The following is a 40,390-nucleotide window of genomic DNA, read 5'->3' on the forward strand; positions in this document are numbered from 1 at the left end:
TGCACCGGCGGCTTGAATCTTCTGGAGATCGCCGGCCAGCCGCACTGGAAACAGAAACAGGCAATTCGCTATCAATGGTGTCAAGTTTGGCACGACCCGGCGCAAAATGGTGGTTTTGTTAGTGGCTGGGTCTATGGAAAATACCTCACGCCGTATTGAATCCGGTCAGACCGAAGATCTTCTTCGGCGTGTTTCGCCAACGCTTTGCAACTTGCGGTTTGGTACGAATCCGACAATCAGCCGCCCAAACCTCGAAGCATAGACCAAGCATCGCTGCCCGCTTTATGAGTCCTTGCTGATTTAGCGGTGGTGTGACCTTACGTCATGCTAGTCCTGGTCCGACCAGAAAATATCGCGAAGTTACAGAGTGCACGAAAGATTGAAGCTGAAGAGCGACTATTCGATGAATATCGTTGAATATAGCGCAAGATGCGAATTGACTTACTTTGTCTGTGGGCTCATTAAGATGCCCGGACGCGAATCCATGAAGCTCTTCCCGCGTGAAATTCGCGCCATGCCCGATCTTCCAAAAAGGGCGCAAACAGAAACATCCTTCGTTGGGGCCTAAACCATGGATATCGTCGAAACACCTTCCAGAAATAGCGATGCGCTGATCGAGCTGACCGCCGATGTGGTGGCAGCCTATGTCAGCAACAATCCCGTGCCGGTCGGCGAATTGCCGAACCTTATCGCTGATGTCCATGCCGCTCTCGGGCGCGTGGGCGGAGCAAGCGAACAGCCTCCGGCCGACAAGCAGAAGCCTGCGGTAAACCCGAAGCGCTCTGTTCATGACGATTACATCGTCTGCCTTGAAGATGGCAAGAAGTTCAAGTCGCTGAAGCGCCACCTGATGACCCATTACGGTCTGACGCCCGATGAATACCGCGAGAAGTGGAATCTCGACGCCAGCTATCCGATGGTTGCCCCCAACTATGCCGCTGCCCGTTCGCAGCTGGCCAAGAAGATGGGCCTCGGCCGCAAGCGCAAGGGGCGGTAACACCGGCTCCAATGGACAAGATCAACGGCGCCCCTTACGGCGCCGTTTTTGTTTCTAGAACAATTCCAGGAAAACTGCCGAGCGCTTTCCCTTGGAATTGCGTCGAAAGAAGAGAAGATAGAGCAATCAAGCAGTCTGCTTGAGAGCCATCTCGGCGTCCCGCTTGACGCGCTTGACCATCGAGCGCAGGCCATTGGCCCGCTGCGGCGACAGATGTTCGTCGAGGCCAAGCGACCTCAGCGTCGCCTCTGCGTCCGTTTCAAGGATCTGGCTGGCAGTCCGTCCCGAAAACAGCGCCAGCATGATGGCGACCAGACCGCGCACGATATGAGCGTCTGAATCGCCTGTGAAGGTGATGACCGGATCGGCGCCCGGCGCTCGGCTCGTGGTCAGCCAGACCTGGCTGACGCAGCCCGGCACCTTGTTGGCGGCGTTGCGTTCGGCGTCGGGAAATGGCGGCAGCGCTTCGCCGAGCTCGATGACATAGCGATAGCGGTCTTCCCACTCGTCGAGCAGGGAGAAGTCGTCGCGGATCGTCTGGATCGTCGTGGCCATTGCTCGGGATATAGTCATCCGCGGCTGCGGCGTCACGGAAAAAGAAGAAAAGCACCGCAGGCATCGAGAGGTCCGACCGGCCTGCGGTGTCGCTGTAGATACAGCTGAAACGGTGTTTAGTTCTTCGCCACCAGCTTGGCAGGTATGTTGACTGTCGCCGGCAGCACGATGTCCTTGGCGACGCTGCCGGTGGCCAGCGATGTATCGGGCGAGGTCTCGGCGCTCTTGTCGTCCAGCATGGCGGCGGCGATCTTGGCGGTTTCCTTGGCCCGGGCGCTGATCGTATGCATCGCCGACTTGCCGGTTTCGCAGACGTCCGGCTTGCGCTCGCAAATGCCCGTGATGTCGCCGACCGCTTCGCGCGCCGCAAAAAGCGCCTGGAACGGCCCGACGCTCTCGCGGCCATCCTCGTCGGGGCCGACGGTCAGCGGCAGCGCCAGCAACACCAGCGAAAACCAGAACGCCATTCTTATCAAAAAGCCCATCGATCTGCCCTCTCGTCCAATGACCGGATCATGCGTCCATGCGCAATGACCTCTTTATATCAGCGACAATGGCACATGAGGCGCAAAGGACGGCTTTCCTGCTCAGTGAAAATTTTCCTCAAATTTTAGGCAAATTCGAAGCGAGGCGTTTTGCAGTGCATTAGCCTCAAATGCCGACAATTTTCTTAACCTTGCAGTAACCATCTAAGCGATTGTTGCGCATGGATATCTTCAGAAGAGCAGGCATGCCGGCTCAGGGTTTCGCAGCCACGGGCACGCCCTTTGCACATAACGCTCCGTTTACTATGGCTACAAATGGCGGTGCATTCCGGTACCGGCGCTCCAATTTTTGCCGCAGCGCGCTCGTTGTTCCGGTCAGCCTTATTCATTCCTTAAACGCTGGATGCGAGTTTCAAACAAGCAAAAGCGACCTGCAAAGCAGGGGCAGTCACGACCGGGTGCGAGTGCGTTGAGTTTGACAACTGCCAGATATCTTGAACTGCCTGGCGCGCTGGCGGCCGGTTGCGAACGCATGGTCCATCCGGCCATCATCGGCCAGGGCGACCGCCTGCGCCAGCGCCGGTTCATCGGCATCATGCTTGCCGCTCCGTTCTTCGCCGCCGGTGCGGCGGTGACACTGGTCACCTCGGGCATGGGCGCCGCCGTCACCGTCGCAACCATTTTCGCCGCCTTCGGTCTTTGCTGGTTCGCCGCCTTGCTGGTGGCGGCGTCAGGCAAGATGACGCTGGCAGCCCAGGTTGCCCTTGCCGCCGGCGGTCTTGCGCTTGCCGGCGCCGTCGCGGCAGCAGGCGGCCTGGCGTCGCCGGTTGCGCTGCTGGCCCTGGCAGTGCCATTCGAGGCCTGGTGGATCGGCGGTTCAAAGCGCGCGGCACTTTGGGGCGGCCTCGCGGCCTTGGCCGCAATGCTGCTGCAGCCCTTTGTCGCCTCTGTCGTCCCGCTCGGCGGGGCGCAAGTCGCGGCGTGGCACTGGCTGCTGCCGCTCGCCTGGGGCCTGACGCTGGTTCCCCGGCTCGCAGCCCTAGGCGATGCCGCACGCGCGCAGCCCGCGCTGCTTCCAAACGACCGCCTTGAAGACATGATCGACGCCGTTGTCCTGCATGTCGCCCGGCATGGCGAGGTCCTGGATGCCTCAGCCAAGGCGCGCACCATCCTGAAGCTGCCGCCGGAACTGCTTTTCGGCGCCGGGCTGTTCGACCGCATCCACCTGTCCGATCGCGTCGCTTATCTCAGCGCGCTTGCCGACATGCGCGATGGCGCCCTGGCGCGCCGGCTCGATCTTCGGGTAAGGCTGCCGCAGGACGGCAGCGCCTCGACGGCCGACAATTACCGGCCATTTCAGCTCGAACTGATGCGTGCCGAAGAGCAGCAGGAGACCTTCACCCTGCTGCTGCGCGAGAACGACGAGACTGCCGAATTGCGCGACGAGCTTGCTGCCGCCAATGAGGCCGCAGCGTCGGCCGAGGTGGCAAAGGGCCGCTTCCTGGCGGTCGTCAGCCATGAGCTTCGGACGCCGCTCAACGCCATCATCGGTTTTTCCGACATGCTGCTGCATGAGATGTTCGGCGGCTTCAAGGACCCGCGCCAGAAGGAGTATGTCGGCCTGGTGAAGGAGTCGGGCCAGCATCTGCTTGCCGTCGTCACCTCCATCCTTGATGTCTCGAGGATCGAGGCCGGCGCCTACGCGACCGAGCCCGAACCGTTCCGATTCATCGAAGCGGTCGAGATGTGCCAGTCGATGATGCAGCTGCAGGCGAATGCCAAGAACATCGGTCTCCAGGCGCAGATTGCGCCGGACGCCGGGGAGATCAATGCCGACCGTCGTGCCGTGCAGCAGATCCTGATCAACCTCGTCTCCAATGCGGTCAAGTTCACGCCCGATGGCGGCAATGTCGTCGTCGGCGCCAAGCGGATCGGCTCGCGGCTGCATTTCTGGGTCAGGGACACCGGCATCGGCATCGCCGAGGAAGATTTTGTCAATCTCGGCAAGCCGTTCATGCAGATCCAGAACGACTATACGCGCCGCTTCGAGGGCACCGGGCTCGGCCTGTCGCTGGTCAAGGGCCTGGTGGCGCTGCACGACGGCACGATGTCGATCGAAAGCATGCCGGGCGAGGGGACGACGGTCACGATCAGCCTGCCGGTGAACGGGCCGAAGAGGAGCGCGACCGAGAGGAACGGCGTGCTGCCGATGCCCGCGACCAGGACGAAAGGCGACGCGAAAGGGGACAGGAATGGCTCGCTCCGCAAAACAGCCTAAGGCGGTCAAGCGCCGCAGCGGCGCGTTCGAGGCCGGCGCGATTGCGCTGGGCGGCGCGATCTCGCGCAATCCGGTCCTGGTCGGCGGCTCGACCGCCTTCCTGGTGACGCTGTTCTACGTTTCCGCCAACGCGCTGTGGTACCAGCCGTTTCCGCATGCCGGCGCCTTCTTCGCCACCCGCAGCATCGAGGGTTTTCCGCACCCCGGCGCGGACGAACCCGAAACCACCATCAACATCCTGCGGCCCGGCCCGGCTCCGGTCAAAAGCGATCCGACCGTCGAGCAGGTCCAGGGCATCCTGAAGGATCTCGATTTCTACACGGGAACGGTCGACGGCATTTCCGGGCCGAATACCCAAAAGGCGATCCAGGCATACCAGCAGAAAGTTGGCCTGCCGGCCTCCGGTGAGATCGACGCCGTCCTGCTCGACCAGCTCGGCGCCAAGCAGACAACAGCTGGCATCCCGCATCCTGTGCCGAGGCCCGTGGATATGGCCGCCGCTCGAGTTGCCGCGCCCGAGGCCGCGCCTGCGCCCATCCCGGTTTCCGCGCCGGTATCCGCCCAGGCGCCCGATGCCCGCATCGTCAAGATCCAGGCCGGCCTGAAGGCATTCGGCAATGACGACATGCAGCTCGACGGCGTCGTCGGCGCCCGCACCAAGGCGGCGATCAAGGAATTCCAGTCGCTATTCGGCCTGCCGGAAACGGGCGAGCCCGACGAGGTCGTCTACGTTAAGATGCGCGAGATCGGCCTGACCAATTGAGTGGTCAAGACGACCGCTCGCGGATAGACGAAAATCCGGCTAAGACGCCGCGCATGTCCTCCGGAGCCTCGTCATGCGCGTAACCACCGAGTTTTGGGTGTCGGCCCTGCTGCGCCGTGTTTTCGGCGCCGGCGGCTTTGCGGCCGTCGTCAAGCGCGGCGCGACCGAGGCCGGCGCTGTCTTCGTGCTCTCCCGCGGCAGGCTGGGCGACGTCTCCCTGTTCGGCCCGGCGCCCCAGACGAGCTACGATTCGGACAAACCGGATGATCGCTTTTTCACGCTGCTCGGCGCCGGCGACGATGCCGCCGCGCTTGACGCCAGGCTTGAGCGGGAGAAAAAATTCGATCCCGACATCTGGGTGGTCGAGATCGAGGCCGCAACGGTTTCCGTCGAGGAGCTTCTCTCCGTCAAGACGCCTTGAGGCTGGCCCCTAGGCTGGCTTTGTCGACGTCCGGCGCTTGGTCGCCATTCGCGGCGACAGGGGTGTTGCCGCGCACCGCTCGCGACAATGTTTCGGCCTTCCAGCCGCGCACCTTGTCGAGCGCCGCCTCGTGGTGCAGCAGCCGGTATCGGTCGAGGAAGATGCGGATCGCCTGCGGGTGCGGAAACTCCCGGGGGTAAACCGCGACCACGATCAGGAATGCCCTGTCCTCGCTGAGGTCGAGCGCCCGCAGCGCGGCGAGCAACGAGACATAGCTCGAATGCTCGGTCAGCGACCGCGCCGTGGAGAAGTCGATGTCGAGCGCGTCGGCAAGCGCGGTCTGAAAGAAGGCGGCTTTGCCGGTCAGCGCCGTCTCGCGCAGCTTGCTGTAAGTTGCTGAGCCGACGAAGGGATTGACCGATGTCGCCTCGCCCTCGGCGAGCATCATCGAGCGCAGGCGGCGCCTGGCGGTTTCGGCGGCGCTGCCGGGCAGTTTTGGTGCGCTGGGAGCGGCGGCAGCGGCTTCGGCACCGTTGCCCGCCACGTCGGCGATCGGCTCGGGCTGCCGCACGCGCACCAGGGTCGGCTTTTCCAGCGCCTTGATCAACTGCGCGATGGTCGGGTTCAAATCCTTGCGGCGGGCAATGGCGCGCGCATGCGGCAGGCCGTGGCGGCCGATCAACGCGATCAGGTCGATGTCGCCCAGCGCCCGCGAACGGACGAGCAAGGGCGCGCAGACATCGACCGGCTCCTCGCAAAGCCGCCGCACCAGGGCGGCCGGCGCATATTCGCATTCGGACAGGGCGGCGGCGACATAGCGGCGCGATTCGACCGGCACGCTGTCGAACAGCGGCAGCGTCAGATCCTCGAGCTGGGCGATCTCGCGGCGCGACGGGCGGGTCAGCGAGCAGAACGCCGACACGGCGGCGCGAAACAGCCTTTCGGCTTTTCCCGATTCCGTCCGTATGGCGATTTGCCTGAAATCCGAAGCTGACACGGAAGATACGCCCGACACTCGACACAACCCGGACCATGCTCAACCGCAACTGTGTCGGTTTCGCGCAAGGCCTGGAACAAACATCAAATTAGCCGCGATCCGTTAGCGCTCCGTTAACCCTCTGCCGGCCTTAATCACATTTGGAGGCGTTGCGTTGTGCTCCGGGGCAACCGAGAGGAATACGCGAACCATGGGCATGGTACTGTCTTTCGTGCCGCGATCGGCACCAGTCAATCGAGCAGTTCAGGACACCGGTACGCCGGCGGCGGTGATCATTTTTCCCGGCGTCCGCTACGAGCATCCGCCATTGGCGGGCCAGGCGCGACCGGCGGACCAGCCGGGCACACCACGGACGCCTGTTCCGCACCACTGAATTTGCTGGTCGTCGGGGTGAGGTCAGTAGTCCTGCAGTTCGCAGGAGCTCTGGTCCAGGAACTGCGACACAACTGGCTTCCAGCTGTCGTCAGGCACGAAGGCGCGGATGACGAAGATGCCTTCCTCGATCGGCGCCTCGACGAAGATCGCCCCTTGCAGGTCTTCGGGAAGCTCCCTGCGCACGTCGATCATCTGTGCCGGCGTCAGCACCACGGTGTCCAGCTTGCTGCCGGTCGCCGTGCGGTCGTTGAATGAATAGAAATTGTGGCCGTTGCGGTCATAGACCGACACCGACCAGAACGGCACGCTGCCCGGCGCCTTGATCCGCACCACGCCTTCGGCAAGGTCGAAGCGGCAGGCGGCGGCGTAAAACAGCGGATCCACTGACTTCACCACCGGCGCGCCGCCCGCCTCGGCATCCAGCCTGGTCATCTTGTAGAGGTCGGACGCCATCGCCAGCCGTGACCAGGCATCGCGCTCGGTAAATTCCGGCACCAGCAAAAGCACCACGATGTGGACGATGCCGGCGCCGAGCAGGCCGAGCAGGATGGCGTGCAGCAACCTACGCATTGCAGCCAGCCTTGACGATCCGGGGCAGCGACACGTCGGAAAGGCCGGTGCTTGAGGCAATCGGCGTATCGTAGAAGGTGAGCACGAAGTACATCCGGCCAAAACCTTCGGTCAGAAGCCAGTTGCCGGGGGCCGGACGGTTGCCGACGGCGATGATCACCGAATTGTCGGGCTGACGCAGCACCTGGTAGGATTGCAGCGCCGCCAGCCTCGGCTTGCCGGTGTCGACCACGCCGAGCGATTGATCCGCGGCATAGAGCGTCCAGAACCGGGCGGTCGGGAAACTGCCTTCGATCCTGTAGTCGCATTGCCGCTGAAGCTCATCGCCGGCCGCATCGCGTTCGGCGATGAAGGACAAGCCTTCCGCCTTGCCGAGCGCCAGCACGCCCTCGCGCGCCACGCGCGCCTTCGAATAGGGGTCGGCATCTTGCGTGCCGATCTCGGGGAAGGCGGTCCATTGGCCGATGCTGATCGCGCCGACGCCGCTCTGCGCCTGCAGCGCATACCAGACGCTGCCGCCGCCGAGGCCGATGGCTATGGCAAGCGAAAGCAGCGTGAAAAAGGCGGTCTTGAGCATGAAGAACCGGGACGAGAGAATTATCGTTCGGGGATATAGCGGGGCAGGCCACAGAGCAAGCAGCGCTGTGGAATCAAAGCGCCGACAGGGTCTCCGGTGTCTGCGGCGAGCCGAGCACGGGCGCGGCCTGGAACACCTTGGTCATCTCGCGCAGCGTCTGTGTCGTGCGGCTGGACAGCACCGCCGGGCGCTCGGCCGCGGCATCGGCGGCTGCCTGATCGGCGTTTTTCTTCTCCGCTTCCTCGGCTTTGGCCGCGATCTCTTCGTCGACGAAGGGCTTGTCGAGGCCGGGGATCGGCTTCAGGTCGATATTCTGGTGCGCGTAGACCATCAGCCGCTGCCACACCATCGCCGGCAGCGTGCCTCCGGTCATGTTGCGGGTCGGGGTGAAGTCGTCATTGCCGAGCCAGACGGCAGCGGTGTAATTGCCGGTGAAGCCGACGAACCAGGCGTCGCGGTAGGATTGCGTCGTCCCCGTCTTGCCGGCGACGACGATGTTGGGCAGCTGCGCGCGCCGCGCGGTGCCGATCGCCGGCACCGCAGCCAGCATGGTGTTCATGTATTTCAGAGCCTGTTCCGACAGAACCCGATGCGGCGCCGGCGCATCCTTGGCAAAGTCGTAGACGACATCGCCGGTGCGGGTGACGAGCTGGGTGATGCCGTGCCGCGAGCCGGCGAAGCCGTTCTGCGCGAACACGCTGTAGCCCGTCGCCTGGTCCATGACCGTCATGCCCGATGTGCCGAGCACCATGGTCTTGTGCGACTCCAGCGGCGATTCCACGCCGAATGATTCGGCCATCGCCTTGATCGGGCCGATGCCGAGATAGTCCTTGGCCAGCCGTACCGGCACGGTGTTGATCGATTTGGCGATCGCCGTGATCAGCGTCACATTGCCGGCCGAGCCGCCATTGTAATTGTGCGGTGACCAGCCGCCCCAGCTGATCGGCCCGCCTGAGACGACGGAGTCCGGGGTGAACCCGTGCTCCATGGCGGTGGCGTAGACGTAAGGTTTGAACGAGGAGCCGGTCTGGCGCAGCGCCTTGGTGGCGCGGTTGAACTGGCTTGCGCCATAGTCGCGGCCGCCGACAATGGCGCGCACCGCGCCATTGGTCTCGATCACCACAACGGCGCCCTCGGTGACGTTGTACTCCTTGCCGAACTGGCGCAGGTGAAATTCGACGGATTCTTCCGCTGCCTTCTGGATGTTGGCATCGAAAGTGGTGTGTGCGACGAGCGAATGCTGGCCGGGCTTGGCGATTTTCTTGACCTCATCGAACGCCCAGTCGAGGTAATAATCCGGGCTCTTCTGCTCGCCGCGGTCGACGATCTCGGCTGGATGCAGCCTTGCCTGCAGCACCTGGCCTTCGGTCATGAAACCGGAATCGACGAGGTTCGACAGCACCACATTGGCGCGAGCGCGGGCAGCGGGCAGGTTGATGTGCGGGGCGTATTTGGTCGGCGCCTTGAACAGGCCGGCCAGCATCGCCGCCTCGGCGAGGTTCAGATCCTTGACGCTCTTGCCGAAATAGAAATCCGCCGCCGCCTCGATGCCGAACGTGCCGCCGCCCATATAGGCGCGGTCGAGATAGAGCTGCAGGATCTCCTTCTTCGACAGATTGGCCTCCAGCCACAGCGACAGGAAGGCTTCCTTGATCTTGCGCTGGAAGGTCCGCTCATTCGACAGGAACAGGTTCTTGGCCAGCTGCTGGGTGATGCTGGAGCCGCCCTGGACGACGGAATTGGCCCGCACATTCTCGAAGATGGCGCGCGACAGGCCGAGCACGTCGATGCCGTAGTGCTCGAAGAAGCGCCGGTCCTCGGTCGCCAGCACTGCTTTGATGACATGGTCCGGCATCTCGTCGACAGGCACGGAATCGCGCTGGATGATGCCGCGCTGGCCAATCTCGTTGCCGTAGCGGTCGAGGAAGGTGACGGCGAAATCGCCCTGACTGCGCCAGTCGCCGGTGGTGATCTGGAAGGCCGGCATCGCGAGTGCGAGCAGCACGACGACGCCGCCGGCGCCCATCGTAAAACCTTCGCTCAGCACCTCGATGATGCCGCGTCGCCAGCCGGTGACTCGGAAGCGCCGCGAAAAAATGGTTGCCGATTCCCAGAACTGGCCGGCCTTGAAGCCGATTTCGTAGAGCGAGGAATCGATCCAGGCGTCCACCGCCAGCAGTGCGGCGGCGATCGGACCTCTTCGTCTTGGACGTCGTTCTAAAGGACTGGCCATTCCCGAAACTCACCCAACCCACCTGAGAACCGCAAGCGGGCAATTTCAGGGCGGGCATACCCGGCGAAGACTATTCTTCCATTTCAGCCCGGCTCACAAGGGCAGCCAGGCCACACCGCACGGTTTGTTGAGCGCCGCCCGGATCGTGACGCTGGAGGTCGACGCCGTCGATGCCGACGCCAGTGGCTTCGAGCCAGTCTGGCACAAGGGCCGGCGCGTCGGCTTCGTCGCCTCAGCCGGCTATGGCTACACAATAGGCAAAAGCGTCGCGCTGACGTTGCTGGGCGACGAATTCGCCGGGGAGGGGACCGCGCTTTCGGTGCACATTGTCGGCGTCGAGCGGCCGGCGCGAATTATTCCGGCCTCGCCATACGACCCCGAGGGCAGGCGATGCGGCAATGAGGAGTTTTGGCCATGGTCGATGACATCATAAGGGAGACCAGGCGCGAGCGCCGGCGCGGGCACACCGGTGAGGCCGGCAGCGGGCCAAGCCGCCACCCGAACTATCGCTCGCTCAAGAACCCGTTCCTGCCGCAGCCGGTGTTTTCGGACGACCAGGTCGCGGCCATCCACGACACGGCGTTGCGCGTGCTGGAAGAGCTCGGCATCAAGGTGCTGCTGCCGGAGGCACGGGCGATCTACGCCAAAGCCGGTGCGCTGGTCGACGAGGACAGCCGGATGGTGCGCATCGGCCGCGATATTGTCACTGCGGCACTGGCCTCGGCGCCGAAATCCATCCGGGCGCTGGCGGGCGACCGTAGCCGCGATCTCATGCTGGAGCTCGGCTCGATGACGTTCCTCGCCGGGGCCGGGGCGCCCAACGTCACCGATCTCGAACGCGGACGGCGTCCGGGCACGCTCGCCGCTTTCGAAGAACTGACCAAGCTTGTTCAGAATTTCGATGTGCTGCATATGCTCGGCCCCTGGATCGAGCCTCAGGATGTCGACAACCGTTTACGCCACTATGCCGTCAACCGTGCGCAGCTGACCCTGTCGGACAAGTTTCCCTTCGTCTTCGCCCGTGGCACGCCGCAGGTCGAGGACGGGTTCGAGATGATCCGGTTGGCGCGCGGCCTCTCGCAGGACGAGTTCCTGGCCGGCGTCCATTGCTATACCGTCATCAACACCAATTCGCCGCGCCAGCTCGATATCCCGATGGCGCAAGGCATCATCGACTTCGCCAAGGCCGGCCAGGTGTCCATCATCACGCCCTTCTGCCTGGCCGGCGCCATGGCGCCGATCACCGTCGCCGGCGCATTGACGCTGCAGCATGCCGAGGCGCTGGCTGGTCTCGCGCTGGCGCAGATGGTGCGGCCGGGCGCACCGGTGGTTTACGGATCCTTCTCCTCCAATGTGGACATGAAGTCCGGCGCACCGGCCTTCGGCACGCCCGAGCACGTCAAGGCGACGCTGGGCGCCGGTCAGCTGGCCCGCTTCACCGGCCTGCCTTGGCGGTCCGGCGGCGGCAGTGCGGCCAACATTTCCGATGTGCAGGCGGCGCACGAGACGCAGTTCGCGCTGTGGGGCTCGGTGCTTGCCGGCGCCACCGTCTGCATCCATGCCGCCGGCTGGCTGGAGGGTGGCCTCAGCGTCTCCTACGAGAAGCTGATCACCGATATCGAGGCATTGCAGACGGTTGCCGAACTCTGCGCTACGACCCCCGGCGACGAGGATTCGATCGGCTTCGAGGCGATCGCTGAAGTCCAGCCGGGCGGGCATTTCTTCTCCGCCGGCCACACCATGACGCGCTACCGCACCGCCTTCTACGAGCCGCTGGTCGCCGATTGGTCGAATTTCGGCAGCTGGACGCAGTCCGGTTCGAAGTCGGCCACCGAGCGCGCCACCGGCATCTGGAAGCGGACGCTGGCCGACTTCCAGCCGCCTGCGTCGGCCGTTGCCACATCCGATGTGCTCGACGAGTTCATTGCCCGCCGCACCGAAGAGGGCGGAGCGTTGCCGGTGTCGTGAGGTTGGCAGCCGTCACGTCGGCCGCTTGTCGCCGGTCTTCGACGGCTCGCGGCGAATCGGCCCGGCATCGGCCTGCCTGTGCTTGTCGGCGGCAATCCGGCGGATGCGATCGAAGCGGCTCTCCTCCGCCGGCTTGGTCGCGGATACAGCGTTTGGCTTCGGGGCGAATGTGATCATCTGTCGATCTCCCTGTCGTTGATGACAGTCTTGACTGACTGACGGAAATTCCTGGCTCGCCGGGGAAATGTCCCCGGCAGCCTGTTCTGATTTATGCCCGCCCAGATTCCCAGCGGGCAATTTTCGGGCGATGGTCAGTAGCCGCCCATGCCGCCACCGCCGCCCGCAGGCGCCGCATCCTTGGCCGGAACGTCGGTGATCATCGCTTCGGCGGTGATCAGAAGCGCTGCAATCGAGCCGGCATCCTGCAGTGCGGTGCGCACCACTTTCGCCGGATCGACGATGCCCGCCTTGATCATGTCGACATAGACCTCGTTCTGGGCATCAAAGCCCTGATTGTGGTCCTTGCTGTCGGACAGCCTGCCGACGACGATCGAGCCTTCGACACCGGAATTCTCGGCGATCTGGCGGATCGGCGCTTCGAGTGCCCTGAGCACGATCGAAATGCCTGCCGTCACATCGTCATTGGCGCCAGTCAGCCCGGCCAGCGCCGATCTGGCGCGCAGAAGCGCCACGCCACCGCCGGGCACGATGCCTTCTTCCACCGCCGCGCGCGTCGCATTCAGCGCGTCGTCGATGCGGTCCTTCTTTTCCTTCACTTCAGACTCGGTGACGCCGCCGACGCGGATCACGGCGACGCCGCCGGCGAGCTTGGCCAGCCGCTCCTGCAGCTTCTCCTTGTCGTAGTCGGACGTGGTCTCCTCGATCTGGCCCTTGATCTGCGCGATGCGCGCCTGGATGGTCGCCTTGGTGCCGGCGCCGTCGATGATCGTGGTGGTGTCCTTCTCGATCAGTACGCGCTTGGCGCGGCCAAGCATCTCGATGGTGACGTTTTCGAGCTTGATGCCGAGATCCTCGGAAATCATCTGGCCCGATGTCAGCACGGCGATGTCTTCCAGCATCGCCTTGCGGCGATCGCCGAAGCCCGGCGCCTTGACGGCCGCGACCTTGAGGCCGCCGCGCAGCTTGTTGACGACCAGCGTCGCCAGTGCTTCGCCTTCGACGTCTTCCGAGATGATCAGCAACGGCCTGCCGCTCTGCACCACTGCTTCGAGGATCGGCAGCATCGCCTGCAGATTGCCGAGCTTCTTCTCGTGGATGAGCACGTAAGGCTCTTCCAGTTCGACGCGCATCTTGTCGGCATTGGTGACGAAATAGGGTGAGAGATAGCCGCGGTCGAACTGCATGCCTTCGACGACGTCGAGTTCGGTGTCGGCGGTCTTGGCCTCCTCGACGGTGATGACGCCGTCATTGCCGACCTTGTCCATCGCCTTGGCGATCATGGCGCCGACGCTGGCATCGCCATTGGCGGCGATGGTGCCGACCTGCGCGATCTCGGCCGACGACTTGACCTTCTTGGCCTTCGCCTTGATGTCCTTGACCACGGCGGCGACAGCCTGGTCGATGCCACGCTTGAGGTCCATCGGGTTCATGCCCGCGGCAACCAGCTTGGCGCCTTCGCGCAGGATCGATGCGGCCAGCACCGTGGCGGTGGTGGTGCCGTCACCGGCGAGGTCGTTGGTCTTCGAAGCCACTTCGCGCACCATCTGCGCGCCCATGTTCTCGAACTTGTCAGCAAGCTCGATTTCCTTGGCCACCGTCACACCGTCCTTGGTGATGCGCGGCGCGCCATAGGCCTTGTCGATGATGACGTTGCGGCCCTTGGGGCCGAGCGTGACCTTCACCGCATTGGTGAGGATCTCGACGCCGCGCAGCATGCGGTCGCGCGCGTCGGTGGCGAATTTGATTTCCTTGGCAGACATTTTTTTCAATCCCGTTGGTGTGGTGAAGCAAGCGGCTCGCCGGAGCCTGGCAAAGCCAGGCCGGTCAGGCAGCCTTCTTGGCTTTGACGCTCTTCTCGGTGACGACCGTCCCGCTCTTGCCGATAGCGGCCGTCTCGCTCTTGTCGATGACGCCCATAATGTCGGCTTCCTTCATGATCAGCAGGTCCTCGCCGTCGATCTTGACCTCGGTGCCCAACCATTTGCCGAACAGGATGAAGTCGCCGGCCTTGACGTCGAGCGGAACAAGCGCGCCGTTTTCGTCGCGTGCGCCCGGCCCAACGGCGATGACTTCGCCTTCCTGCGGCTTTTCCTTGGCATTGTCGGGAATGATGATGCCGCCCTTGGATTTGACATCGCCTTCGGCGCGCCGGATGACGACGCGGTCGTGGAGTGGCCGAAACTTCATGAGAACTTCTTTCTGGGGCCGGCATAGGCGACCGCGCCGTTCTTATAGGCGTGTTGGCACTCGATAGATAGGAGTGCCAAAAATTATTCGTGGCCAAAATTAAATATTAAAAAGTATTATGATGTCTGCAGGGTTCGAAACGTCGCGAGGCGCCTAGATATTTCAAAAAATTGAATTTCGAGGCAAAAGTGACTATTTATATCGTAAGTTCGATTTCACAATTTCAGGCACGAAGGAGATTTAGGCGATGGCCGAAGGCAATCAGAGCATCATGGAAAAAGCTGAAGCCCGCTTCATGGACAAGCAGAAGAAGACGGCCGAGCGCAACAAGGCAACCTCCGACTACATGTCCGAAGCGAGGGCCAGGGAGATCAAGACGGCAAGGCTCAGGGAATTGCGCCTGGCCAAGGAAGAGGCCGACCGCGTCGCGGAAGCCTTGAACCCGACACCGAAGAAGAAGCGGGCGACAGTCAAGAAAGCCGCCGCCGCGCCGAAGGGGGGCACGTCATGAGCCTGACATTCCCCAATCCAAGTCGCTTCTATGACGAGGCCGGCAAGCGCATCCGCTTTGTCGGCCACGACGGCATGTTCCAGATTTCCTTCTCTGTCGCAGCCGATGCCCTCTCGAAGGCGCCATCAGGGACGGCGACCGCGGAAGCCACCTATCTGGCGGCTTTCGACACCGCGTCCAGCTCCATCCATGACATTGCCAGCAAGGCCTACGCCCGCACCCGCAAGAGCATATATGTGCTCACAGCCGCGGATTTCGGTTAGCGCGCGTTCGTCTTGCAATCAGAGCGGCTGAGATCAGCGTGCGTCAGGACTTGCGGTCGGCTTTTGCCCGCCGCTTGACGTCCCGGCTGTTCAGGCGGTCGGCCATCGCTTCCGCATCGCGCACATTCATGGCCACCATTACCTGTTGCTTAAGCTCGACAGGCTGGCCGGTGAAGATGTCGAAGATAGTCCAGCTCTCGGGCTCGTCCATGCGCAACGCGTAGCGGTTTGTCATATCGGCATCAGGCCTTTGACATGAAAAATGCCGCCGCCAGGATCAGGATTGTCCAGGCCACCACCGACAGCTTCAAGGCCAGGCCGCCATGCATTGAAAGTATCTCGCGCATGCGCAGGGCCACGGTGCTCTTCGACAGGGCGGGTGCTGCCGCAATCGCGACCGGGGGCTTGACGCCGAGCTTTCCAAAAGCCGGCAGCAGCGGTGGCGTTCGCATGAAATGACCTCGAATTGCCGGAGAAAACAGGGCTCCTCATAACACCCTTCTTGAAACTCCCCGCATGCCAAATAGAACCCGGTCCGTGAAAGGGCCATGCCGCCCGATTCGCCGCCTTCCATCAGGCGGATCGTCATCTGGCGAAATCCGTGCAACGCGGTTAGGTTGCGCGCGAAACTGAGGTTGTTCAAAGCGTGACAGGCGAACGGAGACGACGATGACGGCGCCCGGCGATTTGCTGCAAGCCTTGTTCATGAGATTGAAGAGCGATGCCTCGCTGACGGCGCTGCTCGGCGGCGCCGGGTTGCGCGAGCAGGCGGCCGACAGTGCCGCCTTCCCTTATGTGACCTATGGCAGGACCAGCGCATTCGATCTGGACACCGGCGCCGACAATGATGACGACCAGCTCATCACGCTGCATGTCTGGTCGAAGGCGCAAGGCGAGGCCGAGACGCGTCTGATCATGGACAGCATCCGGGCGCGCCTTGACGGCGCCGCTTTCGCCACCGGCTCGCGCGACCAGACCCGCCTGTCCTTGGAGTTCGCCGAGGCCCGCTACGACGAGGACCTGGCGCTCTACCACGGGGTGCTGCGGATACGCGCCCTCACCGAGCAAAATGATTGAAGCAACCTAGATTTGCGCCGGGATCTCGGCCTTGTCGATGACTGACCACACCTCGCGGATGCGACCCTCTCCGAATTCGTAGAAAACATTCTCAGCGAACGACACGCGCTTGCCGTTCACCGGCAGGCCGAACAGCACGCCCTTGGGATGACAGTCGAAATGCAGGCGCGCCGCCACGCGCGGCGGCTGGCAGACCAGCAGTTCGATGTTGAAGCGGAGGTCGGGAATCGCCTCGAAATCGCCTTCGAGCATACGGCGATAACCCGACAGGCCGAGCATTTCGCCATTGTGCTGCACCTCGTCGCCGACAAAGTCTCCAAGTTTCGCCCAGTCCTGGGCATTCAGGCAAGCGATATAGCCCCGGTAAAGGTCGGCAAGGTCTTTATCCGTCATGGCGCACTCCGATGATTTGGCGTTTCCCGCGCTATTTAGGGCGGCCCTTCAGAATGGTCTCGCCTTGACCTGTTCCCAATCTGGCTGCGAATTGAGAACCTGCGCGCAAACACCATAGCCGCGCAGCCGGTTTTCCGGTTATGAATCCATTGCCCGGTCTGAGGGACTGGGCGGTAGGATCGCATTCATTCGTTGCGCGCGCAGGGGGTATTGCGGGGATGGATTTTCACCCGTTCACCGTTCATTTCACGTTCAGCACAGTTGCGTTACAACGCCGACCATGAAAACGCTTCGCTCTCATGTCAGAACCGCGATACTGGCGCTCACGGCGGCCGGCCTGTTGGCGTCGCAAGCGACGCCGGCAGCCGCGGCGGATTGCTACGCGATCGGCCAGCAGGTTGCCGAGCAGAATGGCGGCACGCTGGCCAAGGCTTCGCAGACGACGCGTGGCGGCCAGGAGGTCTGCGTCATCGTCGTGCTTGTGCCGGGCAAGGACGGCCAGCGTCCGCGCCGCTCCGAGATCGTCGTCCCGGCGAACTGATCCAATCTTCCCCCTTGCAGGGCTCGTTTCCCAGACCACCGGAATCGGCCTATATCTGACACATCAACAGGCCTGACCGATCATGCGCGTACTCGTCGTCGAAGATGACAAGGATCTCAACCGGCAGCTGGCCGACGCGCTGGTCGATGCCGGCTATGTCGTCGACCGCTCCTATGACGGCGAGGAGGGGCATTTCCTCGGCGACACCGAGCCCTACGATGCCGTCGTGCTCGACATAGGCCTGCCGCAGATGGACGGCATCAGCGTCGTCGAGCGCTGGCGCCGCAACGGCCGCAAGATGCCGGTGCTGATCCTGACAGCGCGCGACCGCTGGAGCGACAAGGTGTCGGGCATCGATGCCGGCGCCGACGACTATGTCACCAAGCCGTTCCACATCGAGGAGGTGCTGGCCAGGGTGAGGGCGCTGATCCGCCGCGCCGCCGGCCATGCCTCGTCCGAGCTCACTTGCGGGCCGCTGCGCCTCGACACCAAGGCCTCCAAGGCCGATGTCGCCGGCGTGCCGCTGAAGCTGACCTCGCATGAGTTCCGCCTGCTGGCGTATCTGATGCACCATATGGGCGAGGTGGTGTCGCGCACCGAGCTGGTCGAGCATCTCTACGACCAGGATTTCGACCGCGATTCCAACACCATCGAGGTCTTTGTCGGCCGGCTGCGCAAGAAGATGGGCATCGACATGATCGAAACCGTGCGCGGCATGGGCTATCGCATGCGTGAGCCGGAGGCGTAAGGCGGAACCGCTCCCCATACCAGCAAGGAAGCCTTTTTCGGCGCGGCTCTGGCCGCGCTCGCTGGCCTTCCGCGTCATCGGATTTTCCACGATCTGGGCGATCCTCACCCTGATCGTCATCTTCACTCTGATCACCACGCTCTACCGCCAGGCCAGCGAGCGCGGCTTCGACAGCCTGCTGTCGGCGCATCTGTTCAATCTGATCGGCTCGGTCGGCGTTTCCGAATCCGGCCAGCTCACCGGTGCTCCCGACCTTGGCGACCTGCGCTTCTCGGAGCCGAATTCGGGCTGGTACTGGTCGGTGGAGCCGGCTTCCGAAGGTGTGCACGGCAACCTTCATTCGTCCTCGATGACCACGACGATCCCGTCGCCGACCGTCGCCGAGGTGCCGTTCAATTCGAGCTTCCAGCGCAGCTACTCCACCGACGGTATCGGCGACGAGCAGCTCGAAGTGTTCGAGAGCGAATTCGTGCTCGACGCCAAGAACCGCGCCGCGCGCTTCCGCGTGATGGGCAACAAGACCGAGCTCGAACAGGAGATCGCCACCTTCCAAGGCCGATTGCTGACCTATCTCAGCCTGTTCGGCGTCGGCATGATCGCCATCAATGCGATCGCTATCCTGCTCGGCCTCCAGCCCTTGCGCCGGGTTCGCAACGCGCTTGCCCAGGTGCGCGAAGGCACGGCGCAGCGGCTCGATGGCCGGTTTCCCGCCGAGATCGAGCCGCTCGCCAACGAAACCAATGCGCTGATCGAAAACAACAAGCGCATCGTCGAGCGCTCGCGTACGCAGGTCGGCAACCTTGCCCATTCGCTGAAGACGCCGCTCGCCGTGCTGATAAATGAGGGCCGGGCTCTCGGCGGCGCCAAGGGCCAGCTCATCGCCGACCAGGCGGCGTCGATGCAGAAACAGGTCGACCACTACCTGCAGCGGGCACGGGTCGCGGCGCAGCGCGACAGCGTCGTCTACCGCACGCCGGTGACGCCGCTGGTGCAGCGCATGGTGCGCGTGCTGCAAAAACTCAAGCCTGATGTCAGCCTGTCGCTTACGCTGCCGGCGGCCGACATCGTCTTTGCTGGCGAGCGCGAGGATTTGGAGGAACTGCTCGGCAACCTTCTCGACAATGCGATGAAATGGGCGAAGAGCACTGTTGCCGTATCCGTCACGCCGGCCGCAGCCGGCCTGTTCGAGCTATCGATCGAGGATGACGGTCCCGGCATCCCCGAGGACAAGGCCCGCGACGTCTTGAAACGCGGCCGGCGCCTCGACGAGACAAAGCCGGGAACCGGGCTCGGACTTGCCATCGTTGCCGACCTCGTCAACGAGTATGGCGGGGCGCTGGCGCTGGAACGCTCCACGATGGGCGGGCTGAAGGCGGTTGTGCGCTTGCGGAGCTTGCAATGATGTACTGCCCAGGGCCAATCGACACGGCCGAATGCCTGTGTTATGGCGGCCCCTCGATTGCGCAAAAGCCGTTAAGAACGGCCAAATTTCCGACAAATATCAATACTATGACGTCCTGACGCCCCCCGATGACGCGGCCCCCAGCGCATCCCGTTCAAGAAAACCGGTTGTTGGCATGAAGATTCGCGTTGCGCTCGTTTCCGCACTGCTCGCTCTTTCCGGCTGCGGGACGCTGGGCAAGGGCAGTGGCCCGGATATCTCCATCACCAACCCGCCCGCGTCGCCTCCTTCAGGGGCCAAAGTCGCGACGACGATCATCTCGGCCATGGCCGGCGGGCTCGTCGGCGGATCGATCGGCAGCGGCCTGAACAGCACCGAGAAGCGCAAGGCGCTCGAGGCGGAATACAAGGCGCTCGAATATACGGCGAGCGGCCAGAAGGTGACGTGGAAGAGCGACAGTTCGGCTCATTCCGGCGAAGTCGTCGCGGCCCAGCCCTACCGCGTCGGCTCGCAGGATTGCCGCCAGTACACCCATACGGTGTTTACCGGCACGGCCGGCCAGACCGCGCGGGGCACCGCATGCCGCAACGCCGACGGCAGCTGGACGCCGCTGACCTGAACATTGGGCCGGGGTCGGAATCCCGTCAAAGCGTCGCAGCACCCTCATGTTGTGAGAGCAGGGCTCTCGCTCTATTGGAAGAACCATGCTGTTCTGGGTCATAGCCGCAATCCTCACGCTAGGCGCAAGCCTGACGGTGCTGCTGCCGCTGACCAGTGGCGGCAAGGACGCTCCGACCAGCAGCGACCACGACCTCGAAGTCTATCGCGACCAACTGGCCGAGCTTGAGCGTGACGCCGCGCGCGGGCTGATCCAGCCGGCGGAAGCCGAGGAGGCGCGCGCCGAAATCGCCCGCCGCATCCTTCGCCTGGGAGATGTTGGTCAAGCCAATGTCGGTCAAGCCGATGCGCCTGGCACGCGGCAGCCGTCAAAGGCGGCAAGGCTGGTGGCAACGGCTGCGGTACTGGCGGTCCCTCTGCTCAGCTGGGGCCTTTACAGCCAGCTCGGCTCGCCGGATCTGCCGTCGCAGCCGCTTGCCGAACGGCTGGCCAAGAATCCGGCCGATAGTTCGGTCGACGAGTTGGTGGCGCGCGCCGAGGCCCATCTTGCCGCCAACCCTGGCGATGGACGCGGCTGGGACGTGCTCGCCCCGATCTATCTGCGCCTGCAGCGCTTTCCCGATGCCGTGACCGCCTATCGCAATGCCATCCGCCTCGATGGCGACACGGCTGCCCGCGAGGCCGGTCTCGGCGAAGCGATCGCCAATGCGGCCGGCGGCATCGTTTCGGCCGATGCGCAATACGCTTTCGAACAGGCGCTAAAACTCGACCCGGGAAACGCGAAAGCCTCGTTCTATTTGGCGATGGCGCTGGCCCAGGAAGGCCGCATACCCGAGGCAACCACGGCTTGGCAGAAAATGCTCGATTCCCTGCCGCAGGATTCGCCATGGCGCGGAGCTGTCCAACAGGCACTGGCCGAGGCCGCCAACCGCAGCGTCGCGTCAGGAGAGCCCGCCAAAGGCCCCGACGCCGCAGCCGTCGATGCCGCCTCGTCGATGGCGCCGCAGGACAGGCAGGCCATGATCGAAACCATGGTCGCCGGCCTCGACGAAAAATTGCGGCAAAATCCGCGCGACACGGAAGGATGGATGCGGCTCATTCGTTCCTATGTTGTGCTGGGCAAGGCCGACCAGGCGCGCGACGCGCTGCATCGCGGTATTGCCGTGTTTGGCGCCGACAGTGAGGAAGCGAAGAAATTCACCGCCTTTGCCGCCTCGCTCGGCCTGACGGCGACGGAGTAGGACATGACGCGCAAGCAGAAGCGATTGTCGGTGATTGTCGGAGGTCTTGCCTTCCTCGGCGCCGCCACCGGGCTGACCTTCTATGCGTTGGGCCAGAAGGCCTCCTATTTCTATATGCCCGCCGATCTGACCACCGCCAGCTTGCAGCCGGGACAGCGCATCAGGCTCGGCGGCCTCGTCGAAAAGGGCACGGTCGTGCGCGGGCAGGGCGCGGCGGTTGCGTTCTCGGTCACCGACACGCACAAATCGGTCAAGGTCAGCTATACCGGCATCCTGCCCGATCTGTTCCGCGAGGAGCAGGGCGTCATCACCGAAGGCAGCTTTGGCGCCGACGGCGTTTTCGTCGCCGACAGCGTGCTGGCCAAGCATGACGAGCGCTACATGCCCAAGGAAGTCGCTGACGGGCTGAAGGCCAAGGGCGTGTGGCAAGAGAGCAAGAGCCAGTAATGGTTGAGACCGGACACTTCGCGCTCGTCCTCGCCTTTGTGCTGTCGCTGGTGCAGACGCTGGTGCCGCTGATCGGCGCCCGTACCGGCAACCAGAGGCTGATGGCTGTCGGCGGTCCCGTCACGGTCACAGGCTTCGCGCTCACGGCGCTATCGTTCGCAGCACTCGCCGGCGCCTATGCAAGTTCCGATTTCTCGGTGGCGAGCGTGTGGGAAAACTCGCATTCGCTGCAGCCGCTGATCTACAAGATCACCGGAACCTGGGGCAATCACGAAGGCTCGATGCTGCTCTGGGTGCTGATCCTGACCTTCTTCGGTGCGCTGGTCGCCGTCTTCGGCTCCAACCTTCCGGCGACGCTGCGCGCCAATGTGCTGGCCGTGCAGGGGGCTATCGGCGCCACCTTCTTCCTGTTCATCCTGGCGACATCCAATCCGTTCACCCGGCTCAATCCGGCGCCGATCGAGGGCCGCGATCTCAACCCGGTCCTGCAGGATCTTGGCCTCGCCATCCATCCGCCGCTGCTCTATCTCGGCTATGTCGGGTTCTCTATCTGCTTTTCCTTCTCGGTCGCCGCCCTCATCGAAGGCCGCATCGATGCCTCCTGGGCGCGCTGGGTGCGGCCGTGGACGCTGGTCGCCTGGATGTTCCTCACCGGCGGCATCGCGATGGGCTCCTACTGGGCCTATTACGAGCTCGGCTGGGGCGGCTTCTGGTTCTGGGATCCGGTCGAAAACGCCTCCTTTATGCCGTGGCTGGCCGGCACGGCTCTTCTGCATTCGGCGATCGTCATGGAGAAGCGTTCGGCGCTCAAGATCTGGACGCTGCTGCTTGCCATCCTCACCTTCTCGCTCTCGCTGCTCGGCACCTTCCTGGTGCGCTCCGGCGTGCTGACCTCGGTGCATGCTTTCGCCACCGATCCGACCCGCGGCATCTTCATCCTGTGCATTTTGACGCTGTTCATCGGCGGCTCGCTGGCCCTGTTTGCGCTGCGCGCCTCGCGGCTGACGGCCGGCGGCCTGTTCCACCCGATCTCGCGCGAAGGCGTGCTTGTCCTCAACAATCTGTTCCTGACCACGGCCACCGCCACCGTGCTGGTCGGCACGCTCTATCCGCTCGCGGTCGAGGCGCTTTCGGCCGGCAAGATCTCGGTCGGCGCCCCCTTCTTCAACCTGACATTCGGCCCGCTGATGGTGCCGCTGCTGGTCGTGGTTCCGTTCGGGCCGCTGCTAGCCTGGAAGCGCGGCGACCTCTATGCCGTCGCTCAGCGCCTGATGGCGGCTTTCGGCGCCGCTCTCCTGGCGATGCTGGTCACGGGGCTGTTTATCGACGGCGCGTCGGTGTTCGCCGCCCTTGGTGTCGGCCTCGCCTGCTGGCTGGTCTGCGGCGCGCTCACCGACCTCGCCGTCAAGTCCGGCTTTGGCAATGTGTCGCCCGCCATCATGCTGCGCCGTTTCGCCGGCCTGCCGCGTTCGGTGTTCGGCACTGCACTTGCCCATCTCGGCCTCGGGCTGACGACGCTCGGCATTGTCGGCACGCTGTGCTTCGGCACCGAAAGGATACTGTCGATGCATGCCGGCGAGAGCGTCGAACTCTCCGGCCACACGCTGCGTTTCGACGGCCTCTTCCCGGCGCAGGGTCCGAATTACAGCGAGCAGCGCGGCCGCTTTTCCGTGATCGGCGCCGGTGGCGGCGTTTCAGCCGAGATCACCTCGGCCAAGCGCTTCTTTCCGGTGCGGCAGACGACGACGACCGAATCCGGCATCGAGACGATCGGCTTCAGCCAACTCTATCTGTCGCTGGGCGATGAGGGCACCGATGGGTCGGTCGTGGTGCGCCTGTGGTGGAAGCCGCTGGTGACGCTGATCTGGGGCGGAGCTCTGGTGATGATGGCGGGAGCCGCAATGTCGCTGCTCGACCGGCGCCTGCGGGTTGGCGCACCCTCGCGCCGCCGCAAGCAGGCAGCCTCCATGCCGTCGGCAGGCGCGCCGTGAGCACCAGGTTCTCGTTGGCCTCGCTCACCCTGCTTCTGGCGCTGCTGTTTGCCGGCGCGGCGCAAGCGGTGAAACCGGACGAGGTTCTCACCGATCCGGCGCTCGAGGCGAGGGCGCGGCTACTGTCGGAAGGCCTGCGCTGCATGGTCTGCCAGAACCAGTCCATCGACGAATCCGATGCAGACCTCGCCCGCGACCTGCGCATCCTGGTGCGCCAGCGCCTGGTTGCCGGCGATACCGACCAGCAGGTGATGGACTATATCGTGTCGCGCTACGGCGAGTTCGTGCTGTTGAAGCCGCGCTTCAGCCCGCGCAACGCCTTGCTTTGGGGCACGCCGGTGCTTCTGCTTCTAGTCGGCGGCATTTTCATTGTGCTGACCACACGCTCCCGCCGCTCGTTGGCAACCAAGGCGCTGAGCGCCGAGGAACAGGCGGCGCTGGACAAGATGCTGAGCGACTAGCTCGGCCATTCCTCCAAAGGCCAGTCCCGCGACGTGTGGATGGCGCGCAGGNGCGCGCAGGATAACAATGCTCTGACGGCCGGCGATCAGGCGCAATTCATAGGCAATGATGTAGGGCAGGCGGCCGATGGGCTTCTCATAAGTGCCTGTTACCCGGCCAGGTCGGCCCGTCGCCATATCACCAAGGCCCCGGCCCATTTCACGGATACGGTCCGCGAGGCGTCGGGCGGCGGCAGGATTGTCCTGAGCGATAAAGGCAACTTGCTGCGTGAGATCGTCCAGCGCTTCTCGCGACCAGGTGACGAACCGCTTCACGCCTTGCCTGCGCGCCTGGCTTTCGCTGCTTCGATCACCGCGTCGAGCTCCGCCATGGCGTCGTCGTGGGGCACGACACGGCCAGCCTCTGCGTCGGCCATGCCACGTTTTATGCCTTCGATGATATCCAGCTCGCGATCGACATAGGCTGAGACCGCCTCGGCGGCGAGGAACGATTTACTACGCCTGGTATCGGTAGCGATCTGCTCCAGCTTCAGCTTGGTCTCGGACGAGACTCGAATGGTCATGGTGGTGCTTGCTGTCATTGTGAAAGCCTTGTGCTGAGTTGTGTACACCATAGGGCAGCAGGCGAGCGCAACCAAGCGATTTGTGCGACCGCCCAACATTACAAAACTTTCATGCACCGGAAATGGCGCCGTAATGTGCGCCTCTCTATTTCTCTTGTCCGAGGATGCTCTGCCTGAGCCGCATCCAGTGAAAAGAGGATACGAGACCCATGACTATCGCCCCCAACCCATATTCCCGCACCCGCAAACGCCTGTTGGCCGCCGCCGCTTCGCTGGCCATTGCCGGCGGCATCGGTTTCGGCGCCGTTGCCACTGGTACAGCTCCCGTTCTGGCCGACGCCGTGCGGGTCGAAGCGCCCCAGGTGCCGGGCTTTGCCGATGTCGTCGAGCGCGTTTCGCCGGCCGTGGTCAGCGTCAAGGTCAAGGCCAAGATCGAGCCTGCCGCCGATGACGGCTCCGATCAGTCCGACGATCCGGACGGCATGAACAACCTGCCCGACAATCCGCAGCTGCGCCAGTTCTTCAAGCAATTCCGCGGCTTTGGTGATCAGAACGGCCATGACGGCGGCAATCGTCGCTTCAGCCACCGCGACCATAACAACGACCAGCCGCGTCCGGTGGCGCAGGGTTCTGGCTTCTTCATCTCCGATGACGGCTATCTCGTCACCAACAACCATGTCGTCGAGGAAGGCTCCGCCTTCACAGTGGTGATGAATGACGGCAAGGAGCTTGACGCCAAGCTGATCGGCACCGATCCGCGCACCGATCTGGCGGTGCTCAAGGTCGATGGCGTCGGCAAGTTCACCTATGTCGATTTCGCCGACGATTCCAAGGTTCGCGTCGGCGACTGGGTGGTGGCCGTCGGCAATCCGTTCGGCCTCGGCGGCACCGTCACCGCCGGCATCGTCTCGGCCCGTGGCCGTGATATCGGCGCCGGTCCCTATGATGACTTCATCCAGATAGACGCTTCGGTCAACCGCGGCAATTCGGGCGGCCCGACCTTCAACCTTAACGGCCAGGTCGTCGGCATCAACACCGCGATCTTCTCGCCGTCGGGCGGAAGCGTCGGCATCGCCTTCGACATTCCGGCCTCGACCGCCAAGCAGGTGGTGCAGGATCTGATGAAGAGCGGCTCGGTGCAGCGTGGCTGGCTCGGCGTCGAAATCCAGCCGGTTACATCGGACATCGCCGAATCGCTGGGCCTGAAGTCGCAGAACGGGGCTCTGGTTTCGGGCGCCCAGGACGGTGGCCCCGGCAAGAAGGCCGGCATCACCGCCGGTGACGTGATCACCCAGGTCGAAGGCAAGGACGTCGCATCGCCGAAGGAACTGGCTCGTCTGATCGGCGCCTACCCACCCGGCAAGTCGGTCGACGTCACGGTGTGGCGCGATGGCAAGAGCCAGACCATCAAGGTCGATCTCGGCACGTTGCCATCCACTGACAAGCAGGCCTCGGCCGACCCGCAGCAGCCCGCGGCACCGGCAAAGCCCGCCGCGCTGGCCGATCTCGGCCTCACCGTCACCAAGTCGGAAAACGGCAAGGGCCTGGTGGTGACCGATGTCGATCCCGACAGCGATGCCGCCGACCGCGGCATCCAGCCCGGCGATGTCATCACCTCGGTCAACTCGACGGAGGTGAACGGCACCGACGACGTCGCCAAGGCGATGGCCGATGCGGTCAAGTCCGGCCGCAAGGCGGTGCTGATGCAGATCACCCGCGACGATTCAAACCGCTTCGTCGCGCTGCCAGTCGCCAAAGGCTGACATCACACAGTTTCCAGTGCGGCGGTTTCAACACCCCCGAGCCGCCGCACGGGAAGCAAGGGGCCGATCGCGTTAGTCAGTCATCGTGTTCTGCCCCCGGCGGCAGCGGGCCCCCATCGCCCGCTGCCGCTCTAACAGCGAAGCATGTCGCCCAAAAGTGCACTGCGGTTTTGGCAAAACGACATGCTTGAACGAAAGCTTTTGCGCTCATGGCGGCCCCTCAATCTTCCGGCGAAATCGCGTATAACGGCTCTATGAAGATTCTCGTCATAGAAGACGATCGCGAGGCGGCCGACTATATGCAGAAGGCCTTTGCCGAGGCTGGGCACACCGCCCATGTCGCCGGCGACGGCGAAACCGGCTTTGCGCTGGCCGATGCCGGCGACTATGACGTGATGGTCGTCGACCGCATGATGCCACGCCGCGACGGGCTCTCCGTCATTGCCGGCCTGCGCTCGCGCGGCAACACCACGCCGGTGCTGATCCTGTCGGCGCTGGGCGAAGTCGATGACCGCGTCACCGGTCTGCGCGCCGGCGGGGACGACTATCTGACCAAGCCCTATGCCTTTTCCGAATTGCTCGCCCGCGTCGAGGTGCTGAACCGCCGCGCCAGCGCCAGAGAGGCCGAAACCGTCTACCGGGTCGGCGATCTCGAGCTTGACCGGCTGTCCCATTCGGTCAAGCGCGCGGCGCGCGAGATCACGCTGCAGCCGCGCGAATTCCGCCTGCTCGAATATCTGATGCGCCATGCCGGCCAGGTGGTGACGCGCACCATGCTGCTCGAAAATGTCTGGGACTATCATTTCGATCCGCAGACCAACGTCATCGACGTTCACGTCTCGCGCCTGCGTGGCAAGATCGAGAAGGGTTTCGACAAGCCGATCCTGCATACGGTTCGCGGCGCCGGCTATATGCTGAAGAGCGGCTAGAGCATGATCCCAAGAAGTAGGTACCGGTTTTTGGAGAAGATCGTGCTCCAACAAAGGGGTAGGTCATGATGAGATTTCAGCCAAATCTCATCATGAGCTAGAACTCGATGGCCCTTTCCCTGCCGGCCATCATGAGGACAACGGCGGCGCGGCTTTCAGCGCTTTATTTCCTGCTTTTCGCGCTATGTGCCGTGTTGCTGGTCTTCTACATGACGTCGTTGTCGGCCCGCATGCTGACCGGCCAGACCCAGCAGACCATCAATGACGAGGTGCTCGGCCTCGCCCGTGCCTATCAGAGCGGCGGCCTGCCGCGGCTGGTGCGCGTCGTCGAGCAGCGCTCGCGCCAGCCCGGCGCCAACCTCTATCTCATTGCCGACGTCAACGGCCAGATCCTCACCGGCAACGTGCAGAGCCTGGCACCGGGGGTGCTCGAGACCGATGGCTGGACGACCGAACCCTTCTCCTATCGCCGTTTCGGCGAAGGTGAGCTCGAACGGCAGCGCAACCAGGCTTCTGACCCGAACGGCGCGCAGCCCGGCGAGACCGAAATTCAGTCCCAGGGCGAGAAGGGCCACAACGCCATCGCGCTGGTGCTGCGGCTGCCCAACCAGATGATCATGCTTGTCGGTCGCGATCTCGGCGAGCCCGAGCGCTTCCGCGCCGTCGTCCGCCGCGCCCTGATGCTGGCGCTGGGCATGATGGGCCTGGGCGGGCTGCTGATCTGGTTCCTTGTCGGCCGCGCCGCGCTGAAGCGCATCGACAGCGTCTCGGAGGCAAGCCGCCGCATTATGGGCGGCGATCTCACGGGACGGCTGCCGGTGACCGGCGCCGGCGATGAGTTCGACCGCCTGTCGGAAAACCTCAACACCATGCTGGCCAGGATCGCGACGCTGAACGAAGGGCTGAAGCAGGTCTCCGACAACATCGCCCATGATTTGAAGACGCCGCTGACCAGACTGCGCAACCGCGCCGAGGCCACACTTTCGGGCAAGCACAAGACCACCGACTACCGGCAGGCGCTGGAAGGCACCATCGCCGAATCCGACCAGCTGATAAAAACCTTCAACGCCATCCTGATGATCTCCAGGCTGGAGGCCGGCTATTCCTCGGAGAGCACCAGCAAGGTCGATCTCGCCGCCGCGGTGCATGACGTTGTCGAGCTTTATGAGCCGGTGGCGGAGGAGGCTGGCGTGGTGCTTGAAACTGCCGCGGACGGGAATTTTTCCGTCGATGGCAACCGCGAGCTGATCGGCCAGGCACTGTCGAACATCGTCGACAACGCCATCAAATACTCGACCGATGCGACGGAAAAGCCTGCCGTGCGCGTAGCCCTGCAGCGCGTCGGTCACGAAATCCGCCTTTCCGTTTCCGACAATGGCCATGGCATCCCCGACGATGCCGACCGCGCCAGGGCGACCGAGCGCTTCGTGCGGCTGGAAAAGAGCCGCTCGCAGCCGGGATCCGGCCTTGGTCTCAGCCTCGCCAAGGCGATCATGACTTTTCACAATGGCCGGCTTGAACTTCTGCCTGCCAATCCCGGATTGTCCGTTATCATGAGCTTCCCGGGGCGGGAGGACCATTGATGGCGGTGCGGATGGCGCAGAAACGGATCGAGACCGAATGGCGCCTGCAACTGGCGGCGCAGCTCGCGCCGCTGGATGAGACCCGCGCCCGGCGTGAACTGTCGGAGATCGCTGGCGATGCCAAGGACGAGAACCTGCCGCGGCTGGCGAAATTCCTAGGAGGCAAGGGCGCGGCCCAGGAGTTTCTCGCTGCCGTCTTCGATCTCTCGCCTTTCCTCCGCGATGTCGCGCGCCGCCGGCCGCAAATCCTCGACGCGCTGTTCGATGGCAGTGTCGAGGCTCGGCTGCTCGCCATCGCCGAAGCGATCGGCAAGGCCGCCTTTTCCGAGACCGTTTCCGAATCCAGCCTGATGATGGAACTCAGGCAGTGGAAGGGTGAAGCTCACTTCCTGATCGCACTTGCAGACCTCTCTGGCGAGGCCGATGCCGCGCTGACGGTAAGGCGCCTCAGCAATCTCGCCGATGCCTGCACCTGCGCGGCGGTCGACTTCCTGCTGCGCGAGGCGCACAGCCAAGGCAAGGTCAAATTGCCCGATCCCGAAAATCCGTCACGGCAATCCGGCTGGATCGTGCTCGGCATGGGCAAGCTTGGCGCACATGAACTGAATTTCTCCTCCGACATCGACCTCGTCGTCTTCTTCGATCCGGATGCGCCGGCGATCGTCGATCCGCTCGAGGCCACAGAGCTGTTTGCGCGCCTGACCCGCAGGCTGGTCCGCATCCTGCAGGACCGCACCGGGCACGGCTATGTCTTCCGCACCGATTTGAGGCTTCGTCCCGATCCAGGCTCGACGCCGCTGGCGATCCCGGTCGAGGCAGCACTTCGCTACTATGAGGCGCGCGGCCAGAACTGGGAGCGCGCCGCCATGATCAAGGCGCGTCCCGTGGCCGGCGATCTCGATGCCGGGGATGCGTTCCTGCGGGAATTGCAGCCCTATGTCTGGCGCAAATACATGGACTATGCGGCGATCGCCGACGTTCATTCGATCAAGCGCCAGATCCATGCCCACAAGGGTCATGGCGAGATCGCGGTCAAAGGACACAACGTCAAGCTCGGCCGCGGCGGCATTCGCGAAATCGAATTCTTCGTCCAGACCCAGCAACTGATCGCCGGCGGCCGTTTTCCGGAGCTGCGCGGCCGCGAGACGGTGCCGATGCTGGGTGCGCTGGCGGCGCGCAACTGGATCACCGCCGATGCACGCGACGCGCTCACGCAGCAATATTGGTTTCTGCGCCGCGTCGAACACGCCATCCAGATGGTCGCCGACGAGCAGACGCATATTCTGCCCGACGATGATGAAGGGCTGGAACGCATCGCCCATATGCTGGGCTTTGCCGATGCCGCCAGATTTGCCGAAACCTTTCGCGCGGCTTTGCATGAGGTCGAGCGCCATTACGCCGCGCTGTTCGAGACCGCGCCTGAATTGTCGGCCGGCGTCGGCAATCTGGTCTTCACCGGCGATGTCGACGATCCCGACACGCTGCAGACCTTGCACGGCCTTGGCTTCCAGCGGCCAAGCGACATCTGCCGCGTGATTCGAGGCTGGCATTTCGGCCGCTACCGCGTCACCCAGTCTGCGGAAGCGCGCGAGCGGCTGACCGAACTGACGCCGGCGCTGCTCAAAGCCTTCGGCCAGACGCGCCGGGCCGACGAGGCGCTGGTTCGCTTCGACGAATTCCTCGCCGGCCTGCCCGCCGGCATCCAGCTGTTTTCGCTGCTGCAGTCGAATCCCGCCCTGCTGAAACTAATGGCGACGATCATGGGCGCCGCGCCTCGGCTGGCGGCAATCATCACAAGGCGCCCGCATGTCTTCGACGGTCTGCTCGACCCGGCGCTGCTCGCCGAACTGCCCAACCGAGCCTATCTCTCAGCGCGGTTGGCCGCTTTCATCGAAGGCGACCGGGCTTATGAGGACGTGCTCGACCGTTTGCGCATCTTTGCCTCCGAGCAGAAATTCCTGATCGGTGTCAGGCTGCTCGCCGGCTCGATCGACCCGGCGCGCGCCGGCCGCGCCTTTTCCGATCTCGCCGACCTCACCATCGACGCCGCATTGCAGGCGGTGACCACCGAATTCGCGCTGCGTCATGGCCGCATCGCCGGCGGCACCGTGTCGCTGCTCGGCATGGGCAAACTCGGCAGCCGCGAGCTCACCGCCGGCTCCGATGTCGACCTCATTCTGCTCTACGACCACGACGCGAATGCCGACGAGTCCGACGGCGACAAGCCGCTCGCACCATCGCACTACTATACCAGGATGACGCAGCGGCTGATCGCGGCTGTCTCGGCGCCGACCGCCGAAGGCGTTCTCTACGAGCTCGACCTGCGCTTGCGGCCATCCGGCAACAAGGGGCCGGTGGCCACCCACATCGATGCCTTCACGAAATACCAGCGCCAGGAGGCCTGGACCTGGGAGCACATGGCGCTGGCCCGGGGGCGCGCCATCGGCGGCGACGCGGCCCTTTGCGCCGAGGTCGAGGCCGAGGTGGCGGCACTTCTGGCCTTGCCGCGCGACGCCGCCAAGGTGAGGGCGGAGGCATCCGAGATGCGCGCGCTGATCGAGAAGGAAAAATCGCCGCGCGATCTCTGGGACATCAAGCTCATCTCCGGCGGCCTCATCGACCTCGAATTCATCGCGCAGGTGGCGGTTATAACCGGGCAGGTCGAAGCCGGCCGCAGGGTGACCGCGACCGGCGAAATCCTGGCGCATCTGTCGCCGGATTTCGCCGAGGCCGACGTCAGGCAGCAGCTTTGCGAAGCCTACCAGCTCTATCTGGCGCTGACCCAGATGACGCGGCTTTGCCTCACCGGCGCATTCGAACGCGATGACGTTCCGCCGGGATTGTCGGATCTGCTTCTGGCGGTGACTGACCTGCCGGATTTCGGTGTGCTGGAAGCACATCTCAAGGAGACGTCGCAAAAGGTCAGAAAGGATTTCGACCTTTTGCTTCGTACGAAACGGTTGTGAGGGCGTGAAGCGCTGGCGGCTGTTTCGGATCGCATCGGGGGTGACGATGCAACAGGAGATACCCATGAGAAAGACAACCGGACTTGCCCTTGCCTTCATCGCGCTTGCCGGCGCCGTCGGCACCACCGCCTATGCCGAGAACAATGCCAGCGCCAGAATGCGCGAGGGCACCATGATGCGCCTCGACAAGGCGATGAAGGATTCCAACGGCACCATCAGCTTCGACCAGTTTTCCGACGCCATGAACGCGCGGCTGAAGAAGCTGGTCGCCGATAATGGCGGTAAGCTGACAGTCGCCCAGCTCGCTGACGCGCTGGAGAAGGCGCGGTTCGAGGAAATGGCCAAGCGCATCGTTGCCCGCTACGACAGCAAGGGCGACGGCACGCTGACCACGGACGACATCACCGGGCGCGAGAAGAAGGTGTTCGCGATGTTCGACCGCAACAATGACGGCAAGATCGAGCGCAACGAACTCCCAAAGAAAGGCCGCATGGGCCGCCACCACCAATGGGACGGCGGCGACGACAGCATGGAGTGAAATGGCGATATGTCTCCGGCGGCGAAAGCCGCCGGAGCCCTTACATGACCGGGGCTACTCAGTCCTTGAACGCGGCGGAGAGCACCGCTCGCATTGGCGGGCCGTCAGGCCGCCGCCTTCACCGCCGGTTGCGCCTTCTTCACCGGGATGCGCACCGACACGATCGTGCCGACGCCTTCGGTCGAGCGGATTTTCAGCGCTCCTCCTTGCAACTCGGCCAGCGAGCGCGAGATGGCAAGGCCGAGGCCGGAACCGGCGTGGTTCTTCGAAAACTGGTTCTGCACCTGTTCGAAGGGGCGGCCAAGCTTGCTCAGTGCCTCCTTCGGAATGCCGCAGCCATTGTCCTCGATGGTCAGCACCAGCGCGCCTGACGTGTTGCGGGCGCGCACCGAGATATGGCCGCCCTGGCCGGTGAACTTCACCGCATTCGACAGCAGATTGATGGCGATCTGCTTGATCGCCCGGCGGTCGGCGAACAGCGTCATCGTATCGGCGATGCGGGTTTCGACCGTGATCGATTTCTCCGCCGCCTGCAGCGAGATCACCCGCACCGTCTCGCGGATCAGCGGGCAGAGATCGATTTCCTCGCGGTCCATCGAGAATTGGCCGGCCTCGATCTTCGACATGTCGAGTATGTCGTTGATGACGCCCAGCAGATATTTGCCGCTGCCGTTGATGTCGTTGGCATATTCCTCGTAACGCGGCGAACCCAACGGCCCGAACAGGCCCTGTTCCATCAGTTCGGAGAACCCGATGATGGCGTTGAGCGGCGTGCGCAGTTCATGCGACATGTTGGCCAGGAACTCGGACTTGGCCCGGTTGGCGGCCTCGGCGCGCTCGGTTTCCTTCATGTATTCGCGGTTGAGTTCGACCAGTTCCTTGGCGCGTTCCTCCTCGGCACGGCGGGCAAGGCTGAGGTCGTGGATGGTCGCCATCAGCCGGCGCTCGCTGTCGACCAGCTTTTCCTGGTGCAGCTTGATCTGGGTGATGTCGGAGCCGACGGAGACCGTGCCGCCGTCCCGGGTCCTCAGTTCGTTGACCTGCAGCCAGCGTCCGTCGGAAAGCTGCCGCTCGAAGGTCGCGCCGCCTTGTGGCCCGTTGGTGTTGGCCAGCCGCCGTTCCGAGGCGAAGGCCAGCATGCGCTCTTCAAGCACGGCGCGCGCAGCGCCCGGCATGACGTCGCGGTCCGACAGGCCGTTGTCCTTCTGGTATTTGGAATTGCACATGATCAGGCGCTGGGCGGCATCCCACAGCACGAAGGATTCGTTGATGTTTTCGATCGCGGTCCGCAGGCGCAGGTCGGCCGCCTCCGAGCGCAGCGCCAGATGCCGCTGCTCGGTGACGTCGACGGCAATGCCGATCAGCTGGATCTCAGGCGCTTCCGGGTCGATCACCTGGGCCCTGGCGCGCATCCACACCCACTGGCCGTCGGCGTGACGCATCCGGAACACCTGGTCGATATGGTCGATCTCGCGCTCGACGATTTTGTTGGCCAGCTCGAACAGGTCGCCGTCCTCGGGGTGGATGATGTCGTCGACCTCGCCGAACGACAGCATCGAGTTGCAGGGCTCGTAGCCCAGCATGTCGTACATCGAGCGCGACCAGTACATCTTGCCGCGCACCATGTCCCAGTCCCACAGGCCGCAGCGACCGCGAACCAGCGCCATGTCGATGCGCTGATGGGCTTCGAGATAGATGCGGTCGGCTGTCTGGGCGCGCGATGCCTGGCCGAAATAGGCGTAGAGGATGATGATCAGCACGCCGGCTGTCAGCACAAACAGCGTGACGTTGAGCGAGACGGTCTTGCGCCAGTTGTCGAACGCCGCTTCCTGCGGCACCAGCACGGCGGCGGCGTTCTTGCGGTCCCGGGTCAGGCTCACCGCCGCGTACCAGTCCTGGCCGCCGATGCTGACATCCATGACCCCGGCGCGGTCGCCGAACATGAACAGCGGCTGGCCGTCCAGCACCAGGCTGTCCAGCGATCGCCCTTGCCAGCCGGTCGACAGCGGCGACACGGCAATGATCTTGAAGGCGCTGTCGGTGATCACAAGCACATGGCTTCTGCCCATGGCGCCCTGGCGGCTCGTGCTTTCCAGAAGATCAATTGCACCGCTGGATGCCGCGGTCGGGTCGGCCGAGATTGCGTTCGCCATCTGGCCGGCGGCGAGACCTAGCACCGCCTTGCCGTCGCGCTCGGCCTCGTCGCGCTCGTTCATCAGCGACAGCACGCGCAGTGCGGCGATGACGATCAGGAAGATGATGATGAGAGCCGGTATCGAACGGCGCAGAAGGGGTTCGGCAGCCAGGAGCCGCCGGTAGGCTGGTTCAGCGATGAGCCGCGTATTGCCGGCGAGGCCGTCGCCTCGCGCCTTGCGCCGCTCAAAAGCCGTCCCTTCGGGCGCGCCCCACGCGTCCGCCTTGGCCATAAATGGCACTCCCCGAATTTCCGTACGCTTGACGATCCGGCAACACCGCACGTCCGAATCGTCTGTAAAGAATCAAAGGTGATTCGCCTTGTCCAGAGGCGCGGCCGAAAAACATTAAAAATTGATTGAAATAACGCTGAAATCCCTCCTTGAGGCGAGGGTGGCCCGAAGGGCCGGGTGGGGTCCTCGGCGAAGCGCTCGACTCTCGCAATCACGGTCGAAGTTGGTCGAGGTCGCGCACTGCCGCAACGACCCCACCCGTCCATCCGCCTTCGGCGGCTGTCCACCGTTCCCTCAAGGGGAGGGATCAGGCTAGCGTTCGCTCCACAATATCCCGCAAATCCGCCGACAGGTTCTCGGCACCGGCGATCGCCAGCAGCGCTTCCCTGGCCTTGGCTTGCCTGCCCGGCTCCAGCGAGCGCCACGAGCGCAGCGCTGTCGCCAGCCTGGCCGCCACCTGCGGATTGCGTTTTTCAACCTCGAGTACGGTCTGGGTAAAAAACCGGTAGCCTTGGCCATCGGCTCGGTGGAAGCCGGTCTGGTTGGCGCTGGCGAATGTGCCGACCAGCGAGCGCACCCGGTTCGGATTGGCCATCGAGAAAGCTGCGTGACCAGTCAGCTTGCGTACCGTATCGACTGTCCGGGGTCCCGGCACGCTGGCCTGGATCTGGAACCATTTGTCCATGACCAGCGGATCGGCGCCATAACGCGCCTCGAAATCGGCCAGCGCCTTGATCGCCTCCGGCGAACCGTCATGGCGGTGCGCAAGGACGGTCAGCGCTGCGGCGCGGTCGGTCATGCTCGTCGCGACCTCGAAATGCCGGGCGGCGAGCGCAGCACCTTTCGGCAGCAGCGAGAGGTAGTCGAGCAGGATGTTGCGCAGCGCGCGGCGTCCCGCACTTGCCGCGTCGGGGCTGAACGGCCCGTCGCCGGCGAGGCGGCCGTATAGGTCGGTGAACGTTTGCTGATTGGCGCGCGCGATTGCCAGCGCCAACGCCTCGCGAGCGGCAAAGATGGCGTCGGGATCGATGTTCGTGCCGATGTCGCGGGCAATGTCGGCCTCGCCCGGAAGTGACAGCGCCAGCGCCCGGTAGGCAGGTTCCAGGGTCTCGTCGCCGGCGATCTTGCCGGCAAGTCCGGTCAGCCTGGCGGTGAAAGCCGGCTTCGCGCCGCCGAGGATCTGGCGGAAGGCCGCTATCAGCGCATCGGTGAGCAGCGTGTTGAACGCCTGCCAGCGCGCGAAGGCATCGCTGTCATGGCCGGCGAGGAAGAACTGGTCGTCGGCCTTCTGCTCGACCGAAAGCGTGATCGGCGCCGAAAAGCCGCGATTGAGCGACACCGCCGGCCGCTCCGCAACGCCTGAGAAGCGCACCATATGTCGGCGCTTGCGGATGTGGATAACGCCGTCCTCGACGGTGGCTCCCTCGACGCCATCATAGGCGACCGGCTCACCGCCCGCGCCGACCAGCCCGAAGGCGAGCGGAATGTGCATCAAGCGCTTGCGGCTCTCCGACGGTGTCGGCGGCACCGACTGCTCGATCTCAAGCGTAAACTCGCGCGTCGCCGGATTGTGCGTCGAACTGACGGTCAGGTTCGGCGTGCCCGCCTGGTGATACCAGAGCGCGAACTGCGACAGGTCGCGCCCGGAGGCGTCCTCGAACACCTTCAGGAAGTCCTCGATCGTCGCGGCCTCGCCATCATGGCGCTCGAAATAGAGGTCCATGCCGGCGCGGAAAGCCTCGGCCCCGAGGATAGTGCGGATCATGCGCACGACTTCCGAGCCTTTTTCGTAGACCGTCGCCGTGTAGAAATTGTTGATCTCGCGGTAGCGGCGCGGCCGCACCGGATGCGCCAGCGGTCCCTGGTCCTCGGGGAACTGGTGCGCCCTCAGCGTGCGCACTTCGGCGATGCGCTTGACCGCGCGCGAGCGCTGGTCGGCGGAGAATTCATGGTCGCGAAAGACCGTCAGCCCTTCCTTGAGGCAGAGCTGGAACCAGTCGCGGCAGGTGATCCTGTTGCCGGTCCAGTTGTGGAAATACTCATGCGCGATGATCGCCTCGATATTGGCGAAATCGGCATCGGTGGCGGTTTCCCGGTCGGCCAGCACATACTTGTCGTTGAAGATATTGAGGCCCTTGTTCTCCATGGCCCCCATGTTGAAGTCGGAAACGGCGACGATGTTGAAGACGTCGAGGTCGTATTCGCGGCCGAAGGCCTGCTCGTCCCATTGCATCGAGCGCTTGAGCGCATCCATGGCGTAGCCGGCAAGCCCCTCCTTGCCTGGCTCGACATAGATGCCGAGTTCGACCTCGCGCCCGGACATGGTGACGAAACTGTCGGCGACCTTGCCGAGATTGCCGGCCACGAGCGCAAACAGATAGGACGGCTTGGGGAAGGGGTCGTCCCAGACTGCAAAGTGCCAGCCGTCGGCAAGCGCGCCGCTTTCGACCGGATTGCCGTTGGAAAGCAACAGCGGCGCTTCGTCCAGCCTCGCCTCGATACGCACGGTATAGACCGACAGGATGTCGGGGCGGTCGAGGAAATAGGTGATGCGGCGAAAGCCCTCGGCCTCGCATTGCGTGCAATAGACATTGCGGGAGCGGTAGAGGCCCATCAGCGCCTCATTGCTGGCCGGCGCGATCTCGGTCTCGAGCAGCAGCTGGAAACGGGCCGGCGGCCTCAAAATGGTCAGCTGGTCCGGCGTGGCGAGATACTCGGCCGGGGCAAGCTCGCGACCGTCGATGGCAATGCGCTTGAGCACCAACCCGTCGCCGTCCAGCACCAGCGACGTCGAGGCGGCGGCGCCATCGCGGCGTTCGATCGTCAGCACTGCGGTGACACGCGTTGCGTCTGGCGAAAGGCGGAAGGTGAGGCCGGTTTGCGGGATGGAAAAGTCGTTGGGGCGGTAGTCTTCGAGCTTGAAGACCTGGCCGGTATCGGTTCGCATTCCCTTGGGTTTCCCTGTCGCTATCGGAGCCGCTGACGTGTCCTGGCCCATTAATCTAAAGTTGCGCGCTCTTTACACGAAACGGTCACTCGACAAAACTGCGCCAATGCCTATTTCACGGCGTTCCCCTTCCATCTTCATCGCGAGGCCTTGATGACCGTCGTCACACCGAAATTCGGCATGGGTGCCTCTGTGCTGCGTCCTACGATACATATCTGGGCAACGATTCGGGAAGCGGCGGAGGCGTGACTTTAGGGCCGAGAGACGAGGCGGCAGGGAAACTGTCCGATCATCCAGGGCGTGTGCTGACCGGGATCATGCTCAAGGTGATGTCGGTGGCGGTCTTCGTCGGCATGCAAACCTGCATCAAGGCCGCCGGCACTTTGCCGGCCGGCCAGATCGTCTTCTTCCGCTCCTTCTTCGCCATCTTCCCGATCATCGCCTTCCTGGCCTACAAGAGAAAACTCGGTACGGCGTTTGCCACCAAACGCCCGCTGAACCACATTGCGCGCGGTGTCGTCGGCGTTTGCGCCATGGGGCTCGGCTTCTTTGCGCTGACCCGGCTGCCGCTGCCTGAGGCGATCACGCTGAACTATGCCCAGCCTTTGCTGGTGGTTATGTTCTCTTCGCTGTTCCTCGGCGAAGCTATCCGCATCTATCGCTGGAGCGCGGTTGCGGTCGGTCTGGTCGGCGTGCTGATCATCTCCTGGCCGGAGCTGACGCTGCTCACGTCGGGCGCCGCACTCGGCGATCAGGAGGTGCTGGGCGTGATTGCGGCGTTGGTCTCCGCAGCGATCTCCGCCAACGCCATCCTGCTCGTGCGCAATCTTGTCCAGACTGAACGAACAGCGACCATCGTGCTGTGGTTTTCGGCAACGGCGAGCGTCATGGCGCTGTTTACGCTGCCTTTCGGCTGGCAGGCGCTGACGCCGCTGCAGGCCGGTCTTCTCATCGCCGCAGGCTTCTGCGGCGGGCTGGCGCAGATCCTGATGACGGCAGCCTATCGCCACGCCGAGGCCTCGGTGGTGGCGCCGTTCGAATACACCTCGATGATCCTCGGTGTCGTCGTCGGCTATTTCGCCTTCGGCGATGTCGCCACCATCAACACGCTCGTCGGCGGTGTGATCGTCGTTGCCGCCGGCATGTTCATCATCTGGCGCGAGCGCCAACTCGGCCTGGAACGCACCCGAACGCGCAAGGCAGCGCCACCACAGGGGTGAGGAGGTCCGCGGGGTTGGCTCAGTTAGCTTCCGCACGTTCCTTCGCCAGCCGCACCAGCACCGCTCGCGTCTGCTCGTCGGCCGGGAAGAAAGACTCGATCGCCAGTTCCGACAGCGTCACGTCAAGCGGCGTGCCGAAGACGGTGATGGTGCTGATGAAGGACAGCACCTGGTCGCCATGCGCCAGCCGCAGCGGATGGACGATGCCGTTGGGCTCGACCGGCACCGGCCGCGCACCCTTGAGCCCGGACGGATAGGTTCGCAATTCGCGCTCCAGCTCGACCAGGACGGGATCGCCGGCGGCATCGTTCTGGTGTTTCAGCCGCTCCAGCAGATGCGCCCGCCATTCCGCGAGATTGACGATGCGCGGTGCGATGCCGTTCGGGTGCAGGCTGAGGCGCAGCACATTGACCGGCGGCTGGAGCAGCGACGGCTCGGCAACATCGGCCAGAAATGGGCCGATGGCGGCATTGGCGGAAATCAGGTTCCAGTGCCGGTCGACGGCGAGCGCGGGGAACGGTTCATGCCCCTTGAGCACGCTCTCGACCGCGGCAAGCGCCGGCGCCAGCGTCTTGTCTGTGAGTGGCCGCTCGCTGAAGCTCGGCGCAAAGCCGGCAGCCAGCAACAGCTGATTACGCTGCCGCAGCGGAATCTCAAGCTGCTCGGCCAGATGCAGCACCATCTCGCGCGAGGGCGCGGCGCGGCCGCTTTCGACGAAGGAGAGATGACGCTGCGAAATCTCAGCCTCCATTGCGAGATCAAGCTGGCTCATGCGCCGGCGCGTGCGCCATTCGCGGATCAGGCTGCCGGCGGAGGTTTGGACTGTTGTCATCGGGCAGGATTAAGGCGGCGGGAGAGGGATTTCAATTACGTCGGAGGTTATAGCGGAGGCCGAGGCGAAATCTATTCTCCCCCTTTGAGGGCATAGGCGCTAAGATAGGTATTGCCCTGCGGAATCGGGTGTGATTCTACACTGCGATGACACACGAATCGCTTGTTGATGACGGNCAATGCAGGACCATGGCTGCAGCAGTTGATTGGGCACCTTTTGAAGCGCGAGGATGCAGGTTTGGCCAAAGGCCGACTGGTTCGCATCCTCGATGCGACAGCGGTTGCCAAGGCCGGTGCGTATGAGAAGAAGAACAATGGTCTTTGGCGCATGCACTGCGCCTTCGA

At 63.8% G+C, this 40,390-nt stretch carries 40 protein-coding genes and 1 pseudogene (1 of these 41 running past the window's edge); 24 read left to right on the forward strand and 17 right to left on the reverse strand.

All coding sequences use genetic code 11. From position 1 onward, the window contains the following. Window positions 1–159, forward strand: partial view of an SH3 domain-containing protein gene (locus X756_RS142745; protein ID WP_023702200.1) — the end only. Its footprint begins 216 nt before the window's first position; the window shows 159 of its 375 coding nt (coding positions 217–375); the start codon falls outside the window, past its left edge; its stop codon occupies window positions 157–159. 412 nt (window positions 160–571) lie between these two features. Continuing rightward, complete coding sequence (locus X756_RS142740) at window positions 572–997, forward strand: MucR family transcriptional regulator (RefSeq protein ID WP_023673680.1); 426 nt, start codon at window positions 572–574, stop codon at window positions 995–997. Between the two features lie 126 nt (window positions 998–1,123). Here the strand turns inward: X756_RS142740 and X756_RS142735 are convergent, their stop codons facing one another. Both X756_RS142735 and X756_RS142730 read right to left on the reverse strand, forming a co-directional pair. Continuing rightward, entirely contained in the window at window positions 1,124–1,552 is a 429-nt protein-coding gene (locus X756_RS142735; RefSeq protein WP_023673679.1) for a SufE family protein, read from the reverse strand. Between the two features lie 116 nt (window positions 1,553–1,668). After that, window positions 1,669–2,037, reverse strand: coding sequence for a DUF5330 domain-containing protein (locus tag X756_RS142730; RefSeq protein ID WP_023731018.1), 369 nt, complete (start codon window positions 2,035–2,037; stop codon window positions 1,669–1,671). A 532-nt stretch (window positions 2,038–2,569) separates the two neighbouring features. On the opposite strand from X756_RS142730, the gene X756_RS142725 reads away from it, so the two are divergent. The 3 genes from X756_RS142725 (at window position 2,570) to X756_RS142715 (ending at window position 5,499) form a co-directional block, all read left to right on the forward strand. Then, window positions 2,570–4,315: a HAMP domain-containing sensor histidine kinase gene (locus X756_RS142725; RefSeq protein WP_023731019.1), complete on the forward strand. Its 1,746-nt coding sequence runs from the start codon at window positions 2,570–2,572 to the stop codon at window positions 4,313–4,315. Continuing rightward, the gene (locus X756_RS142720; protein WP_023670159.1) at window positions 4,290–5,078 is read left to right on the forward strand and encodes a peptidoglycan-binding protein; all 789 of its coding nucleotides are present in this window, start codon (window positions 4,290–4,292) and stop codon (window positions 5,076–5,078) included. The genes X756_RS142725 and X756_RS142720 overlap by 26 nt, the downstream gene beginning before the upstream one ends. Window positions 5,079–5,151: 73 nt before the next feature. Next, window positions 5,152–5,499, forward strand: coding sequence for a DUF1491 family protein (locus tag X756_RS142715; RefSeq protein ID WP_023670160.1), 348 nt, complete (start codon window positions 5,152–5,154; stop codon window positions 5,497–5,499). On the opposite strand, the gene X756_RS142710 is transcribed toward X756_RS142715, so the two are convergent. The 4 genes from X756_RS142710 to X756_RS142695 form a co-directional block, all read right to left on the reverse strand. Then, window positions 5,486–6,496, reverse strand: a complete 1,011-nt coding sequence (locus X756_RS142710; protein WP_023731020.1) for a DUF2336 domain-containing protein — start codon at window positions 6,494–6,496, stop codon at window positions 5,486–5,488. The genes X756_RS142715 and X756_RS142710 overlap by 14 nt on opposite strands. 396 nt (window positions 6,497–6,892) lie before the next feature. Continuing rightward, window positions 6,893–7,441 carry a DUF1254 domain-containing protein gene (locus X756_RS142705; RefSeq protein ID WP_023687234.1) on the reverse strand — a complete coding sequence of 183 codons (549 nt, stop codon included), beginning with the start codon at window positions 7,439–7,441 and terminating at the stop codon, window positions 6,893–6,895. Continuing rightward, window positions 7,434–8,018 carry a DUF1214 domain-containing protein gene (locus tag X756_RS142700; RefSeq protein ID WP_023670163.1) on the reverse strand — a complete coding sequence of 195 codons (585 nt, stop codon included), beginning with the start codon at window positions 8,016–8,018 and terminating at the stop codon, window positions 7,434–7,436. Before X756_RS142700 ends, X756_RS142705 begins: the two co-directional genes overlap by 8 nt. 73 nt (window positions 8,019–8,091) lie before the next feature. Next, window positions 8,092–10,251 (reverse strand): penicillin-binding protein 1A, encoded by a 2,160-nt coding sequence (locus X756_RS142695; RefSeq protein ID WP_023684539.1) that lies wholly within the window; start codon window positions 10,249–10,251, stop codon window positions 8,092–8,094. 127 nt (window positions 10,252–10,378) lie between these two features. Here X756_RS142695 and X756_RS1000000170070 point away from each other — a divergent pair, with 127 nt between their 5' ends. Together X756_RS1000000170070 and X756_RS142690 are read left to right on the forward strand one after the other, a co-directional pair. Next, on the forward strand, window positions 10,379–10,684 hold the full coding sequence (locus X756_RS1000000170070; RefSeq protein WP_245264567.1) for a glycine cleavage T C-terminal barrel domain-containing protein: 306 nt from the start codon (window positions 10,379–10,381) through the stop codon (window positions 10,682–10,684). Beyond that, a complete protein-coding gene (locus tag X756_RS142690; RefSeq protein WP_023731021.1) occupies window positions 10,666–12,219 on the forward strand; it encodes a trimethylamine methyltransferase family protein in 1,554 nt (517 codons plus the stop codon). Before X756_RS1000000170070 ends, X756_RS142690 begins: the two co-directional genes overlap by 19 nt. A 12-nt stretch (window positions 12,220–12,231) precedes the next feature. Here X756_RS142690 and X756_RS1000000169485 read toward each other — a convergent pair whose 3' ends face one another. The 3 genes from X756_RS1000000169485 to X756_RS142680 form a co-directional block, all read right to left on the reverse strand. Further along, complete coding sequence (locus tag X756_RS1000000169485; protein ID WP_023687237.1) at window positions 12,232–12,396, reverse strand: hypothetical protein; 165 nt, start codon at window positions 12,394–12,396, stop codon at window positions 12,232–12,234. 134 nt (window positions 12,397–12,530) lie between these two features. Further along, complete coding sequence (gene groL / locus X756_RS142685) at window positions 12,531–14,159, reverse strand: chaperonin GroEL (protein WP_023684537.1); 1,629 nt, start codon at window positions 14,157–14,159, stop codon at window positions 12,531–12,533. A gap of 64 nt (window positions 14,160–14,223) precedes the next feature. Then, the gene (locus tag X756_RS142680) at window positions 14,224–14,586 is read right to left on the reverse strand and encodes a co-chaperone GroES (RefSeq protein ID WP_023731022.1); all 363 of its coding nucleotides are present in this window, start codon (window positions 14,584–14,586) and stop codon (window positions 14,224–14,226) included. Window positions 14,587–14,833: 247 nt separating this feature from the next. On the opposite strand from X756_RS142680, the gene X756_RS142675 reads away from it, so the two are divergent. Both X756_RS142675 and X756_RS142670 read left to right on the forward strand, forming a co-directional pair. Then, the gene (locus X756_RS142675; RefSeq protein ID WP_023670169.1) at window positions 14,834–15,097 is read left to right on the forward strand and encodes a hypothetical protein; all 264 of its coding nucleotides are present in this window, start codon (window positions 14,834–14,836) and stop codon (window positions 15,095–15,097) included. Further along, window positions 15,094–15,360: a DUF1488 domain-containing protein gene (locus tag X756_RS142670; protein WP_023670170.1), complete on the forward strand. Its 267-nt coding sequence runs from the start codon at window positions 15,094–15,096 to the stop codon at window positions 15,358–15,360. The genes X756_RS142675 and X756_RS142670 overlap by 4 nt, the downstream gene beginning before the upstream one ends. A 43-nt stretch (window positions 15,361–15,403) precedes the next feature. Here X756_RS142670 and X756_RS142665 read toward each other — a convergent pair whose 3' ends face one another. Together X756_RS142665 and X756_RS142660 are read right to left on the reverse strand one after the other, a co-directional pair. After that, complete coding sequence (locus X756_RS142665; RefSeq protein WP_023731023.1) at window positions 15,404–15,595, reverse strand: hypothetical protein; 192 nt, start codon at window positions 15,593–15,595, stop codon at window positions 15,404–15,406. A 7-nt stretch (window positions 15,596–15,602) separates the two neighbouring features. Next, a complete protein-coding gene (locus tag X756_RS142660; RefSeq protein ID WP_023702192.1) occupies window positions 15,603–15,812 on the reverse strand; it encodes a hypothetical protein in 210 nt (69 codons plus the stop codon). A gap of 217 nt (window positions 15,813–16,029) precedes the next feature. On the opposite strand from X756_RS142660, the gene X756_RS142655 reads away from it, so the two are divergent. After that, on the forward strand, window positions 16,030–16,437 hold the full coding sequence (locus X756_RS142655; RefSeq protein WP_023702191.1) for a DUF3168 domain-containing protein: 408 nt from the start codon (window positions 16,030–16,032) through the stop codon (window positions 16,435–16,437). Window positions 16,438–16,443: 6 nt separating this feature from the next. On the opposite strand, the gene X756_RS142650 is transcribed toward X756_RS142655, so the two are convergent. Continuing rightward, complete coding sequence (locus tag X756_RS142650; protein ID WP_023731024.1) at window positions 16,444–16,830, reverse strand: ester cyclase; 387 nt, start codon at window positions 16,828–16,830, stop codon at window positions 16,444–16,446. A gap of 280 nt (window positions 16,831–17,110) precedes the next feature. Here X756_RS142650 and X756_RS142645 point away from each other — a divergent pair, with 280 nt between their 5' ends. The 8 genes from X756_RS142645 to X756_RS142610 all read left to right on the forward strand — a co-directional run bounded on the left by X756_RS142645 (window position 17,111) and on the right by X756_RS142610 (window position 24,279). Continuing rightward, window positions 17,111–17,371: a hypothetical protein gene (locus tag X756_RS142645; protein ID WP_023670174.1), complete on the forward strand. Its 261-nt coding sequence runs from the start codon at window positions 17,111–17,113 to the stop codon at window positions 17,369–17,371. Window positions 17,372–17,453: 82 nt separating this feature from the next. Beyond that, a complete protein-coding gene (locus tag X756_RS142640; RefSeq protein WP_023731025.1) occupies window positions 17,454–18,119 on the forward strand; it encodes a response regulator transcription factor in 666 nt (221 codons plus the stop codon). Continuing rightward, on the forward strand, window positions 18,103–19,521 hold the full coding sequence (locus tag X756_RS142635) for an ATP-binding protein (protein ID WP_023702189.1): 1,419 nt from the start codon (window positions 18,103–18,105) through the stop codon (window positions 19,519–19,521). The genes X756_RS142640 and X756_RS142635 overlap by 17 nt, the downstream gene beginning before the upstream one ends. Window positions 19,522–19,696: 175 nt before the next feature. Further along, entirely contained in the window at window positions 19,697–20,140 is a 444-nt protein-coding gene (locus X756_RS142630) for a hypothetical protein (RefSeq protein WP_023687241.1), read from the forward strand. A gap of 85 nt (window positions 20,141–20,225) precedes the next feature. Beyond that, window positions 20,226–21,380 (forward strand): c-type cytochrome biogenesis protein CcmI, encoded by a 1,155-nt coding sequence (gene ccmI / locus X756_RS142625; RefSeq protein WP_023731026.1) that lies wholly within the window; start codon window positions 20,226–20,228, stop codon window positions 21,378–21,380. 3 nt (window positions 21,381–21,383) lie between these two features. Then, on the forward strand, window positions 21,384–21,827 hold the full coding sequence (ccmE, locus tag X756_RS142620; RefSeq protein ID WP_023731027.1) for a cytochrome c maturation protein CcmE: 444 nt from the start codon (window positions 21,384–21,386) through the stop codon (window positions 21,825–21,827). Further along, entirely contained in the window at window positions 21,827–23,818 is a 1,992-nt protein-coding gene (locus tag X756_RS142615) for a heme lyase CcmF/NrfE family subunit (RefSeq protein ID WP_023731028.1), read from the forward strand. The genes ccmE and X756_RS142615 overlap by 1 nt, the downstream gene beginning before the upstream one ends. Beyond that, window positions 23,815–24,279 (forward strand): cytochrome c-type biogenesis protein, encoded by a 465-nt coding sequence (locus tag X756_RS142610; protein ID WP_023670181.1) that lies wholly within the window; start codon window positions 23,815–23,817, stop codon window positions 24,277–24,279. Before X756_RS142615 ends, X756_RS142610 begins: the two co-directional genes overlap by 4 nt. Here X756_RS142610 and X756_RS1000000168005 read toward each other — a convergent pair. Further along, window positions 24,276–24,594, reverse strand: a pseudogene (locus X756_RS1000000168005) (type II toxin-antitoxin system RelE/ParE family toxin). The gene X756_RS142610 and the pseudogene X756_RS1000000168005 overlap by 4 nt on opposite strands. Next, window positions 24,591–24,860 carry a CopG family ribbon-helix-helix protein gene (locus X756_RS142605; RefSeq protein WP_023684527.1) on the reverse strand — a complete coding sequence of 90 codons (270 nt, stop codon included), beginning with the start codon at window positions 24,858–24,860 and terminating at the stop codon, window positions 24,591–24,593. The pseudogene X756_RS1000000168005 and the gene X756_RS142605 overlap by 4 nt, the downstream one beginning before the upstream one ends. Window positions 24,861–25,051: 191 nt before the next feature. On the opposite strand from X756_RS142605, the gene X756_RS142600 reads away from it, so the two are divergent. The 5 genes from X756_RS142600 (at window position 25,052) to X756_RS142580 (ending at window position 32,621) form a co-directional block, all read left to right on the forward strand. Beyond that, window positions 25,052–26,605: a Do family serine endopeptidase gene (locus tag X756_RS142600; protein ID WP_023702184.1), complete on the forward strand. Its 1,554-nt coding sequence runs from the start codon at window positions 25,052–25,054 to the stop codon at window positions 26,603–26,605. Window positions 26,606–26,859: 254 nt separating this feature from the next. Beyond that, entirely contained in the window at window positions 26,860–27,534 is a 675-nt protein-coding gene (locus X756_RS142595) for a response regulator transcription factor (RefSeq protein ID WP_023670185.1), read from the forward strand. A 107-nt stretch (window positions 27,535–27,641) separates the two neighbouring features. Next, window positions 27,642–29,117, forward strand: a complete 1,476-nt coding sequence (locus X756_RS142590) for a HAMP domain-containing sensor histidine kinase (RefSeq protein WP_023731029.1) — start codon at window positions 27,642–27,644, stop codon at window positions 29,115–29,117. Continuing rightward, entirely contained in the window at window positions 29,117–32,083 is a 2,967-nt protein-coding gene (locus tag X756_RS142585) for a bifunctional [glutamine synthetase] adenylyltransferase/[glutamine synthetase]-adenylyl-L-tyrosine phosphorylase (RefSeq protein ID WP_031239249.1), read from the forward strand. The genes X756_RS142590 and X756_RS142585 overlap by 1 nt, the downstream gene beginning before the upstream one ends. A 64-nt stretch (window positions 32,084–32,147) precedes the next feature. After that, on the forward strand, window positions 32,148–32,621 hold the full coding sequence (locus X756_RS142580; RefSeq protein ID WP_023731031.1) for a hypothetical protein: 474 nt from the start codon (window positions 32,148–32,150) through the stop codon (window positions 32,619–32,621). A 104-nt stretch (window positions 32,622–32,725) separates the two neighbouring features. On the opposite strand, the gene X756_RS142575 is transcribed toward X756_RS142580, so the two are convergent. Together X756_RS142575 and pepN are read right to left on the reverse strand one after the other, a co-directional pair. Next, on the reverse strand, window positions 32,726–35,047 hold the full coding sequence (locus X756_RS142575) for a PAS domain-containing sensor histidine kinase (protein ID WP_023731032.1): 2,322 nt from the start codon (window positions 35,045–35,047) through the stop codon (window positions 32,726–32,728). A 307-nt stretch (window positions 35,048–35,354) separates the two neighbouring features. Beyond that, the gene (gene pepN / locus X756_RS142570) at window positions 35,355–37,994 is read right to left on the reverse strand and encodes an aminopeptidase N (protein ID WP_023731033.1); all 2,640 of its coding nucleotides are present in this window, start codon (window positions 37,992–37,994) and stop codon (window positions 35,355–35,357) included. A 317-nt stretch (window positions 37,995–38,311) separates the two neighbouring features. Between pepN and X756_RS142565 the strand changes: the two genes are divergently transcribed. Beyond that, window positions 38,312–39,214 (forward strand): DMT family transporter, encoded by a 903-nt coding sequence (locus X756_RS142565; protein WP_084013026.1) that lies wholly within the window; start codon window positions 38,312–38,314, stop codon window positions 39,212–39,214. Window positions 39,215–39,233: 19 nt separating this feature from the next. Here the strand turns inward: X756_RS142565 and X756_RS142560 are convergent, their stop codons facing one another. After that, window positions 39,234–40,046, reverse strand: a complete 813-nt coding sequence (locus tag X756_RS142560) for a helix-turn-helix transcriptional regulator (protein ID WP_023731034.1) — start codon at window positions 40,044–40,046, stop codon at window positions 39,234–39,236. Window positions 40,047–40,390 lie beyond the last annotated feature (344 nt).

Origin of the sequence: Mesorhizobium sp. LNJC405B00 (assembly GCF_000502615.1) — a bacterium.
In the GTDB taxonomy this organism is placed as follows: Bacteria; Pseudomonadota; Alphaproteobacteria; order Rhizobiales; family Rhizobiaceae; genus Mesorhizobium.

Bases quoted from the DNA above. Each gene is read 5' to 3' on its own strand.
- X756_RS142740 (WP_023673680.1), top strand. From the start codon at position 572: ATGGATATCGTCGAAACACCTTCCAGAAATAGCGATGCGCTGATCGAG.
- X756_RS142735 (WP_023673679.1), bottom strand. From the start codon at position 1,552: ATGGCCACGACGATCCAGACGATCCGCGACGACTTCTCCCTGCTCGAC.
- X756_RS142730 (WP_023731018.1), bottom strand. From the start codon at position 2,037: ATGGGCTTTTTGATAAGAATGGCGTTCTGGTTTTCGCTGGTGTTGCTG.
- X756_RS142725 (WP_023731019.1), top strand. From the start codon at position 2,570: ATGGTCCATCCGGCCATCATCGGCCAGGGCGACCGCCTGCGCCAGCGC.
- X756_RS142720 (WP_023670159.1), top strand. From the start codon at position 4,290: ATGGCTCGCTCCGCAAAACAGCCTAAGGCGGTCAAGCGCCGCAGCGGC.
- X756_RS142715 (WP_023670160.1), top strand. From the start codon at position 5,152: ATGCGCGTAACCACCGAGTTTTGGGTGTCGGCCCTGCTGCGCCGTGTT.
- X756_RS142705 (WP_023687234.1), bottom strand. From the start codon at position 7,441: ATGCGTAGGTTGCTGCACGCCATCCTGCTCGGCCTGCTCGGCGCCGGC.
- X756_RS142700 (WP_023670163.1), bottom strand. From the start codon at position 8,018: ATGCTCAAGACCGCCTTTTTCACGCTGCTTTCGCTTGCCATAGCCATC.
- X756_RS142695 (WP_023684539.1), bottom strand. From the start codon at position 10,251: ATGGCCAGTCCTTTAGAACGACGTCCAAGACGAAGAGGTCCGATCGCC.
- X756_RS142690 (WP_023731021.1), top strand. From the start codon at position 10,666: ATGGTCGATGACATCATAAGGGAGACCAGGCGCGAGCGCCGGCGCGGG.
- X756_RS1000000169485 (WP_023687237.1), bottom strand. From the start codon at position 12,396: ATGATCACATTCGCCCCGAAGCCAAACGCTGTATCCGCGACCAAGCCG.
- groL (WP_023684537.1), bottom strand. From the start codon at position 14,159: ATGTCTGCCAAGGAAATCAAATTCGCCACCGACGCGCGCGACCGCATG.
- X756_RS142680 (WP_023731022.1), bottom strand. From the start codon at position 14,586: ATGAAGTTTCGGCCACTCCACGACCGCGTCGTCATCCGGCGCGCCGAA.
- X756_RS142675 (WP_023670169.1), top strand. From the start codon at position 14,834: ATGGCCGAAGGCAATCAGAGCATCATGGAAAAAGCTGAAGCCCGCTTC.
- X756_RS142670 (WP_023670170.1), top strand. From the start codon at position 15,094: ATGAGCCTGACATTCCCCAATCCAAGTCGCTTCTATGACGAGGCCGGC.
- X756_RS142665 (WP_023731023.1), bottom strand. From the start codon at position 15,595: ATGACAAACCGCTACGCGTTGCGCATGGACGAGCCCGAGAGCTGGACT.
- X756_RS142660 (WP_023702192.1), bottom strand. From the start codon at position 15,812: ATGCGAACGCCACCGCTGCTGCCGGCTTTTGGAAAGCTCGGCGTCAAG.
- X756_RS142655 (WP_023702191.1), top strand. From the start codon at position 16,030: ATGACGGCGCCCGGCGATTTGCTGCAAGCCTTGTTCATGAGATTGAAG.
- X756_RS142650 (WP_023731024.1), bottom strand. From the start codon at position 16,830: ATGACGGATAAAGACCTTGCCGACCTTTACCGGGGCTATATCGCTTGC.
- X756_RS142645 (WP_023670174.1), top strand. From the start codon at position 17,111: ATGAAAACGCTTCGCTCTCATGTCAGAACCGCGATACTGGCGCTCACG.
- X756_RS142640 (WP_023731025.1), top strand. From the start codon at position 17,454: ATGCGCGTACTCGTCGTCGAAGATGACAAGGATCTCAACCGGCAGCTG.
- X756_RS142630 (WP_023687241.1), top strand. From the start codon at position 19,697: ATGAAGATTCGCGTTGCGCTCGTTTCCGCACTGCTCGCTCTTTCCGGC.
- ccmI (WP_023731026.1), top strand. From the start codon at position 20,226: ATGCTGTTCTGGGTCATAGCCGCAATCCTCACGCTAGGCGCAAGCCTG.
- ccmE (WP_023731027.1), top strand. From the start codon at position 21,384: ATGACGCGCAAGCAGAAGCGATTGTCGGTGATTGTCGGAGGTCTTGCC.
- X756_RS142615 (WP_023731028.1), top strand. From the start codon at position 21,827: ATGGTTGAGACCGGACACTTCGCGCTCGTCCTCGCCTTTGTGCTGTCG.
- X756_RS142605 (WP_023684527.1), bottom strand. From the start codon at position 24,860: ATGACAGCAAGCACCACCATGACCATTCGAGTCTCGTCCGAGACCAAG.
- X756_RS142600 (WP_023702184.1), top strand. From the start codon at position 25,052: ATGACTATCGCCCCCAACCCATATTCCCGCACCCGCAAACGCCTGTTG.
- X756_RS142595 (WP_023670185.1), top strand. From the start codon at position 26,860: ATGAAGATTCTCGTCATAGAAGACGATCGCGAGGCGGCCGACTATATG.
- X756_RS142590 (WP_023731029.1), top strand. From the start codon at position 27,642: ATGGCCCTTTCCCTGCCGGCCATCATGAGGACAACGGCGGCGCGGCTT.
- X756_RS142585 (WP_031239249.1), top strand. From the start codon at position 29,117: ATGGCGGTGCGGATGGCGCAGAAACGGATCGAGACCGAATGGCGCCTG.
- X756_RS142580 (WP_023731031.1), top strand. From the start codon at position 32,148: ATGAGAAAGACAACCGGACTTGCCCTTGCCTTCATCGCGCTTGCCGGC.
- X756_RS142575 (WP_023731032.1), bottom strand. From the start codon at position 35,047: ATGGCCAAGGCGGACGCGTGGGGCGCGCCCGAAGGGACGGCTTTTGAG.
- pepN (WP_023731033.1), bottom strand. From the start codon at position 37,994: ATGCGAACCGATACCGGCCAGGTCTTCAAGCTCGAAGACTACCGCCCC.
- X756_RS142565 (WP_084013026.1), top strand. From the start codon at position 38,312: ATGCTCAAGGTGATGTCGGTGGCGGTCTTCGTCGGCATGCAAACCTGC.
- X756_RS142560 (WP_023731034.1), bottom strand. From the start codon at position 40,046: ATGACAACAGTCCAAACCTCCGCCGGCAGCCTGATCCGCGAATGGCGC.